Annotated in this window: 57 protein-coding genes and 2 pseudogenes (2 of these 59 cut by a window edge); 41 read left to right on the top strand and 18 right to left on the bottom strand. The window is 56.0% G+C overall.

All coding sequences use genetic code 11. The annotated features are described in order from the left end of the window. The 5 genes from OM794_RS21990 to OM794_RS21970 form a co-directional block, all read left to right on the top strand. Positions 1-634, top strand: partial view of a branched-chain amino acid ABC transporter permease gene (locus OM794_RS21990; protein WP_027958003.1) — the 3' portion only. The gene continues 227 nt to the left of window position 1, outside the view; only the last 634 of its 861 coding nucleotides appear in the window; its start codon lies off the left edge, out of view; it ends in the stop codon at positions 632-634. A gap of 12 nt (positions 635-646) precedes the next feature. Continuing rightward, the gene (locus OM794_RS21985; protein ID WP_226249230.1) at positions 647-1,714 is read left to right on the top strand and encodes a branched-chain amino acid ABC transporter permease; all 1,068 of its coding nucleotides are present in this window, start codon (positions 647-649) and stop codon (positions 1,712-1,714) included. Between the two features lie 3 nt (positions 1,715-1,717). Continuing rightward, on the top strand, positions 1,718-2,485 hold the full coding sequence (locus OM794_RS21980) for an ABC transporter ATP-binding protein (RefSeq protein WP_226249231.1): 768 nt from the start codon (positions 1,718-1,720) through the stop codon (positions 2,483-2,485). Then, entirely contained in the window at positions 2,482-3,213 is a 732-nt protein-coding gene (locus OM794_RS21975; RefSeq protein WP_226249232.1) for an ABC transporter ATP-binding protein, read from the top strand. Before OM794_RS21980 ends, OM794_RS21975 begins: the two co-directional genes overlap by 4 nt. A 74-nt stretch (positions 3,214-3,287) precedes the next feature. Then, entirely contained in the window at positions 3,288-4,493 is a 1,206-nt protein-coding gene (locus OM794_RS21970; protein ID WP_265154064.1) for a benzoate/H(+) symporter BenE family transporter, read from the top strand. Here the strand turns inward: OM794_RS21970 and OM794_RS21965 are convergent. Then, on the bottom strand, positions 4,490-5,392 hold the full coding sequence (locus OM794_RS21965; protein WP_226250929.1) for a LysR family transcriptional regulator: 903 nt from the start codon (positions 5,390-5,392) through the stop codon (positions 4,490-4,492). The genes OM794_RS21970 and OM794_RS21965 overlap by 4 nt on opposite strands. A 209-nt stretch (positions 5,393-5,601) precedes the next feature. Here OM794_RS21965 and OM794_RS21960 point away from each other — a divergent pair, with 209 nt between their 5' ends. Further along, positions 5,602-6,045 carry a universal stress protein gene (locus tag OM794_RS21960; protein WP_226250928.1) on the top strand — a complete coding sequence of 148 codons (444 nt, stop codon included), beginning with the start codon at positions 5,602-5,604 and terminating at the stop codon, positions 6,043-6,045. 150 nt (positions 6,046-6,195) lie between these two features. Continuing rightward, entirely contained in the window at positions 6,196-6,723 is a 528-nt protein-coding gene (gene mscL, locus OM794_RS21955; protein ID WP_226250927.1) for a large-conductance mechanosensitive channel protein MscL, read from the top strand. A 54-nt stretch (positions 6,724-6,777) separates the two neighbouring features. Here mscL and OM794_RS21950 read toward each other — a convergent pair whose 3' ends face one another. Genes OM794_RS21950 through hemC form a run of 4 tightly spaced genes read right to left on the bottom strand, consistent with a single transcriptional unit; the run spans position 6,778 to position 11,267 of the window. Next, positions 6,778-8,055, bottom strand: a complete 1,278-nt coding sequence (locus OM794_RS21950) for a heme biosynthesis HemY N-terminal domain-containing protein (RefSeq protein ID WP_226250926.1) — start codon at positions 8,053-8,055, stop codon at positions 6,778-6,780. Then, positions 8,052-9,533, bottom strand: coding sequence for a uroporphyrinogen-III C-methyltransferase (locus tag OM794_RS21945; protein ID WP_226250925.1), 1,482 nt, complete (start codon positions 9,531-9,533; stop codon positions 8,052-8,054). The genes OM794_RS21950 and OM794_RS21945 overlap by 4 nt, the downstream gene beginning before the upstream one ends. 13 nt (positions 9,534-9,546) lie before the next feature. After that, a complete protein-coding gene (locus OM794_RS21940) occupies positions 9,547-10,326 on the bottom strand; it encodes a uroporphyrinogen-III synthase (RefSeq protein WP_226250924.1) in 780 nt (259 codons plus the stop codon). After that, the gene (gene hemC, locus OM794_RS21935) at positions 10,323-11,267 is read right to left on the bottom strand and encodes a hydroxymethylbilane synthase (protein ID WP_265154063.1); all 945 of its coding nucleotides are present in this window, start codon (positions 11,265-11,267) and stop codon (positions 10,323-10,325) included. Before hemC ends, OM794_RS21940 begins: the two co-directional genes overlap by 4 nt. A 135-nt stretch (positions 11,268-11,402) precedes the next feature. On the opposite strand from hemC, the gene OM794_RS21930 reads away from it, so the two are divergent. The 8 genes and pseudogenes from OM794_RS21930 (at position 11,403) to OM794_RS21895 (ending at position 20,358) form a co-directional block, all read left to right on the top strand. Continuing rightward, positions 11,403-14,192: an EAL domain-containing protein gene (locus OM794_RS21930; protein ID WP_226250923.1), complete on the top strand. Its 2,790-nt coding sequence runs from the start codon at positions 11,403-11,405 to the stop codon at positions 14,190-14,192. A gap of 97 nt (positions 14,193-14,289) precedes the next feature. Next, positions 14,290-15,692, top strand: a pseudogene (argH, locus tag OM794_RS21925) (argininosuccinate lyase). Further along, positions 15,689-15,832 (top strand): LPS translocon maturation chaperone LptM, encoded by a 144-nt coding sequence (lptM, locus tag OM794_RS21920; RefSeq protein WP_226250921.1) that lies wholly within the window; start codon positions 15,689-15,691, stop codon positions 15,830-15,832. The pseudogene argH and the gene lptM overlap by 4 nt, the downstream one beginning before the upstream one ends. 33 nt (positions 15,833-15,865) lie before the next feature. Beyond that, positions 15,866-17,136, top strand: a pseudogene (lysA, locus tag OM794_RS21915) (diaminopimelate decarboxylase). Beyond that, positions 17,136-17,969: a diaminopimelate epimerase gene (dapF, locus tag OM794_RS21910; RefSeq protein ID WP_088700125.1), complete on the top strand. Its 834-nt coding sequence runs from the start codon at positions 17,136-17,138 to the stop codon at positions 17,967-17,969. The pseudogene lysA and the gene dapF overlap by 1 nt, the downstream one beginning before the upstream one ends. Positions 17,970-17,985: 16 nt before the next feature. Beyond that, complete coding sequence (locus tag OM794_RS21905; RefSeq protein ID WP_226250919.1) at positions 17,986-18,699, top strand: DUF484 family protein; 714 nt, start codon at positions 17,986-17,988, stop codon at positions 18,697-18,699. After that, entirely contained in the window at positions 18,689-19,636 is a 948-nt protein-coding gene (locus OM794_RS21900) for a tyrosine recombinase XerC (protein WP_265154062.1), read from the top strand. Before OM794_RS21905 ends, OM794_RS21900 begins: the two co-directional genes overlap by 11 nt. Next, entirely contained in the window at positions 19,633-20,358 is a 726-nt protein-coding gene (locus OM794_RS21895; RefSeq protein ID WP_226250918.1) for an HAD family hydrolase, read from the top strand. Before OM794_RS21900 ends, OM794_RS21895 begins: the two co-directional genes overlap by 4 nt. A gap of 21 nt (positions 20,359-20,379) precedes the next feature. Here the strand turns inward: OM794_RS21895 and yihA are convergent, their stop codons facing one another. Continuing rightward, the gene (yihA, locus tag OM794_RS21890; RefSeq protein ID WP_226250917.1) at positions 20,380-21,018 is read right to left on the bottom strand and encodes a ribosome biogenesis GTP-binding protein YihA/YsxC; all 639 of its coding nucleotides are present in this window, start codon (positions 21,016-21,018) and stop codon (positions 20,380-20,382) included. Positions 21,019-21,375: 357 nt separating this feature from the next. On the opposite strand from yihA, the gene OM794_RS21885 reads away from it, so the two are divergent. The 10 genes from OM794_RS21885 (at position 21,376) to dtd (ending at position 30,129) form a co-directional block, all read left to right on the top strand. Next, a complete protein-coding gene (locus OM794_RS21885) occupies positions 21,376-22,005 on the top strand; it encodes a c-type cytochrome (protein WP_226250916.1) in 630 nt (209 codons plus the stop codon). Between the two features lie 165 nt (positions 22,006-22,170). Continuing rightward, positions 22,171-22,803, top strand: a complete 633-nt coding sequence (locus tag OM794_RS21880) for a thiol:disulfide interchange protein DsbA/DsbL (protein ID WP_088700239.1) — start codon at positions 22,171-22,173, stop codon at positions 22,801-22,803. Positions 22,804-22,808: 5 nt separating this feature from the next. Continuing rightward, the gene (locus tag OM794_RS21875; protein ID WP_264167980.1) at positions 22,809-23,642 is read left to right on the top strand and encodes an endonuclease/exonuclease/phosphatase family protein; all 834 of its coding nucleotides are present in this window, start codon (positions 22,809-22,811) and stop codon (positions 23,640-23,642) included. A 102-nt stretch (positions 23,643-23,744) separates the two neighbouring features. Further along, positions 23,745-24,305, top strand: coding sequence for a TRAP transporter small permease subunit (locus tag OM794_RS21870; protein WP_226250915.1), 561 nt, complete (start codon positions 23,745-23,747; stop codon positions 24,303-24,305). Beyond that, a complete protein-coding gene (locus tag OM794_RS21865; RefSeq protein ID WP_226250914.1) occupies positions 24,305-25,711 on the top strand; it encodes a TRAP transporter large permease in 1,407 nt (468 codons plus the stop codon). Before OM794_RS21870 ends, OM794_RS21865 begins: the two co-directional genes overlap by 1 nt. A gap of 168 nt (positions 25,712-25,879) precedes the next feature. Beyond that, positions 25,880-26,992: a TRAP transporter substrate-binding protein gene (locus OM794_RS21860; RefSeq protein WP_226250913.1), complete on the top strand. Its 1,113-nt coding sequence runs from the start codon at positions 25,880-25,882 to the stop codon at positions 26,990-26,992. A gap of 147 nt (positions 26,993-27,139) precedes the next feature. Beyond that, complete coding sequence (thiD, locus tag OM794_RS21855; RefSeq protein ID WP_226250912.1) at positions 27,140-27,970, top strand: bifunctional hydroxymethylpyrimidine kinase/phosphomethylpyrimidine kinase; 831 nt, start codon at positions 27,140-27,142, stop codon at positions 27,968-27,970. Between the two features lie 126 nt (positions 27,971-28,096). Further along, the gene (locus OM794_RS21850) at positions 28,097-28,942 is read left to right on the top strand and encodes a universal stress protein (protein ID WP_226250911.1); all 846 of its coding nucleotides are present in this window, start codon (positions 28,097-28,099) and stop codon (positions 28,940-28,942) included. A gap of 104 nt (positions 28,943-29,046) precedes the next feature. Beyond that, positions 29,047-29,631, top strand: a complete 585-nt coding sequence (locus OM794_RS21845) for a chalcone isomerase family protein (RefSeq protein ID WP_226250910.1) — start codon at positions 29,047-29,049, stop codon at positions 29,629-29,631. 60 nt (positions 29,632-29,691) lie between these two features. Then, positions 29,692-30,129, top strand: a complete 438-nt coding sequence (gene dtd, locus OM794_RS21840) for a D-aminoacyl-tRNA deacylase (RefSeq protein ID WP_226250909.1) — start codon at positions 29,692-29,694, stop codon at positions 30,127-30,129. Between the two features lie 15 nt (positions 30,130-30,144). Here the strand turns inward: dtd and OM794_RS21835 are convergent, their stop codons facing one another. Further along, entirely contained in the window at positions 30,145-32,121 is a 1,977-nt protein-coding gene (locus OM794_RS21835) for an ATP-binding cassette domain-containing protein (protein WP_226250908.1), read from the bottom strand. A 41-nt stretch (positions 32,122-32,162) separates the two neighbouring features. Here OM794_RS21835 and OM794_RS21830 point away from each other — a divergent pair, with 41 nt between their 5' ends. The 7 genes from OM794_RS21830 (at position 32,163) to OM794_RS21800 (ending at position 38,593) form a co-directional block, all read left to right on the top strand. Next, positions 32,163-32,738 carry a TIGR02444 family protein gene (locus OM794_RS21830; RefSeq protein WP_226250907.1) on the top strand — a complete coding sequence of 192 codons (576 nt, stop codon included), beginning with the start codon at positions 32,163-32,165 and terminating at the stop codon, positions 32,736-32,738. Positions 32,739-32,986: 248 nt separating this feature from the next. After that, a complete protein-coding gene (gene dctP / locus OM794_RS21825) occupies positions 32,987-34,033 on the top strand; it encodes a TRAP transporter substrate-binding protein DctP (RefSeq protein WP_226250906.1) in 1,047 nt (348 codons plus the stop codon). 291 nt (positions 34,034-34,324) lie between these two features. Then, positions 34,325-34,903, top strand: a complete 579-nt coding sequence (locus OM794_RS21820) for a TRAP transporter small permease (protein ID WP_088700142.1) — start codon at positions 34,325-34,327, stop codon at positions 34,901-34,903. A 30-nt stretch (positions 34,904-34,933) separates the two neighbouring features. Beyond that, entirely contained in the window at positions 34,934-36,217 is a 1,284-nt protein-coding gene (locus OM794_RS21815) for a TRAP transporter large permease (RefSeq protein ID WP_088700143.1), read from the top strand. A 21-nt stretch (positions 36,218-36,238) separates the two neighbouring features. Continuing rightward, entirely contained in the window at positions 36,239-36,682 is a 444-nt protein-coding gene (locus tag OM794_RS21810) for a universal stress protein (RefSeq protein WP_226250905.1), read from the top strand. 132 nt (positions 36,683-36,814) lie between these two features. After that, positions 36,815-37,495, top strand: a complete 681-nt coding sequence (locus OM794_RS21805) for an FKBP-type peptidyl-prolyl cis-trans isomerase (RefSeq protein ID WP_226250904.1) — start codon at positions 36,815-36,817, stop codon at positions 37,493-37,495. Positions 37,496-37,498: 3 nt separating this feature from the next. Next, on the top strand, positions 37,499-38,593 hold the full coding sequence (locus OM794_RS21800; RefSeq protein WP_226250903.1) for a PHB depolymerase family esterase: 1,095 nt from the start codon (positions 37,499-37,501) through the stop codon (positions 38,591-38,593). Between the two features lie 10 nt (positions 38,594-38,603). Here OM794_RS21800 and OM794_RS21795 read toward each other — a convergent pair whose 3' ends face one another. Together OM794_RS21795 and OM794_RS21790 are read right to left on the bottom strand one after the other, a co-directional pair. After that, the gene (locus OM794_RS21795) at positions 38,604-39,197 is read right to left on the bottom strand and encodes an SCO family protein (RefSeq protein WP_226250902.1); all 594 of its coding nucleotides are present in this window, start codon (positions 39,195-39,197) and stop codon (positions 38,604-38,606) included. A 5-nt stretch (positions 39,198-39,202) separates the two neighbouring features. Next, positions 39,203-39,706: a hypothetical protein gene (locus OM794_RS21790; RefSeq protein WP_226250901.1), complete on the bottom strand. Its 504-nt coding sequence runs from the start codon at positions 39,704-39,706 to the stop codon at positions 39,203-39,205. Between the two features lie 107 nt (positions 39,707-39,813). Here OM794_RS21790 and OM794_RS21785 point away from each other — a divergent pair, with 107 nt between their 5' ends. The 3 genes from OM794_RS21785 to thpD all read left to right on the top strand — a co-directional run bounded on the left by OM794_RS21785 (position 39,814) and on the right by thpD (position 42,297). Then, a complete protein-coding gene (locus tag OM794_RS21785) occupies positions 39,814-40,728 on the top strand; it encodes an AEC family transporter (RefSeq protein ID WP_226250900.1) in 915 nt (304 codons plus the stop codon). Positions 40,729-40,782: 54 nt separating this feature from the next. Then, positions 40,783-41,196: a hypothetical protein gene (locus tag OM794_RS21780; RefSeq protein WP_265154058.1), complete on the top strand. Its 414-nt coding sequence runs from the start codon at positions 40,783-40,785 to the stop codon at positions 41,194-41,196. Between the two features lie 189 nt (positions 41,197-41,385). Then, on the top strand, positions 41,386-42,297 hold the full coding sequence (gene thpD / locus OM794_RS21775; protein WP_226250898.1) for an ectoine hydroxylase: 912 nt from the start codon (positions 41,386-41,388) through the stop codon (positions 42,295-42,297). Between the two features lie 210 nt (positions 42,298-42,507). On the opposite strand, the gene argE is transcribed toward thpD, so the two are convergent. The 4 genes from argE to OM794_RS21755 are packed head-to-tail and all read right to left on the bottom strand — an operon-like array spanning position 42,508 to position 46,756. Beyond that, complete coding sequence (gene argE, locus OM794_RS21770) at positions 42,508-43,695, bottom strand: acetylornithine deacetylase (RefSeq protein ID WP_226250897.1); 1,188 nt, start codon at positions 43,693-43,695, stop codon at positions 42,508-42,510. A gap of 35 nt (positions 43,696-43,730) precedes the next feature. Next, on the bottom strand, positions 43,731-45,203 hold the full coding sequence (locus tag OM794_RS21765) for a tripartite tricarboxylate transporter permease (RefSeq protein ID WP_226250896.1): 1,473 nt from the start codon (positions 45,201-45,203) through the stop codon (positions 43,731-43,733). A gap of 24 nt (positions 45,204-45,227) precedes the next feature. Then, the gene (locus tag OM794_RS21760; protein ID WP_226250895.1) at positions 45,228-45,731 is read right to left on the bottom strand and encodes a tripartite tricarboxylate transporter TctB family protein; all 504 of its coding nucleotides are present in this window, start codon (positions 45,729-45,731) and stop codon (positions 45,228-45,230) included. A 59-nt stretch (positions 45,732-45,790) separates the two neighbouring features. Beyond that, positions 45,791-46,756 carry a Bug family tripartite tricarboxylate transporter substrate binding protein gene (locus tag OM794_RS21755; RefSeq protein WP_226250894.1) on the bottom strand — a complete coding sequence of 322 codons (966 nt, stop codon included), beginning with the start codon at positions 46,754-46,756 and terminating at the stop codon, positions 45,791-45,793. A 242-nt stretch (positions 46,757-46,998) separates the two neighbouring features. Between OM794_RS21755 and OM794_RS21750 the strand changes: the two genes are divergently transcribed. Together OM794_RS21750 and OM794_RS21745 are read left to right on the top strand one after the other, a co-directional pair. Continuing rightward, positions 46,999-47,325, top strand: a complete 327-nt coding sequence (locus tag OM794_RS21750; protein ID WP_265154057.1) for a LysR family transcriptional regulator — start codon at positions 46,999-47,001, stop codon at positions 47,323-47,325. After that, positions 47,265-47,918 (top strand): LysR substrate-binding domain-containing protein, encoded by a 654-nt coding sequence (locus OM794_RS21745; RefSeq protein WP_265154056.1) that lies wholly within the window; start codon positions 47,265-47,267, stop codon positions 47,916-47,918. The genes OM794_RS21750 and OM794_RS21745 overlap by 61 nt, the downstream gene beginning before the upstream one ends. A gap of 138 nt (positions 47,919-48,056) precedes the next feature. Here OM794_RS21745 and trmB read toward each other — a convergent pair whose 3' ends face one another. Genes trmB through thiS form a run of 3 tightly spaced genes read right to left on the bottom strand, consistent with a single transcriptional unit; the run spans position 48,057 to position 49,869 of the window. After that, a complete protein-coding gene (gene trmB, locus OM794_RS21740) occupies positions 48,057-48,827 on the bottom strand; it encodes a tRNA (guanosine(46)-N7)-methyltransferase TrmB (protein ID WP_226250892.1) in 771 nt (256 codons plus the stop codon). Between the two features lie 15 nt (positions 48,828-48,842). Then, positions 48,843-49,652 (bottom strand): thiazole synthase, encoded by an 810-nt coding sequence (locus tag OM794_RS21735; RefSeq protein WP_226250891.1) that lies wholly within the window; start codon positions 49,650-49,652, stop codon positions 48,843-48,845. A 10-nt stretch (positions 49,653-49,662) separates the two neighbouring features. Beyond that, positions 49,663-49,869, bottom strand: coding sequence for a sulfur carrier protein ThiS (gene thiS / locus OM794_RS21730; RefSeq protein ID WP_226250890.1), 207 nt, complete (start codon positions 49,867-49,869; stop codon positions 49,663-49,665). 136 nt (positions 49,870-50,005) lie between these two features. Between thiS and OM794_RS21725 the strand changes: the two genes are divergently transcribed. Next, positions 50,006-50,383, top strand: coding sequence for a DUF423 domain-containing protein (locus OM794_RS21725; protein WP_226250889.1), 378 nt, complete (start codon positions 50,006-50,008; stop codon positions 50,381-50,383). A 58-nt stretch (positions 50,384-50,441) separates the two neighbouring features. Here the strand turns inward: OM794_RS21725 and OM794_RS21720 are convergent, their stop codons facing one another. Beyond that, positions 50,442-51,038: an NTP transferase domain-containing protein gene (locus OM794_RS21720; protein WP_226250888.1), complete on the bottom strand. Its 597-nt coding sequence runs from the start codon at positions 51,036-51,038 to the stop codon at positions 50,442-50,444. A gap of 343 nt (positions 51,039-51,381) precedes the next feature. Between OM794_RS21720 and OM794_RS21715 the strand changes: the two genes are divergently transcribed. Genes OM794_RS21715 through paoC form a run of 3 tightly spaced genes read left to right on the top strand, consistent with a single transcriptional unit; the run spans position 51,382 to position 55,076 of the window. After that, entirely contained in the window at positions 51,382-51,942 is a 561-nt protein-coding gene (locus OM794_RS21715; RefSeq protein ID WP_226250887.1) for a 2Fe-2S iron-sulfur cluster-binding protein, read from the top strand. Continuing rightward, positions 51,939-52,889, top strand: coding sequence for an FAD binding domain-containing protein (locus OM794_RS21710; RefSeq protein ID WP_226250886.1), 951 nt, complete (start codon positions 51,939-51,941; stop codon positions 52,887-52,889). Before OM794_RS21715 ends, OM794_RS21710 begins: the two co-directional genes overlap by 4 nt. Positions 52,890-52,892: 3 nt before the next feature. After that, a complete protein-coding gene (gene paoC, locus OM794_RS21705; RefSeq protein WP_226250885.1) occupies positions 52,893-55,076 on the top strand; it encodes an aldehyde oxidoreductase molybdenum-binding subunit PaoC in 2,184 nt (727 codons plus the stop codon). A gap of 117 nt (positions 55,077-55,193) precedes the next feature. Here the strand turns inward: paoC and OM794_RS21700 are convergent, their stop codons facing one another. Further along, positions 55,194-55,510, bottom strand: partial view of a glutaredoxin gene (locus OM794_RS21700; protein WP_226250884.1) — the end only. 439 nt of this gene lie beyond the right edge of the window; 317 of the gene's 756 nt are visible here — the last part of the coding sequence; the start codon falls outside the window, past its right edge; the stop codon is at positions 55,194-55,196.

Below are 55,510 nucleotides of genomic sequence, written 5' to 3'. Positions count from 1 at the left end.
GGGGCTCATCATTGAGCGGCTGTTTCTAGATACGCTCTATAAGCGTGATCACCTCTATCAAGTGCTGCTGACATTTGGACTGATTTTAGTGCTCAACGAGGCGCAGCGGATTATTTGGGGAGGGGATGTGCATCGTGTTGCGGTGCCCGCGCCGTTTGATGCCAGTATTCAACTGACCGACAACCTACAGTACTCGGTCTACCGACTCTTTGTGATGGGCGTCTGCCTAGCATTGGCTGGGGTGATCTATTGGGTGATGCGCCATACGCGGCTGGGCATCATCATTCGGGCCGGCGCGGTTAATCGTGACATGGTTGAAGGGTTGGGAATCAATGTGCGTACCCTCTTTACGCTCATCTTCAGCGTAGGTGTTGCGCTCACTGCCTTTGCAGGAATGATCGCCGCACCGCTCACCTCTATCGCGCCAGGCATGGGCGATAGCATTCTCATCACTTGCTTTGTCGTCGTCGTCATCGGCGGTATTGGTTCCATTAAAGGAGCCTTTTGGGGCGCCATCATCATTGGCATGGCCACCACCTTTGGGGCGGTACTCATCCCGAGCCTTGCCAGCATGGTGATCTACCTGATTATGGCAGCTGTATTGCTGGTGAAACCGCGCGGTCTTTTCGCGTGAGGAGAGTAAGCAATGTTACATAGATATCCCAAACGCGTTGCGTTCATCATGCTGGTATTAACGGCGTTAGTGGCTGCGTTTCCTCTATGGGGAGAAGCCGTATTCGGTAATCAGGCCAACTTCATGTTAGAGAAACTAACACTGATGTTAATCCTGGCACTGTTTGCCATGAGCCTGGATCTGTTAGTTGGCATCGTGGGCTTAGTCAGTCTGGGGCATGCGCTCTTCTTCGGTTTAGGCGCTTACACCCTGGCGTTAGCCAGCCCTGACTTTAGCCCTGCATCCATGTGGTGGATGCTGCCTCTTGTCATGGGCGTCTCTGCCTGTGTGGGGCTCGTGATAGGCATCTTAGTGATCCGCACTAAAGGCATCTTCTTCATCATGACAACCCTGGCGTTTGGCCAGATGCTTTACTACTTCATTAGCACATCCCAGTTCGCGGGAGGAACCGACGGTGTTTTTATTATGTTCCGACCGAGCTTGGCGTTAGGGGAGCGTACGCTGGTAGATCTTGATAACCCTTACAGCTTCTTTTACTTCTGTTTAGGGATGCTGCTTCTCGGCTACTTCTTTCTACGCTGGCTCACTCGCTCCTACTTTGGTCAAGTGCTCGACGGTATTCATGACAACGAGCACCGAATGCAGGCCTTAGGCTATGCCACTAGCGGCTACAAACTGGTGGCCTTTGTTATCGCTGGGGTGATGGCGGCGATTGCTGGCATGTTAGCGGCAATGCAGTACGGCTTCGCTAATCCGGCTCAGCTTGGCTGGCACACCTCGGGCGAAGTGCTAATGATGCTGATTTTAGGCGGCATGGGCACTATCTTTGGCCCCATTTTAGGCGCCTTCGCCTACGAAATGCTGCTCTATACCTACGAACACGCCACTACACACTGGCCCATCCTGATGGGGCTGACCATTATCGTTGCGGTACTGGTGCTTCCTCGCGGAATTGCAGGCTTGATTATCGCGCCGTCCAGGCATCGTAAGCGCCAAGTAGCCTCTGAAGTCACGTCAGAAAATGAGAAGACGTCGTTGGCTATCTCCGCTCAACCCGTTACCCCACGCAAGGAGAGCTAAACCATGAGTGACGACATTATCTTAGCTACCCACGGTTTGACCCGGCGCTTTGGTGGGTTAGTGGCGGTTAACGAGGTGGACTTTGATGTTAAGTCCCATGAGATCCACGCCATTTTAGGCCCCAATGGCGCGGGTAAGAGTACGCTGATCAACCTGCTCTCTGGCGAGATTCCTCCTTCTGAAGGTCAGGTGCTCTATCGCGGTCAGCCGATCCAGGGTAAAAGCGCTCGGCAGACTGCCCGCCAGGGCATTGGCCGTAGCCACCAGAAAACCAATATATTCCCACGCCTCAACTGCCTGCAGAACTGCGAACTAGCGGCGCGTATTCACATGGGTGGTGTGTTTGGCAGCTGGCGTTCGCGACAAACCGCCCGGAAGGTGAACGATCGCGCTCAGGAGGTGCTGGATACCTGCCAATTGAGCCACCGTACGCATACGAAAGCCTCAGATATGAGCTATGGCGAACAGCGCCAACTGCAGATCGCGATGGTGTTGGCGACATCACCTTCGCTGATGCTGCTCGACGAGCCGATGGCGGGTATGGGGCGTGAAGAGACCGCTCAAGTCACCGAGCTGCTCGCCAGTTTGACGGATCGCTACACCCTTGTACTGATTGAACACGACATGGATTCGGTCTTCCGCTTGGCTGACCGCATTACCGTCATGGTCGATGGCTGCGTGTTGGAGAGCGGCCCGACCGAGCAGATACGCACCAGCGAAAAGGTACGCGATGTCTACCTGGGGCGTCATGAAGAGGGGGCCGCGGCATGAGCTCAGAACAAGCCAATACGCCATTGATTGATGCCCGAGGGCTGCACACCTACTACGGTGAGAGCCATATTTTGCATGGGGTGGATTTGACCCTGATGCCTGGTGAGACGCTGAGTCTGCTGGGCCGCAACGGTATGGGCAAGACAACTACGCTGAAGTCGATACTGGGGTTCGTCCCACCGCGGCGCGGCGAGGTGTTTATTAAGGGCGTCTCGGCTACCAAGCGACGCCCCTGGCAACTGATTCGCCAAGGGATTGGCTACGTGCCGGAGGGGCGCGGTATTTTTCCAGGCGTCAGTGTGCGTGAGCATCTGATTATGGCCGCACGCCCAAATGAGCAGGGAGAGTCTCCTTGGACGCTGGAGCGCGTTCTGGATACATTTCCGCGCTTGGGCCAACGTATCAATCACGATGGCTCTTTTCTCTCAGGCGGCGAACAGCAGATGCTTTCTATTGGACGCGCGCTGACGACCAACCCCGATCTGATGATTCTTGACGAGGCGACCGAAGGGCTCGCGCCGCTGATCCGCGATGAAATCTGGAAGATTATCGGTGAGATCAAAGCGACCGGTATTTCTACCATTATCGTCGATAAAAATATCGATAACCTTCTGAAGATAGCAGAAAAGCACCTGCTACTGGTCAAGGGAGAAGTGGTCTACAGCGGCGATTCCCAAGGGCTAAAAGATAACCCTACAATTCTTGAAACCCACCTCGGCGTTGCTTGAAACGGCTCCGGCAAGGAGATGCTTGCCGGAGCCGTTGGCTACTCGTTAAATACTGACACGGGGAAGTGTGTTGCATGCAATTTCACAAGCAATTGCAAAAGCTATCTCAAAAAGACCTATTGATGTCGATTCCGGCGATCACAGCTGGATTTGTGGCAGTGCTGGTCTCTTATTCCGGTCCTCTCGCCATCTTTTTCCAGGCGGCCCAAAGTGCCGAAATATCGAATGCGATGATGACATCGTGGGTCTGGGCCATTTCTATCGGTGCCGCAGTCTCGGGTATTTTGTTAAGTCTATGGCTGAAGGTGCCGGTAGTGACCGCTTGGTCAGCGCCTGGCACGGCACTATTAGTGACCCTGTTCCCAGGGCTGTCACTCAATGAAGCAGTGGGGGCCTATTTGACTGCAGCGGTGATCATTTTTGTGATCGGTGTTACGGGCTCCTTTGACCGAATTATTCAGATGATTCCACCAGGCATTGCTAGCGCGATGATGGCGGGCATTCTCTTCCAGTTTGGTGTGGGCGTCTTCGTCTCATTGGAGAGCGTGCCAGCACTGGCGATTGGTATGATTATCGCTTATCTCGTCTTTAAGCGGTTAACTCCCCGCTACAGTCTGGTGCTGCTATTAGTGGTTGGCGTCATGTTGGCTGTCTTTTTAGAAGGTGCAAGTTTAGAAGGCGTTTCAGTCCAGCTTGCCGAACCACAGTTTATCCGCCCAGAGTGGACCTGGAACGCTACCTTGAGCCTAGCCATCCCGCTGGTACTCGTCAGTCTCACCGGTCAGTTTCTGCCGGGCATGGCGATCATGCGCAGTTCCGGATATAGCACGGCGGCCAAGCCAATTGTCACCGTGGCGAGTTTAACGTCTTTTTTTACTGCCTTTTTTGGGGGTATTACCACGGTGATCGCAGCGATTACCGCGGCAATCTGTACCAGTAAGGAAGCCCACGAAGATCCCAACAAGCGCTATATAGCGGGGGTAGCGAATGGAGTTTTCTACCTGATTGGTGGCATCTTTGCGGGCACTATTGTGTCTCTATTCACCTCGTTGCCGGGGGAGTTTGTGGCGGTGCTTGCAGGGCTCGCGCTTATTGGTGCTATTGCCAGCAACATCAGTGCGTTTGCTGTCGAAAAGAGCCATCTGGAAGCCTCTGTCATTACCTTTATTGCCACCGCATCGGGCGTTAGCTTTTTAGGCTTAGGCTCCGCCTTTTGGGGAGTGGTCGTTGGGGCGCTTGCTTACAATCTACTGCATCGACACTTCGAACCGAACCGTTAGGGGTAGCGGCCAGAGCGACGATTCTCAACAAGTACTTCTAAAATAGCATTGGCTTCCTGCATTAGCGGGGAGGGTTTTTCGCCTCGTCGACGGCTGCAGACAACGGGTGATGTAATTGACTTATCAGCCAAGGGCACATAGCAAATGCCATCGCGTTGGACACGCTTTACCTGTTCCGGAACCAGCGTAATGCCAATGCCGGAAGCGACAAGGCTAAGCGCCGTTTGAACCTCGTTGGCTTCCTGCACAACTTCGACCTTTAATCCTTGGCGGCGGAAAATACCCAGCACCATATCTGCTAGGCTAGGGCGTGGCTTAGCGGGAAAGAGAATGAGTGGATAGCGGGCAAGTTCCTCGCAGGAAGGGGTAGTGCCCTCTAGTGGATGACCGCTCGAAAGGGCGGCAATGAGTGGTTCATCGAAGAGAATCTCCTGCTCGACATCGGGATCATCAATGCGTAGGCGTCCGAACCCCATATCGATACGGCCCGCTTTGAGTGCCTGAATTTGTTGTACCGTTGTCAGCTCTGCCAGCGAGAGCTCAACATTATCCATACGGCGTAAATCACGCACGAGCATTGGGAGCTGTCCATAAAACACGGAGGGTACAAAACCAATGCCAAATAGTGCACGTTTGCTACGTGCCATGTGTCGAGTGGCATCAATGGTGACTTCCACTTTCTCTAAAATCTGCAGAGCGTGCTGCTGAAAAAACACACCTGAAGGTGTTAGGCGCAATCCTCTTGAGCTCCGTTCAAACAGCTCAGCTCCCACCTCTTGTTCTAATTGTTTGATTTGACGGGAAAGAGGCGGTTGAGACATATGCAACCGTTCAGCCGCACAGGTAAAGTTAAGCTCTTCAGCGACAACGCAGAAGTACCTCAGGTGGCGTAGTTCCATGATACCTCCAAGGTATGAGCGGCTACTTAAACAATATTGGCTTTACCATTCGGTTGCTACCAAGCTGGCGATGCTCTTCACGAACTCAGACAACGTTTAAACCAGCTTAACCAAGGGCTACAACGCTACCAGCATTTAAACGTTTAAAAGCAAAATATCGACTACGACTTTAGTAATGAACGGTAGAATAAAAGAGGGATAAACCAGTCATGTATGCGCGTATTTTAGTTCCTGTCGATGGCTCTGAGAGCGCTAAACAAGCTTTGAAGGTGGCTTGTAAGCTGCTGGATAGAGAAGGTTCAACGCTCTACTTATTACATGTACCTGAAACGCTTGCCTATGCGACCACACTGGTATGGGGTATTGGTGCTATTGATGCTGGCACTACGCTTACTGAGCGCGAGAAGGTGGGTGAACAGCTACTGGCCCAGGCGGTGAATTCCGCGCAGGCAGAGGGCGCTAAGCACATTGAAGAGTTGCTGATGCAAGGTGACCCAGCCCGCATCATTATAGAGGCCGCCAACGCCAATAATGTCGATACCATTGTAATGGGAAGCCGAGGGTTAAGCGACTTGGCGGGGGTGGTGATTGGCAGCGTATCGCACAAAGTGGGCCATTCAGCCAAGTGTCCCGTGATTACGGTGAGTCAATAAAAAGCAACGTCGATATCTGCCCGCACCTCTCCCAATATAGTTTTCAACCTGAATAAATTTACTTGCCGCCTAACGCACCCTAGCCCATGCTTTTAGCAAGAAGCCATAACCTCGTGTATTGGCTAAAACGAAACGTCAGGACGTTTGAAAATGGCAAAGATTCTTCAGGAGTTTCGCGAGTTCGCGGTTAAAGGCAATGTGATCGATATGGCGGTGGGGATCATTATCGGTGGGGCGTTTACGCTGATTGTGCAGAGCCTGGTGGCGGATGTGATGAATCCGCTGATTGGCTTGCTGGTGGGCGGTGTGGATTTTTCCAACCTGTTTGTAGTGTTACGCCAAGGGGCGGTGGGTGGCCCTTATGCGACGCTGGCGGATGCCCAGGCCGCAGGGGCGGTAACGCTAAACCTCGGGCTTTTTATCAATGCGGTGGTCAGCTTTACGATTGTCGCCTTCGTGGTCTTCTTATTAGTACGCACCATTAACCGATTAAAGCGCGAAGAGGCGGTAGCGCCTGTGAGTCCTACGGAGCAGCCGTGCCCTTACTGCTTAATGGTAGTGCCGATCAAAGCCACCCGCTGTGGTCACTGCACGGCAATGCTGGATCGGCCAGTGGAGGCTGAAGCGCCGGTTGAAGCTACCTCTGCGCCACCACCAATGCCACCTGCCAAACCTTAGCCACTAAAAAGGGCGCCTATGAAGGCGCCCTTGAGCGGTATAGCAGAAGCGCCACTACGCGCTTTTTTTAATGGTTTTACTGTCTTTTTGCTTACTGTCAGGCTTCTTGCTGTCGTTGGCATCGCTGGGTTGCGGTAGCGACGGCAGTGATTTAGCCAGCATTTCGACACTGTGACGGTAGTAGAGCTGACTCTTATTATGTTCGCCCAGGCTGGCATAGAGGCGCGCAAGCTCAGCACACACTTCGCCATTGGGGCGCTGACGCTGGCTGGCTTCAAAGTACTCCAACGCCTTTTGCCACTGGCCGATGCGCAGCGAGAGACGGCCGCAAGCGAGTAGCAGCTCTGGGTCGTTAGGGCGCTCCTGCAGCCACTTTTCGGCTTTAACGAGTTGGCGAGCAGCGTCCACGTTCAGCAGGCCGTAGCGTTTCACCAAACGCGCGTCCCAATGGTGATCCAGGGAGTGGTTGAGCAAGCGCTCGGCAATCGGCTCTTCGTTGGCTTGAATCAGCGCTTCGCTGTACAGCACGATCAGCTCGGTATTGCCGCGCAGGTAGTCGGGCATATCAGCCCAAAGGCCACGCACCCGCTCAATGTTGGTGGGGTTTTGCGCTTCAAACACGATCAGCTCGCGGTAGGCTTTAAACTCCAACTGCTCACGCTCTTGCTGGGTGATGAGCTTCTGCGCCGCCAAGCGTGGAATCAAACGCCGTAAGCCTTCCCAATCGTTGACGCTTAAATGCACCTGTTTGAGTAGTTTGAGCACCTGCGGGTGGTTGGAGAGCTTCTTATCGAGGCGATTAAGAATCGCCAGCGCTTCTTCCGGCTGCTGGCGCTCAATCATCATTTGCGCCTGCATCAAGCCAACGGCCGTATCGGCTCCGTCGGTGGTTAGCTGCGCCTGATTCAGGTGCTCCTGGGATTTCACGTGGTGGCCCTGGTAATGGGCCGCCAGCGCGGCGGATAGGTAGTTGACCAGCGGTGTGCTGGAGTCATCGGCGGCGTTAACCAGGGTTTTTTCGGCTTTTTTCCAGCGTCCTTCGGTCAGTGCTACCAGGCCACGCACGGTGCGCTGCATGGCGCGACGGTTACGGGCGCGGCTGTTCCAGCTACGAAAACGCCCCATGGGGCGAATAATGCCGCTGAGCAAACGCAATACAAAGTGTAGAACGATAAAGGCGGCAAACAGCAGCACCAGACCAAACCAGAAGGAGGTTTGGATGGAGGAGTCGCCCACGCGGATCAGCCAATAGCCGGGCACCGACATCATCAGGTGCCCAAACAGGGCTCCGACGGCGAGGCCTGCGACAATCAGGAGAACAAGCTTTCTCATGATTCACCTCCGCTTTGGCCACGCGTCTCATAGCGGTTGTCGATAAAACGAGCAAGTGCCTGCTGTGAAGCGCTGATATCGGGCAGCTCGGGTTTTACCTCTGCTTGCTTGAGCTCTTCAAGGCGCGTAATAACGCTTTGGGTCTCTTCACGAGTGGTGTCGTAGTAGTCGTTCAGCAGCTGTAGCGCTTTGTCGATGCTGGCGTCATAAAGCTCTTTCTCTTCGTTGAGCAGGGCCAACTGCGTCTGCTCCAGCACTAAGCGCAGACTCTGGCGCAGGTAAGACTCTTGCTCCGGAGTAATCAGCGCTTCCAGTGCTTCATCGTGATGGCGAACCACTACCAGGTCTTTAAGCTCTTCACCGAAGCGCGCCAGCTGGCGCTGGAAAGTGCCGGTCGGCGGCTCTTCGATGCTGGAGGTTACCGCTTGCTCCTCAATTTCTTGAGAGAGTCGCAGAGAGGAGATGCGTTCCTGCTGGGCATTGAGCGCTAAGTAAAGGCCGGTACGATCCACCTGGGGCACGGCGTCCAGAGCGGCTAGCTCATTGGCAATTGCTTCGCGTACGGGAGTCAACGCTGGGTTATCAGCATCAACTAGACGCGCATCGGCGGTACGTAGCAGTGCAGCAGCGCCGTCAACGTCGCCTTCCAGCTGTAAACGCTGATTGGCCAGACGCAGCAGGTAGGCTGCTTCGGCATGCAGCCACTCACGCTCGTCGGTGTCCTGCTCTTGAGAGAGCTGATCCAGCACTTGGCCCAGGGTCTCATCGACGTCGCTGCGGTAGCTGTCAAATTCATCACGCAGGTCACTCAGTGTGCTCTGCAGCGCTTCATCGCGCTCGGCTTCGCCGCTATCAATGCGTGACTCGAGGTCGCTAACCGTTTGCTGTGAGGCGCTCCCCTCAGCCTGCTGTGCGACTTCGTCGAGGCGTTGCTGCTGGCTCTCCAGGCGTTGCCAGCCCTGCCAGGCGATAAACGCCAAGGCAATTGCCAGGATAATTACCAGGGCAATTGCGAGGCCGCCGCTTTTGCCCCCACCGCTTTGGCCGTTACCGCTGCCTTTGTGGCCGGTGGGCGGCGTAGTGCCCGCCGATGACTTGCCGCTGGTCGGCTTTGACGAGGCGGCGCTTGACGATGGCGAACTAGAAGCCGACCCGCTTGAGGAAGATGGGCTGGGTTGAGCGGCGCTCTGGGAAGGTGAGGCTGCGCTGCTGGATGTGGTATCTGTCGATTTAGCTGTGCTGGTAGTGCTGCTAGCAGCGGTTGAACTCGCAGTGGGCGAGCCCTTTCCACGCCGCCGCGACCGACTATTTTTAGCACCACTCTGAGCAGGTGTTGTAGAGCTCGGCGGTGTGTTCGGCGTGCTGGGCTCAGTCGCGTCGGTCGTGGAAGCTGCTTTGTCGGTCGTTTTAGGGACGCCTTGAGAGGCATCGGCGGACGTCGGTTGTACATCGTCCTGATCGTTTACTTGTTTGCTCATGTGTCGCTAGCCCTTAGTAAGTTCCTTGATCGACATCGGCACCCTGTGGGTCGCAGGTCTCCAACGCCGCTATCAACGCAGCTGGCGTAGCTCCGGACGCCACCTTGAGGTCACGAAAACCCAGTATGCCAGCCAGTGTAGCCAAACGGCGACTGGAAACGATTAGCGGTTGGTTCAAGGCCGCCTGATGGCACCATTTTGCCAGATGTTCCAGCAGTTCGCTGCTGGTGACGATCAACGCCCGGTAATTACCTGAATAAAGACGCGTTTGCAGAGCGGGCGCAAGAGGGTGATAGATGCGGCGATACACCGCCACACGAGTCACCTGTGCCCCCCGCTCGGCAAGCTTTTCAGCAAGCAGCGGGCGGCCACCTTCCCCCGCCACCAGTAGAATACGCTGGTTCGCTAACTGCTGTAACGAGGCAAGCGCCAGCAGTGCTTCGCTGGTATCTTCGCCGGCACTCTGCGCAGGCACATGCACGCGGACACCCAACTGATCATAAAGCGTCGCCGCGGTGGCGCTGCCAACGCTGTAGTAGTCAATGCCAATAGGCAGCTGCGGCCAGAAGCGATCCAACGCTTCGCTTAAGCAAGTGGCTGCAAAGGGGCTTATGACGATTATCTTATGGTACTGATCAATATCCAGCCAGATACGTCGCATTTCGGGACTTTCTGGCAAGGCTTCGAGTTGCATCACGTTAAGTGATTCAACGCTCTCGCCTCGTTCGCGAAGCGCAGCGGCGAGCGCTTCACCGCGCTCGCCTGGGCGGCAGATCAATACCGGTTGGCTCATAGGGTGCGGCCGTAAACCTCAGCCAAAATATCGCCGGCGCCCTGATCAAGCAGCTCTTCGGCAATCCGGATGCCCAGCGCTTCCGGCTCATGCATCGAACCACGCCCTTCGGCGCGGAGTACTTCAGTCCCTTCAGGATTGCCGACTAAGCCGCGTAGCCAAAGAGTTTCATTAGCGGTGTCCAGTACCGCGTGGCCTGCAATGGGTACCTGACAGCCGCCCTCTAAACGCGTGTTCATGGCTCTTTCGGCACGCACGCGTGTCGCGGTATCTGCGTCATCCAGCGGGGCCAGCAAGGCAATCAGCTCTGGATCATGCAGGCGGCACTCAATGCCTAAGGCGCCCTGGCCGCAGGCGGGTAAGCACACTTCCGGCGGCAGTGCCTGGGCAATCCGCTCATCCAAGCCCAACCGCTTAAGGCCAGAGGTCGCCAGGATGATGGCGTCGAATTCCCCCGCGTCTAATTTGCCTAGTCGCGTTTGCACGTTGCCGCGCAGATTAAGAATTTGCAGGTCGGGGCGGGCTTCACGCATCTGCAGCCCACGGCGCAGACTGGCAGTGCCAATCCGTGCCCCTTCGGGAAGCTCATCAATGCTAGAGTAGTGGTTGGATACAAACGCATCGGTAGGGTCGGCGCCCTCGAGAATGACCGATAGCCCCAATCCTTCGGGGAAGTGCATGGGAACATCTTTCATCGAATGGACGGCAATATCGGCGCGGCCATCGAGCATGGCGTCTTCCAACTCTTTCACGAACAACCCTTTACCGCCAATTTTAGAAAGCGGCGTATCAAGAATTTTGTCGCCCTTGGTAGACAGTGCCACAAGCTCGACCTCAAGGCCGTCGTGGGCCGCCATTAAGCGGTCGCGAACGTACTCAGCCTGCCACATGGCCAATTGGCTTTTACGCGTGGCAATGCGCAGTTTGGTGATTGATAGCACGTTATTCTCCCTATACCGCAGACACGGCGAGTCAAGCTATGATAGGTGTCATCATAAAGCACCGAACGCCACAGTAAAAATAACGGAGCTCATTATGCTCCCCTCACGTGTTTTATTCGCTCTCTAGGAAACCCTATGTCCTTAGTGTTACCCCACGGCCAGCTTGACCAGTTTTTCCTGCTTTCACGGGATCTGTTCTGCTGTATCGACTTTGAAGGCACGCTGTTGCAAGTCAATCCAGCCTTCGAAACGCTGCTGGGGTATTCGTCCGAAGAATTGATCGGGCGTGCCTGCGGCGTCGTTATAGATCCCCTTGACCATCCCGTGATCGAGGGAGCTTTACAGCGACTGCATCAAGGCGAAAAGATCACTCCCTTCGAGGTGCGCGCTGTTTCCGCAACCGGCAAGCAGCACTGGCTGGAAGTCACTGCTTCATTTGGGGAGGGCGTGATTTACGTAATTGCCCGGGTAATTACGCGGCGTAAGGCTGCCGATGAGCAACTGCTGCGCAACCAACGGCTGTTTAAAATTGCCGGTGAAACCGCGCTGATTGGTGGTTGGTTTGTCGATATGACGGATGGCAAGCCAATTTGGTCGGACGAGCTTAGCCAGATTCATGGCATGCCCGCTGGTTTTCAGCCCAGCGTTGAGGAGGCGTTTTCCTTCTATGCACCTGAGTCACGGGAACGCCTGATGGCGGCATTCAATGCTTGCTGTGAGGACGGCATTAGTTTTGATGATGAGTTTGAGGTGATTACCCGCCAAGGTGAGCATCTTTGGGTGCGGGCGATTGGTAAAGCGGTGCGTGATGACGAGGGCCGCATTATTCAGGTACAGGGGGCGTCCCAGGATATTACCGAGCAAAAGCAACTGCGCGAAAACCTCACACAGCTTGCGCACCGGCTCACAATGACGCTGGATAGCATCACCGACAGTTTTTTTACCCTCGATACAGAGTGGCGTTTTACTTACGTTAACCGGGAGGCAGAGCGTATTTTGAAGCGCCCCGGGGGTGAGTTGCTAGGGCAGCCTATTTGGCAGAGCTTTCCCGACGCCGAGGGCAGCAGGTTTCAAAAAGAGTATCAGCGCGCCGCGAGCGAACAAGTAGCAGTGCATTTTGAAGCTTTCAATCCTCGGCTCAATAGTTGGCTTGAGGTGCACGTCTACCCTTCGACTGAGGGGCTTGCGGTCTATTTCCGCGATATTAACGAACGTAAAGCGACCGAGCATCAGCTCACACTGCTGGAGCGAAGCGTTGAATCAAGCACCAACGGGGTAGTGATTGTAGATGCCCAGCGCAGCGACTTGCCTATGGTCTACGTTAACGCCGCCTTTGAGCGTATTACCGGCTATTCGCGTAGCCAGGCACTGGGGCGCAACTGTCGTTTTCTGCAGGGTGAAGAGACTGATCCCGCCACTATCAAGCAGCTAAAGTCAGGGATTGCCGAGCAGCGTGAAGTACACGTGGTGATCCGTAACTATCGGCGCGATGGTACGGTTTTTTGGAATGATCTGTACATTTCACCCGTTCTCGATGAGAACGGCCAGGTGACCCACTTTATTGGCGTCCAGAACGATATATCGGAGCAGCGCGAATATCAGGCCCAGCTCGCCCACAACGCCCACCATGATGCGCTGACGGGGCTGCCCAACCGCCTGCTGCTAGTTCAGCGTTTGGAAGAGGGGTGCGTGGTGGCGCGCCGCTATCAGCGCTACATAGCCGTGCTGTTTATTGACCTGGACGATTTCAAACCGATCAACGATACCCTGGGTCATGAAGTGGGCGACTTTATTTTAGTCGAGGTCGCCAAGCGGCTGGAAAATGAACTGCGCCCCTGGGACACCGTGGCGCGCTTTGGTAGCGATGAGTTCGTTGTGCTGCTGCCGGATCTGGCCCACCAAGATGACGTGATACAAGTTGTCGAACGAGTGCTTCAGGGCCTTTCGCCCCCTTACTGGTACCGCGGCAGTGAACTGCGCATCACCGCCAGTATCGGCATTGCCATCAATGACGGCCGTATGAAAAAACCCCACCAGCTTATTCAGCAGGCGGATTTGGCCATGTATAAAGCCAAACGGCGCGGGCGTAATACCTACCACTGGTATACCGAAGACTTGAATCGCAAGGTGAGCGAACGGGTCAGCTTACGCAGCGCGCTACAGCAAGCCATTGAGCAGCAGCAGTTTGAGCTTCATTACCAGCCGCAGATTCATGCGCCAAGCGGTCGCGTGGTGGGGGTTGAGGCGCTGATCCGCTGGCAGCACCCTGAGCGCGGCAATATTCCGCCCTCTGATTTTATCAGCCTTGCCGAAGATACTGGTCAGATCATTCCCATCAGCGAGTGGGTGTTGGCTACCGCCTGTCGCGATGCCCATCAGCTCAATAGCCTGGGACTGGGCGAGATCACCATGGCGGTCAATATCTCGCCGATGCAGTTTCAACGCCCTGGCTTCCTCGCCTCCATTGAGCAGGTGCTGGAGAGCAGCAGACTAACGCCTTTGCTGTTAGAGCTGGAGCTTACCGAGGGAGTGCTAATGGACAGCGCCGAGCAAGCGATCCAGGCGTTAAGAAATCTACGAGCGCTGGGAGTCCAGATTGCGCTAGACGATTTTGGCACTGGCTTCTCCAGCCTAAGCTACTTAAAGCGACTACCGATTAATCGCATCAAGATTGACCGCTCCTTTGTGCGCGATGTGATTTCTGACCGGTACGATGCCGCCATTATCGACGGCGTGGTCGCTATGGCGGGAAAAATGGGGCTCGAAGTGCTGGTCGAGGGCGTAGAGACGGCAGAGCAGTTTGGCTATCTTCAACAGCGCCACTGCGACTATTTTCAGGGTTTCTACTTTGCCCGTCCGATGCTCCTAGATGAACTACGCGAATTTCTACACAAACCGGCTGCGGTCATAACGTCACGCTCTTAGCCTCCGCATAAATAAAAACGGCGTGCCGCTGACCGGGGCGACTCTGGTACACTTTCTGCTAACGACTCCTTTGTTTTGCTAGCAGGATATATCTTCGATGAGCCAAGCCACGAATCAGTCTTGGGGCGGTCGCTTTAGCGAGCCCACCGATGCTTTTGTTGCACGCTTCACCGCGTCAGTTAATTTCGACCAGCGCCTGGCCCCCCAGGACATCCAGGGCTCCATCGCCCACGCCACTATGCTGGCTAGGGTCGGCGTGCTCACCGATGACGAGCGCGATGCGATTATTAACGGCCTGAACGAGATACAGGGCGAAATCGAGCGCGGTGAATTTAACTGGTCGGTGCCGCTTGAAGATGTGCATATGAACATCGAAGCGCGGCTGACCGAAAAGATCGGCATTACCGGCAAAAAGCTCCACACTGGACGCTCGCGTAACGATCAGGTGGCCACCGATATCCGCCTGTTTATGCGCGATGAGATCGACGTTATCGAAGTGGAGCTGAAACGTCTGCGCGAAGGCATGATCGAGCTGGCTGACCGTGAAGCCGAGACCATTATGCCCGGCTTTACCCATCTGCAAACCGCCCAGCCGGTCACCTTTGGTCATCATATTCTGGCTTGGCAGGAGATGCTGGCTCGCGACCATGAGCGCCTGCTGGACTGCCGCAAGCGCGTCAACGTCATGCCGCTGGGTGCTGCTGCACTGGCGGGGACTACCTATCCCATCGACCGCCACGTGGCGGCGGAACTGTTAGGCTTTGACCGCCCCACGGAGAACTCCCTGGACGCTGTCTCGGATCGTGACTTCGCTATCGAATTCACCAGCTTTGCCAGCATCCTATTGATGCACCTGTCGCGCATGAGCGAAGAGCTGGTGCTGTGGACCAGCGCCCAGTTTAACTTTATCGACCTGCCCGACCGTTTTGCACCGGCTCATCCATTATGCCGCAGAAGAAAAACCCTGACGTGCCGGAACTGGTGCGCGGCAAAACCGGTCGCGTGTACGGCCACCTGATGTCGCTGTTAACGCTGATGAAATCGCAGCCGCTGGCCTACAACAAAGACAACCAGGAAGATAAAGAGCCGCTGTTCGATGCCGTGGATACCGTGCGCGACTGCCTGAAAGCCTTCGCCGATATGGTGCCCGCTATTGAGCCCAAAAAAGCCAGTATGTATGAAGCAGCGCGGCGTGGTTTCTCTACCGCCACGGACTTGGCCGACTACCTGGTGCGCAAGGGTGTGGCCTTCCGCGACGCCCACGAAATCGTCGGCCAGTCGGTGGCTTATGGCCTAAAAAGCGAAAAAGACCTGTCTGAAATGAGCCTGGAGGAGCTTCAGCAGTTCTCCGCTACCATCGAGCAGGACGTCTTCGAGGTATTAACCCTGGAAGGCTCGGTCGCCGCCCGGAACCATATTGGTGGCACAGCACCCAACCAGGTGCGGGCAGCTGCCCAGCGAGCGCGAGAGGCACTGATTGCACTCAAGGCGGGCGCATGAAAACGCTGGCAATCATCGCTCTTTCGGCGTTGCTGTTAACTGCGGTTGTTGGCTGTGGGCAAAAAGGGCCGCTTTATCTGCCGGACGATGCACCTGCTGACGAGCAATCTACCCAGTCGTCTGACCAGCCCTCTGAATAGATAGCTGCAGGCCCAGGAGAAGGGGAGAGCACCATGGACTATTTTAATTACCGCGATGGCGTGCTGTACGCCGAAGATGTGCCGCTGTCACGCATTGCCGACGAGTACGGCACACCCTGCTACGTCTACTCAAAAGCCACTTTCGAGCGTCACTTTCGTGCCTATACCGAAGCACTGGGTGGCCACCCGCACCTGATCTGTTACGCGGTAAAGGCCAACTCCAACCTGGCGGTGCTGGGACTGCTGGCCAAGCTGGGTGCGGGGTTCGATATCGTTTCCATCGGCGAGCTTGAGCGGGTGCTCAAGGCGGGGGGCGATCCGCAAAAAGTGGTCTTTTCCGGGGTTGCCAAACAGCCCCATGAAATGGCCCGTGCGCTGGAAGTGGGGATTAAGTGCTTTAACGTTGAGTCGCGCCCTGAGCTCGAACGCTTGAATCGCGTCGCTGGCGAGCTGGGTAGAGTGGCGCCGGTCTCGTTGCGGGTTAATCCGGACGTGGATGCGGGTACTCATCCGTATATCTCCACCGGTTTGAAGGATAACAAGTTTGGTATTCCGGTGGGTGAAGCGCTGGCGGTTTATGAGCTGGCCGCAAGCCTGCCCAATGTGCAAGTGAAGGGGCTCGACTGCCACATCGGTTCCCAGCTTACTGAAACGGCGCCGTTTTGGATGCCCTTGAACGCTTGTTGGTACTTATGGAGCGGCTGCGCGAGCGGGGCATCGAAATCGAGCATCTCGATTTAGGCGGTGGTTTAGGCGTGCCATATCGTGACGAAAAGCCGCCCCAGCCGTTCGATTACGCCAGCCAACTGCTGGCGCGGCTCTCGCGCTGGGAGGGCGGCGAGCAGTTGACGCTGCTGTTCGAGCCAGGCCGTTCGATAGCCGCCAATGCGGGTGTTATGCTCACTCGGGTGGAGTTCTTAAAGCCCGGAGAGACCAAAAACTTTGCCATTGTCGATGCGGCCATGAATGACCTGATTCGTCCGGCGCTGTACCAGGCTTGGCAGGCGATTGTGTCGGTGGATACCCGCCAATCCCGGGAGAGTGCCTTCTACGACGTGGTGGGCCCGGTTTGCGAAACCGGTGACTTTCTGGGCAAAGAGCGCGAGCTGGCCATTGCCGAAGGTGATCTGCTGGCGGTGCGCTCGGCGGGAGCCTATGGGTTTGTCATGGCCTCGAACTACAACAGCCGCCCTCGTGCCGCCGAGCTAATGGTCGATGGCGACAACTGCCACGTGGTACGCGCACGGGAAACCGTCGCCAGTCTGTGGGCGGGCGAAGCGCTGCTACCCGAAGGGGGGCGCTGATGCTGTTACACTTCACCAAAATGCATGGCCTGGGCAATGACTTCGTCATGGTGGATCTGGTCACTCAGCGCGCACGGCTGGACGAAGCTCAAATCCGAGCACTGGCAGATCGGCGTTTCGGTATTGGCTTTGATCAGCTGTTAGTGGTCGAGCCTCCCCGCGATCCGGAGATGGATTTTCGCTACCGCATTTACAATGCCGATGGCAGTGAAGTGGAGAACTGCGGCAATGGCGCGCGCTGTTTTGCCCGCTTCGTGCGCGATCAGCGGCTAACCCATAAGCATGAAATTCATGTGGAAACCGCCGGTGGCCCCTTGGTGCTAACCGTTCAGCACGACGGCATGGTGCGGGTGGATATGGGCCGGCCACGGTTTAGTCCTCTGGCGCTGCCGTTCGATGCCCCTGGGGATCAACCATTGCATCAGCTCGAAGTGGGGGATGAAACGCTGCAGATTGGCGTGGTCTCCATGGGCAATCCTCATGCGGTGCTGCAGGTCGACAGCGTGGACGACGCCCCGGTCGAACGCCTTGGGCCATTGGTAGAGGCGCATCCCCGTTTCCCTAAGCGTGTTAACGTAGGCTTTATGCAGGTACTCTCGCCAAGTGAAATTCGCTTGCGCGTTTATGAGCGCGGCAGCGGCGAAACGCTGGCCTGCGGCACAGGTGCCTGCGCCGCAGTGGCCAGCGGCATTCGCCAGGGGCTGCTGAAAAGCCCGGTAAAAGTCCATTTACCCGGTGGAGAGCTCAGCATTGAGTGGCCTGACCCAGAAGGGGCGCTAACGATGGTGGGGCCCGCTACACGCGTTTTCGATGGCCGCGTAGCACTTAATTAATTCGAGGAGAACGGCGATGTCACAAGCCCCCGAACCCCGCAAAACGCTCGAGCCTGATCAAGTGGCGTTCTGGCTGGCGCGCCATCCCGATTTTTTCGTCGGCCGTGAAGGGCTGCTTCAGCAGTTACAGGTGCCTCACCCGCATATCGACGGGGCGGTATCGCTGCTAGAGCGCCTGGTGCTGGATCTGCGTAAGCGTGCGGAAACCGCCGAGGGTCGCCTTGAACACCTGCTGGAGACCGCTCGCCATAACGAGTCCCAGTACCGTCGGCTGCGGGAAACGTTGATAGCGCTGGTGGAAGCGCCAGACCGCGATGCGCTGGCGCAAGCATTGGCCACCCAGCTGAGCGAGCGCTTTGAGACCCCAGCCATGGCGCTGTGGTGCCCTTCCACGTTAAGCGATAGTGAACCGACGCCGCCCCAGGCGCCGCGGCACGTGCTGGATCAGCATGCCAGCGCGCGGTTGTCGGCGCTGCTGGATGGCCGCACCAGCCGCTGTGTGAAACTGAGTGTCAGCGACTGGAAGTGCCTGTTGCCCCATGTCAAAGCACCCCGCAAAGCGGGCTCCTGTGCGATTTCACGCCTCTCCGCGGGTGACCCCTTGGGCTATTTGCTACTCGCCAGCCCCAGCCCTGACGCTTACCGCGCCAGTATGGACACGTTGTTCACCGAGTACTTGGGCGATATCGTCGCGCGCTTGCTGGTGCGACTGGGCGACCATGGTGGATGAGACACCCCTGGTTGAAACGCCGATAACCGAGCGCGTTGGGGCCTTTCTAGCGACGCTGGCGTCCCATGCCAGTCCGGCCACTGTCGAGGCGTACCGGCACGATCTGGCCGCGCTGTGTGCCTTCACCGAACGTCGCGCAGTGAAGGATCCCGCGGCGTTAGATACCGCGCTGCTGCGGGCGTTTTTGGGCTCAGAGCGCAGCCGGGGCCTGGCGCCCAGGAGCCTGGCCCGGCGGCGGGCGGCGCTTTCACAGTTCGCCGACTATCTGGTCAAACAGGGCGTACTGGCTGATAATCCGGTGGGGTTGTTGCGTACGCCAAAGCAGCCCAGCCATCTGCCGCGCCCAGTGGATGTTGACGCCCTGGCGCGCTTCCTCGATACCCCCCACGACGGCTCGCCGCTGGGCGTGCGGGATCAAGCCATTCTTGAGCTGTTTTACTCCAGCGGTCTGCGCTTGGCGGAGCTGGCGGCGCTCGATTTAGGCGATTTGCAAAACAGCCGGGTCAGGGTAATGGGCAAAGGCGGCAAACCCCGCCAGGTACCGGTAGGGCGCCGCGCCCAGCAGGCGCTGGCCGAATGGCTCGGGTGTCGCTCCGCGCTGGCGCCCATGACTGAGCAGGCGCTGTTTGTGGGCCAGCGCGGGCAGCGGTTAGGCCACCGCGCCATTCAAAAGCGTTTAGCACAGCTGTCGGTTGCCCGTGGCTTGCCCGAACACCTTCATCCCCACCGTTTGCGCCACTCCTTTGCCAGCCACCTGTTGGAATCAAGCCAGGATCTGCGCGCCGTGCAAGAGCTGCTGGGGCACGCCAATCTGTCGACCACGCAAATTTACACCCGGCTTGACTGGCAGCATCTGGCCACCAGCTACGATGCCGCACACCCCCGGGCCAAGCGAGGCCCCAACGACCCCACGAATAGCCCCAGGAGCAAGCCATGACGATGCTACAGGCGATTACCTTCGACCTGGACGATACGCTGTGGGATAACCATGGAGTGATGGCGCGCACCGAAGAGGGGCACTACCGCTGGCTACTGGAGGCGTTGGATACATGGCGGGCAGCGCGCCAGGAAGCCTCCCTGGGGCTATCCCATGAAGAGGGCGGGCTGGATTATCTCCAGCGTCGTCAACAGTTGGCCAAAGAGGTGCCGGAGCGTCGCGGGGATTTCACCTGGCTGCGTTTGCGTGCCCTGGAGGCCCAGTTAGAAGAGGCAGGTTTGCACCGTAGTGCTGCGTTGATGTGGGCATCCGCGGCGATGAATGAGTTCCACCGCCTGCGCGTGCAGGTTACGCCTCACCCGGAAGCGGCCGGTTTACTGGCTGCCCTGGCGGAACGCTATCAGTTGGCGGCGATCACCAACGGCAATATTCATCTTAAACGACAGCCGCTGGCAGCCTACTTTCCGGTGGCCATTGCCGCAGGCGAGATATTGGCGCCCAAACCTGATCCTACGCCGTTCCTCACCGCGCTGTCGCGACTAAACGTGGCCCCCGAGTGCGCCATGCATGTGGGTGATTCGTGGCTGGAGGATGTGCTGCCCGCCCAGCAGTTGGGCATGCATGCAGTATGGATTTCTCAAACAGAGGATCAACCACTCCCGCCACGGGTGCATCGCATAGCCCATATTAAACAATTGCCCAGTGTGCTTGAGAAGTTATAAATCAGCGGAGCGATAGCAACATCATTCAGGCGGCGTATACAGCCACTGGTTGAGCTTCTGGGATAGCGTATCGACGCCGTCGCGCTTGAGTGAAGAGAACAGTTGAACAGAGACAAGGTCTTCCCACTCTTTTAACCGTGAGCGTACTTTCTGCAAGGCAGCACTGGCTGGGCCTCGCTTCAGTTTGTCGGCTTTGGTGAGCAAAATATGCACCGGCATACCGCGCTGGTCGGCATAGTCGAGCATCATTTGGTCGAACTCGGTGAGCGGATGGCGCACGTCCATTAGCAGTACTAAGCCGCGCAGGCTAAAACGGTTGCGTAAATACTCGGCTAGATGCTTTTGCCACTCCAGTTTGACCGCCTCCGGAACCTTGGCGTAGCCGTAGCCGGGGAGATCGACCAAGCGCCGCGCCTCGTCGTTCATCACGCTGAAAAAGTTGATCAGTTGGGTGCGCCCTGGCGTTCGCGAGGTACGTGCTAACGCATTTTGTTGCGTTAATGCATTGATAGCACTTGATTTGCCCGCGTTTGAACGCCCCGCGAAGGCGACTTCGGCGCCGGTATCGTCCGGGCACAGGGCCAAGGTAGGGGCGCTAATAAGGAAACTTGCCGTCGGGTAGTTCAGCCGAGGGACTGGGCTATCATGGTGGGTAGTCATGGGGTTAATCCTGAAAAACGAACATAAAAGCGGCCTACTCTGCGCACTATCAACTCATTATCGCCTCACCATCAGGTAAAGTAGAACGCATAATCGCGACTAATGATAAAGAAGTGAGAGCGGTACCGCGACGAATTACCCCTAAAGCAGGTAAGTGCTTGCATTCCCGCCGCTGGGGTGATTCGTTATAATGCAAGCGGTTTATATCTGCGACCTGGGGCGCTAGTGTACCATCGCGATACGTTGTAGGTATTAGCGAAGGTTGGTATTGGCGGAGCTAACCCTGGTAACTTGTGAAACCTGGGAAGCGCCCAGGGTGCGTACCAGTCAAACATAAAACGGCATAGTGGAATAGCAATGAGAAAGTTACTGGCAAGCCTAGCAATTACCATGGGCGCCGTTGGCATCGCCCACGCACAAACGGACTACCAAGCCGATGCAGACGCATCTGCTGGCCAGGAAATGGCCCAAACTTGCGCCGCCTGCCATGGGCAGCAGGGCATTAGCCCGTCGGGCGCTTTCCCTAACCTGGCCGGTCAGCAGATGTCTTATCTGGCGAAACAGATCATGGATATCCGCGACGGTAATCGCGTGGTTCCCCAAATGGCCGGTCAAGTAGATGACTACTCTGACCAGGACGCATGGGACGTAGCGGCACACTTTGCACGCCAGGATGCCAACCTGGGGCAAACCAGTGATGAGGACGCTGAATTACTGGCCCGCGGTGAAGAGCTTTACCGCGCTGGCGATATGTCGAAAGGCATTCCCGCCTGTTCAGCTTGCCATACGCCAACCGGCGTGGGTATCGGCAGTGCCGTTTACCCAGGGCTTTCTGGCCAGCATGCGGAGTACACCGTTTCAACACTCCAGGATTTCGCTGCGGGTGAGCGTAATAATAGCCCCAATAACATCATGGGCGATATCGCTTCAAAAATGAGCGACAACGATATGGAAGCCGTGGCTAATTACGTGCTGGGTTTGAACTAAGGTTGTCAATAAGCGCGTTTCAAACCAGAAATCGATAGCCTAAAACACTTCCTTATGCCGTTTGCGGGCCCTCAGTTGGCAACGTTCGCCAACTGAGGGAACCCGTTGGCGTATCAACGGTCTCACTCCTCGCTTACCCACGGAGAAACTTACACGATGTCTAATATGTTTAAAACGCTAATGGTTGCAGTGGCAGGTTTGGGGCTTTCTGCGGCGGTAAGTGCCCAGGAAGTGGTGGAAGGCCAGCACTATGAGCTGCTTGAATCGCCGGTAGAGACCCAGGTTGACGACGGGCAAATTGAAGTCACTGAAATATTCTGGTTTGGCTGCCCGCACTGCTATCGTCTGCAAACGCCGATTAACGAGTGGTACGAGACGCTGGACGATGATGTGAGTGTCGTCAAGATGCCTGCCACCATGGGCGGTGATTGGAATACCCACGCTACAGCGTTTTACGCGGCGGAGTCGCTGGGCATCGAAGATGAACTCCATGCCGACTTCTTTAACGCCATCCATCAGGAAAATCAATCGCTCACCGAGCCCGATGACATCGCTGCTTTCTTCGCCAACTATGGTGTCAGTGAAGAAGAAGCCAAGCAGGCGTTGACCGACTTTGGTGTGCGCAGTGAAGTGAATGATGCCAATAATCGTATGCGCAAAATGAAGCTAATGGGCGTGCCGGCCATTGTGATTGATGGCCGTTATCTGGTAACGCCGAGTTCTGCTGGCAGCCTCGACAACATGCCGAAAATCGCTGAGGCGTTGGTAGAGCAGGTGCGTGAAGAGCGCGCAGAATAACCGTGTTGCGCGAAGCCAGAGAGCGTGACGAAGCAGCCATAAACGGCCCACGCTCGACGCTGTTTGAAGATGGACACTTGCGCCTGCTGACCTTTAATTTGCAAGTGGGTATCCAGACATCGGCGTACCATCACTATCTCACGCGCAGTTGGCAGCACCTTCTGCCTCATCCGCGTCGTCAGAAGCGGCTGGATGTAATGGGGGAGGTGCTGAGCAAGTACGACGTGGTCGGTCTTCAAGAGGTCGATGGCGGTAGTTTTCGCTCAAGCCGCGTCAATCAGGTGGAGTACCTCGCTGCCAAAGCGGGGTTTCCCCATCACGTTCAGCAGCTCAACCGTAATCTGGGGCGTATTGCTCAGCACAGTAACGGTTTACTCTCGCGGCTGGTGCCCAGCCAAGTAGAAGAGCACCGTTTGCCGGGGACGATGCCTGGCCGCGGTGCGATTCATGCACGCTTTGGTGAAGGGCCGGATGCACTGCACATATTCGTTGCTCACTTGGCGCTAAGCCACCGCGGCCGGGTGCGTCAGCTCAATTATTTAAGCGAGATTATCCAGCCGCTGCGCCACGTTGTGGTGATGGGGGATCTCAACTGTACCCCTGACCAACTGCACGCTCATGAGCGTTTTAGTGCGTCGCTGCCACTGCATCCGGTTAAACCCCTGTTAAGTTACCCCTCCTGGCAGCCGCGCCACGCGCTGGATCATATCCTGTTGTCGCAATCGTTAGAGGCCGCCGAAGTGCGCGTCTTAGACCACCTGTTTTCTGACCACCTGCCCATCGCTGTCGATCTGCCCTTGCCAGAGGCCTGCTTAGCGGCCATTCGCCCAAGCGTTTAATAATAAGTACACTGTGCAGCGCGTGGGCGCTGCATTGTGCGCGTATATGCGCTATTGTCTGGAGCGCTGACTCCCCTTAGCCGTTTTACGCGAGACACTCCCATGTCGGACACAACACAACTACCTGCGTTTATTGGTGCGCTGGACCGCGCTTCAGAGTGGTTCGGGCGTACCCTTGCGTGGCTGATCATCATAATGATGTTGATTCAGTTCGCGATTGTACTGCTGCGCTACGCCTTCAGTGTGAACAGCATCTTTATGCAAGAGCTCGTGATGTATATGCACGCGAGTGTCTTTATGCTCGCTGCCGCCTATACCTTTCGCCACGACGGTCACGTGCGGGTGGATATCTTCTATCGAGGTATGACACCGCGCCGTCAGGCGTTAATCAATGTAGTGGGTATTATTACCCTACTGATGCCAGTAATGATCTTCATTATCGCTTCCAGCCTGGGTTACGTTGCCAACTCCTGGCGTATTCTGGAAACCTCCTCTGATTACGGCGGTATTCCGGCCGTCTATGCACTAAAAACCTTAATACCGCTGTTTGCCGTACTCATGATCGTGCAAGGCGTGATTGAGGTTGTGCGCAATGGCTATGTGATGACCGGTCGAATAGTGCCGTCTGCTGCCGGTGGCAACCATCTTGAGGAGCGTGTTTGATGCTGGAATTCATGCCGATTATTTTATTTGCCGTTATATGCATAGTGCTGATGTTCGGCTTTCCCGTGGCGCTCTCGCTGGCGGGCACGGCGCTGCTGTTTGCGGGTATGGGGCTGGGCCTGGAAGCCATCGGTATCGACGCCAACTTCGATAGTGGCTATCTTGCCGCCTTGCCCAACCGGCTCTACGGCATTATGACCAACCAAACGCTATTGGCGGTGCCACTGTTTGTTTTAATGGGCGTGTTGCTGGAAAAATCCAAAGTCGCCGAGACGCTGCTGGACGCCATGGCGCTGCTGTTTGGTGCCATGCGCGGAGGTTTGGGAATTTCGGTAACCCTGGTGGGCATGCTAATGGCGGCCTCTACCGGCATCGTCGGGGCCACCGTGGTCACCATGGGGCTGATGTCGCTTCCCACCATGCTAAAGCGTGGTTACAGCACCTCTCTGGCGACCGGCACTATCTGCGCCACCGGCACGCTGGGCCAAATCATTCCGCCTTCCATTGCCCTGGTACTGCTCGGTGACGTGCTGTCATCGGCGTATCAGCAAGCGCAGCTGGATATGGGGATCTTCAGCCCTAAAACCGTCTCCGTAGGCGATCTGTTTATGGGCGCGCTGGTGCCTGGGTTGCTTCTGGTCGTGGTGTATATGATCTATGTGGCCCTGGTGGCCTGGCTGCGTCCGCATATGGCGCCTGCTGCCGACCGTGAAGAGTTGATGGCTGAACTGGGCCATACCTCCGGAATTGGTATGCTGCTGCTCAAAGGCCTGGTACCGCCCGTAGTGCTGATTGTGGCGGTGCTGGGCTCGATCCTCAGCGGTTTTGCCACCCCCACAGAGGCCTCTGCGGTAGGCGCCTTTGGTGCTTTAATATTAGCATTGGCCTATCGTCAGCTTGACTGGGCGACCCTGAAAGACGTACTGCGCTCGACTACCCACGTCACCACCATGGTGTTTTTGATCCTGATTGGCGCGGCGCTGTTTTCGCTGGTGTTTCGCGCCTATGGCGGCGAACACATGGTGACCGAACTGTTCGAGGCGATGCCTGGCGGGGTGGTGGGCGCGACGATCATCGTTATGCTGGTGATCTTCCTGCTCGGCTTTATTCTCGACTTTATCGAAATCACCTTTGTGGTGGTGCCCATCGTCGGGCCAATCTTGCTTGCCATGGGTCTTGACCCGATTTGGCTGGGCATTATGATCGCGATTAACCTGCAAACGTCGTTCTTAACGCCGCCGTTTGGCTTCGCGCTATTCTACTTGCGCGGTGTGGCGCCGCCGTCGGTCTCTACCTCGGCTATTTACCGCGGCGTTATCCCGTTTATCCTCATGCAGCTAGGAATGTTGCTGTTGCTAACGTTCTTTCCGCAGCTGGCAACGTGGTTGCCCGCGCAGTTTGGCTAATAAGGGTTAGTTGAAAAACATCGCTGCTATCAACGTTAAGAAGTGGCAACCTAACTAAAAAGCAGTGAATAGCCATTAATGGCCTGTAGTAAACCGCCTAGTGTTCTACGCTAGGCGGAGTATTCCCTACTCAATAATAGTAATAATAGAAAGTAAGAGGGTTCCTGTATGAAAGCCAAAACGCTCCCCGTCGCCATCGCCATGACGACCGCACTTTCCGCCAGCTTGCTGGTGATTTCTAGCTTCGATAACCAAGCCCAGGCCCAAGAGGAAGAGTTCCGTTGGAAAATGGTCACCTCCTGGCCGAAGAATTTCCCGGGTGTTGGCCAGGGCCCTGAGCGCCTATCGCAGTTGGTCGATGAAATGTCGAATGGCCGTCTGACCATCGAAGTCTTCGGTGCCGGTCAGTTAGTACCCGGTTTTGAGGTGTTTGATGCCGTTTCTGACGGCACTGCTGAGCTGGGTCACTCTGCCTCCTACTACTGGAAGGGCAAGGCCCCTGCTGCACAGTTCTTTGCCGCCGTGCCGTTTGGTATGAACGCCCAAGAGATGAACGCCTGGCTAAGCTATGGCGGTGGTATGGAGCTGTGGAACGAGCTCTACGATGACTTCGGCGTTGACGTAATGGTCGCGGGTGCCTCAGGCGTACAGATGGGCGGCTGGTACAACAAAGAGATCAACTCCGTTGACGATTTGAACGGCCTGAAAATGCGTATGCCCGGCTTGGGTGGCGAAGTAATGAGCCGCATGGGGGTGGCGATTGTCAATATGCCAGGCGGTGAGATCTTTACCTCGCTGCAGTCGGGTGCGATTGACGCAACAGAGTGGATTGGCCCCTATAACGACCTGGCATTTGGTCTGCATCAAGCCGCCGACTATTACTACTATCCAGGCTGGCACGAGCCCACGGTGATGTTCGAGGCAATCGTTAACGAAGAGGCTTACGCGGAGCTGCCCGCGGATCTACAGGCGATCCTGCGTAGTGCTATTAGCGACATAAACCAAAGCGTCCTGGATGAGTACACCGCGCGTAACAACGATGCGCTGGAAACCCTGATCAACGAGCACGATGTTGAGCTACGCCGCATTCCTGATGATGTACTCGCTCAAGCCCGCGAGCACTCGGCTGATGTGGTCGCAGAGTTGGCGGAATCGAGCGAGTTAGCCACGCGTATTTACGACTCCTATCAAGCGTTCCAGGAAAAAGTCGAGGATTACCACGCCATCTCTGAGCAGGCGTACTACAACGCCCGCAACCCGGAAGGTGACACCGCGCAATAATTTGTCATGCTTGTCCCACGTTAACGAGCCGCCTTCGGGCGGCTTTTGTATGGCTGACAGGCATGTTTTCGGCAGCATAAGGCGCCCAGCTTGGGTATCCTAGAGGCACAGTGGTGTTTGTTGCCGATTTTGCCGTGAAGGAGCCCCATGTCTACCCATTCCCCTCTTCGCAATGTGCTTACCATCGCAGGCTCCGACCCTTCCGGTGGTGCTGGTCTACAGGGCGATTTGAAAACTTTTTCAGCCCTCGGCGTTTACGGCACCAACGTAATTACCGCGGTGATTGCCCAAAACACCTGCGGCGTGGCCTCGGTGTACCCTGTCGCTCCCCAGGCCATTCGCGAGCAGTTGGAACACCTGCTGGATGATGTGGCGATAGATGCGGTCAAAATCGGCATGGTGGCCAGCCGCGAGGTTGCTGAGGTGATCGCCGACGTACTGCGTCAGCGCAGGCCTCGCTGGATTGTGCTCGACCCAGTGATGGTCGCTAAGAGCGGCGATATTCTGGTCGACGATGAAGGCATCCGCGCCGTACGCGATGTTCTCGTGCCCTTGGCCGATGTGATAACCCCCAATCTGCCGGAGGCCGCGGTACTGCTCGACACCCCCTCGCCCACCAGTTTAGACGCCATGGAGGCGATGCTGCCGGGCTTGACGCAGTTAGGCGCACCCTATGTGGTGCTGAAAGGTGGCCATCTGCGTGGGGCCACCTGCCCGGATCTGCTGGCAACCCCCACTACCCATGAGTGGTTGCCCGCCTCGCGTATCGATACCAACAATTTACACGGTACCGGCTGTGCGCTCTCTTCGGCGATTGCTGCCTGCTTGGCGAAGCTACCCGTGGATGCCGGTACGGATGCCCCGGTCGCCGCCATCAGCGATGCCAAGCAGTGGCTGCATGCGGCATTAGAAGCGAGCGTGCGCTTAAGCGTGGGTAAAGGCCGCGGCCCGGTGCACCATTTTCACGCTTGGTGGTGATGGGGGTACCGCTTTGAGGCATTTGGGCAATCGCTAACTTGCGAGAAAGCGCATTGCACACCATGCTAAGGAGTGTTTGCTTAACGGCTTGTAAGGCTGGGTTGCTCAGCCGAGGAGCGTTTCGCCATGCCTCGTACGATCTTGTTTGCCACCGACCTTTCTGCTGACAACCGCGCTGCGTTTGCCCGGGCTTTACGACTGGCCTATGCCCGAGGTGTTCAGCTAGATGTGCTGCACGTACTGGATCCCTATCTACCTCGGCGTGTGCTGCGCGATGTCGAGAGTGCGGTGGTGGAAGACATTACCGCCATGTTGACAGATCTGCGCGAAGACTATGCTCTGGAAGCGCCGAAAACGCTGATCCAGACCGTGACCGGCTCGCCTCACGTTGAAATCGTCCGCGAAGCCCATGAGCGCAACGCCGAGCTGATTGTACTGGGTATGCACCGTAAACGGGGGCAAAAAGATCTGCTGGTGGGCACCACGGTAATGCGCGTGCTGCGCAGTGCGCCTTGCCCGGTGGTGGTCTCTTCTCATCAGCCGACCCAGCCCTGGCAGCATATCCTGGTACCGATCGACTTTTCGCTGACGGCGCGACATACCTTGAAAGAGGCGCTAATCCGCTTCCCTGAAGCCACGCTTACCCTGCTGCACGCCTGGACACTGCCCGGTGAACGTGAACTGGGCTCACAGGCTTATTACGCCCACTGGCGGGAGCATGAGGTGCTGCGACTGCGCGAGCAGTTGAATAACGAAATTGATAGCCTGATGGGGGAACTTGCAGGTGTTCCCGATGTTGAGTTGGTGCTAGAGCAGGGCGCGCCCTGCGACGTACTGCAGGCGTATATGAAGCGCCACTCGCCGGATCTGGTGATGATAGGCAGTCGTGGGCAGCCCCATCACACCAGCCAGCTAACCGAGATGCTGCTGTGTGAACCGCACTGCGATCTAATGCTCTGCCGCGCCTGGTAAGCAGCGAAATTAAATAACAGTATTGTGCTGGCCATAATAAATATTGTACGGAACCTTTATTTGTCGTATCGGTATGTATAGATACGATGATATGAGGAGGTTCTATGTACACACGCATATTGGGTGCTAGGCGCGCTGTTCAATTGTCACTGCTGTTAGCGGGGCTCTCGCTAATACCCTGGGCGATGGCCAGCAGTGTGACCGAAAAAGGCGAAACCTTTGAGCGCACGGTAGAGGAGCACGGCCAGCGCTATCGACTAATCGGGAGCGGCGTGTTTCGTTATATGATCTGGACAGCCTATGCTGGCGCCTATTACCAACTTGAGGGAGAAACCCAGCCGCAGCCGTTGAGCGACGTACCACGGCGTCTGGAGCTTGCTTATTTTCACGCCATCGACGCTCCCGACTTCGCTGAAGCCACCACAGAAACGCTGCAAAACAGCCTTACCGCCTATGAATTTTCCCAGTTGGAAGCAGAGGTTGAGGCATTTAACCAAAGCTACCAGGATGTCGAGCCGCAAGATCGCTATGTGCTGAGTTGGGACGGTGACACGCTGCGTCTGGCGCTAAACGGCGACACGCTATACGAGGGGGGTAATGCAGAGCTGGCCAGCGCCATGTTTGGTATCTGGCTAGGGGAGCGACCTTTGGGTGAAGATTTCCGCGATGCGCTGTTAGGGAAGAGCTAACTCAGGAAAAATTAGCTCACGGTGGTTACAATGACCATTTGTTACTCTGGGAGAGGCGGAGTGAAGGCACTCATTCAGCGTGTGAGGCGCGCTAGCGTAGAAGTGGAAGGCGAGATTGTTGGCAGTATCGATCACGGGCTGCTGGCGCTGGTGGGGGTGGAGAAACACGATGACGCGGCCGCTGTAGAAAAGCTGCTGCATAAACTGCTCCACTACCGGGTTTTCAGCGATGCCGAAGGCAAAATGAATCAAAACCTGCAGCAGGTGAACGGCGGCTTGCTGCTGGTCTCTCAGTTCACCCTGGCGGCAGATACCCGCAAGGGGCTACGCCCCGGCTTCTCCAGCGCCGCGCCACCCGCCCAAGGCGAGGAGTTGTTTAACATGCTGGTGGCACAGGCCCGAACGGCTTGGCCAAACGTGGCCACCGGTGAATTTGGCGCCGATATGCAGGTAGCGTTAATCAACGATGGCCCGGTAACGTTTTTGCTGGAAAGCTAGATCGGTGTTTGAGTACTAGCTGGCAGCTTCCTCGCTGGCGAGCAGTTCTGCTTCCATTGCCTCCAACGCCTCTTCGGCGCTAAGCCACTGCCGTTCTGACTCGTCTAAACGCGCTTTAATCTCTGCTTGCTGGCTAAGCGTCTTGGTGAGTTCGGCTTTGCGGGCGCTGTCGGTGTAAAGCTCAGGATCAGCCAGTACTTGCTCTACCTGATCAAGTTCCTGCTGGGCCTTTTCCATGGCTTTTTCTGCCTGATCGCGCTGCTTTTTCAGCGGGCGTAGCTTTTCGCGCAGCTCGGCGGCCGCTTTGCGTGACGCTTTGCGCGCTTCACGGCTGTCGCCGCTGGGTTGCTGGCTTTGACGCTCGGCTTTTTCGCCCCGGGAATCCCGGCGACTCTCTTCCAGGCGCGCTTTGAGCCAAACCCGGTAGTCTTCCAAATCGCCATCGAAGGGCTCGACGCGGTTATCCGCCACCTTCCAAAACTCATCGACCGTGGCGCGCAGCAGGTGACGGTCGTGGGAAACCAGAATCACCGTGCCTTCGAAGCTGGCAAGCGCCTGGGTCAGCGCCTCGCGCATCTCTAAATCCAGGTGGTTGGTAGGTTCATCGAGTAGCAGCAGGTTGGGTTTCTGCCAGGCGACGAGTGCCAGCGCCAAGCGGGCTTTCTCACCCCCGGAGTAGTTGGCGACGGTGCCGAAGGCGTCATCGCCCTTAAAACCAAAACCGCCCAGGAAGTTGCGGATATCCTGATCACTGGCGGTGGGCGAAAGGCGCTGGACATGAACAAAGGGGGTCGAGGTGACATCCAGCCCCTCAAGCTGATGCTGAGCGAAGTACCCTATCGCCAAATGCTCGCCGGGTATCCGCTTGCCATTAAGCAGTTCCAGCTCCCCGGTAAGCGACTTAATCAGCGTCGATTTCCCCGCCCCGTTGGGGCCCAGAAGGCCGATTCGGCTGCCGGGCAGCAGGGTAACGTTGACCTTGTCCAACTGGATGTTGTCGTCACTTCCGTCGCCCTTTTTACCGCGATAGCCTAGCTGGGCCTGATCCAGCACCAGCAGCGGGTGGGACGTTTTATCGGCGGCGGGCAGTGTGAAATGGAAGGGGGAGTCCACGTGAGCGATGGCGATATCTTCCATACGTTCGAGCATTTTTACCCGACTTTGCGCCTGCTTCGCCTTGGTCGCCTTGGCTTTGAAGCGGGCGATAAAGCGCTCGATTTCCTCTCGGCGAGCCTGCTGTTTGGCGGCTTCAGCCTGCTGCAGGGCGAGCTTTTCGGCGCGGGTGCGTTCAAACTGAGAGTAATTGCCGCGGTAGAGTTCCAGAGTTTGGTGATGCATATGCACGATGTGGTCGCACACCGCATCCAAAAAGTCGCGGTCGTGTGAGATCAGCAGCAGGGTGCCGGGGTAGCGGGTCAACCACTGTTCCAGCCACAGCAGGGCATCCAGATCCAGGTGGTTGGTGGGCTCATCCAGCAGCAGAAGGTCGGAAGGCATAAATAGCGTACGGGCAAGGTTTACCCGCATCCGCCAGCCGCCGGAAAATGCCGAGAGCGGGCGTGAGAGATCCGCCTGGACAAAGCCCAGCCCCACCAGCAGTTGCGCTGCGCGTGACTCCGCGCGGTAGCCATCCAGGGTTTCAATCAAACCGTGCAGTTCAGCTTCGCGATGCGCCTCCCCGGCCTCACGGGCGGCAAGTAAGTCAGCCTCTGCCTGGCGTAGCGCCAAGTCGCCATCGAGTACATACTCGATAATCGGGCGGTCAAGGGCGTCCACTTCCTGGGCCATGTGCGCAATGCGCTGGCCACCGCTCATCTCGACGTCGCCCTGGTCAGGCGCAAGCTCGCCGAGCAGCAGTTTGAACAGGCTCGATTTACCGGCGCCGTTTGCCCCGATAATGCCGGCCTTCACCCCGTTGTTCAGGGTGACGTCCGCGTTGTCGAGTAGCGTTTGCGTGCCGCGTTGCAGGGCGACTTGGCGCAGTGCGATCATGCCTTCTCCCGAAGAAAGTGGGTCATTTGATGCGAGATGCTATGACGCTTGATTCTACCCGATTGCAGCGCTTACAGCAGACACCCTTATGGGATTTTGCACTGACGCTATATGCCAAGCCCGGCGTTGAGGCCGCCTGCCTGACGCTTCAAGATGATGCTGAGCTGGACGTTTGCGAGGTGCTGTTTCACTGCTGGCTCTATTCGTTCGGCTTAGAAGCCATCCCCGCTGCACTGAAACATGAGCGTGAGCAGCGCCGCTTGTGGCAGTGCAGTGTGACGGCGGTTTTGCGTGGATTACGCCGCGACCTAAAAGCCGTGGCGGCGACGAGTGAGTCGGTGAAAGCGCTGCGCTCAACCATCAAACAGGCAGAATTAATGGCTGAGCGTGAGAACCTTCAACGTTGGCAAATGTGGGCTTTGGAAGCCCCCGACAATGAAGAACGTGTCGCAAACGTTGCCGAAAAGACGTCAGATGCGTCTAAATGGCTACGAAAGCAGCTTGTTATTAGCCCGCATGCAGGTCTCTCCGAGGATCGCTTAAAACAGCCACCTACGTGGCTTAAGTCGCTACAAACGCTTACTTGCCAGCTTGACCCTTACCAAGGAGCGCGCTAGCCTGAATTTAAGCTGTTTTTGAAATACCTAGCGTTTTTCGCCCGCTAGCAGGCAGTATGGATTGCATGACTGCCAGTTAGTGAGCACCGGGATACGGGTTAATAAACCCCGGTTGGCGAACAAAGTGTTGCGTTGAGACATGCGATACTGACCCTACTGTTAAAACATTGAATTTTAACAGTAGGGTTCTCAAAACTAGGTTTTTGCGCATTCGTACAGCGCGCTTACCACTGCAAGGGGAACACCGCATGAAGGCAAGCAAATCCGTTTCTACTCGTTCTGTAACCTCTAAATTAATGACAACGGCCAGTGTGGGTGCACTGCTGTTTAGCCTCAGTGCCGCTGCTCAAGCAGATAACTGGCGCTATGCTCACGAGGAGTATGAAGGCGACGTTCAAGACGTCTTTGCCTATGCTTTTAAAGAGTATATTGAAGAGAACTCAGACCACACCGTACAAGTTTACCGCTTCGGTGAACTGGGCGAGTCTGACGACATTATGGAGCAGACCCAGAACGGCATTCTACAGTTCGTCAACCAGTCGCCTGGCTTTACTGGTGCCCTGATCCCTGAAGCGCAAATCTTCTTCATTCCTTATCTGCTACCTACCGACGAAGAGACTGTACTGACGTTCTTCGACGAGAGTCAGGCGATCAACGAGATGTTTCCTGAGCTTTATGCCGAGCAAGGCCTAGAGCTTTTGAAGATGTACCCGGAAGGCGAAATGGTCGTGACCACCGACGAGCCGATCAGCTCGCCGGAAGATATGAATAATAAGAAAATTCGTACCATGACCAATCCACTGTTGTCGGAAACTTACGACGCCTTTGGCGCAACGCCGACGCCGCTGCCGTGGGGCGAAGTGTATGGTGGTCTGCAAACGGGCATCATCGATGGTCAAGAGAACCCGATCTTCTGGATTGAGTCGGGCGGCCTGTATGAGGTCTCTCCTCACCTGACGTTTACTGGCCACGGTTGGTTCACCACCGCCATGATGGCCAACCAGGACTTCTACGAAGGGCTGTCTGAAGAAGATCAGGAGCTAGTGCAGGAAGCCTCGCAAGCCGCCTATGACCACACCATTGAGCATATCAAAGGCTTGGCTGACGAGTCGCTAGAGAAGATTCAGGCCGCGTCTGATGAAGTGACGGTGACACGTCTCGATGAAGAGCAAATTCAAGCCTTCCGTGATCGTGCCCCGCAGGTTGAAGAAGCCTTCCTGGAAATGACCGGTGAGAAAGGTCAGGAGCTACTTGAGCAGTTTAAAGCTGACCTTGAAGCCGTGACTAACGAGTAAGCACCCTTTTAGCCACACTGGCGTACGGGTGATGATCAAGGGGCAGCACAGGCTGCCCCTTTTTGTTTTGCGCAGTAAGGCGTAAGCCAGGCGGGCTGTTTTAACAACGTAACCGTCGGTTACGTACATCAAGCGTTGAATCACCGGCGGCTGCATGCCGTTACGCTAGAATTAACGCTTCGACAGTGGCACGAAGTGGGTGTGGACTAGATAACACTGGAATAACGCTGTGTTTATTGTGCCGACGGCACTTAACTGATGCCGTTAGCGCCGTTCAAAAGGAGTCCGGCCATGACCGATGATGAGATGGAAAAGAGTTACCGCTCCGGTTTGCCGGGGATACTGGGCGTGATCGACACTGCAATTAGCAAAATAGAAGCCGTGATACTCGCGATGGGTGTTTTGCTAATGGCGCTGAATACGGTCACCAACGTAGTTGCCCGCTTTGTATTTGGCAACAGTATTATGTTTTCGGGTGAGCTAAACCGCATTTTAATCATCATGATTACCTTCGCGGGGATAGGCTATGCCGCGCGCCATGGCCGCCATATACGTATGTCGGCTATTTATGATGCGTTACCGGTAGGCGGCCGCAAAGTACTGATGATTTTTATTGCGCTGTTCACCTCGCTGGTGATGTTTTTCCTCCTCTACTATTCGATTGTTTATATCCTTGATCTGCAAAGCAAAGGCCGCGTGCTGCCCTCCCTGGGCTTACCGGTGTGGATCATTTACCTATGGGTGCCGATGGGTTTTTTAATCACCGGTATTCAATACCTGCTGACTGCCGTTAAAAACGTTACATCCCACGATGTCTATCTTTCGACGGGCGTGGTGGATGGCTATAAAGACACCGAAACAGAAGTCTAATGCGGGGCACTGCACCCTAGGGGGACAGCTATGACGACAATAATGGTCACTACCATGATTGCCCTGCTGCTGCTGGGCTTTCCAATGATGATTCCGCTGATTACCGCTGCGGTAATTGGCTTCTATATGATGTTTAACGGCTTCGGCCAGATGGATACGCTGATCCAGCAGATGATGGCGGGTATACGACCAGCCTCGTTAATTGCTGTGCCCATGTTTATCCTTGCTGCCGATATTATGACCCGCGGGCAATCCGCTAACCGTTTGATTGATATGGTCATGGCGTTTATTGGTCATATTAAAGGCGGCTTGGCGGTAAGCACGGCGGCTTCGTGCACGCTGTTCGGTGCTGTATCCGGTTCTACCCAGGCGACCGTGGTGGCCGTTGGCTCACCGCTGCGTCCGAAAATGCTTAAAGCGGGCTACTCAGACTCTTTCACGCTGGCGCTGATTATCAATGCCAGTGATATCGCGTTTTTGATTCCCCCCAGTATCGGCATGATCATTTATGGGGTTATTTCGGGTACTTCCATCGGCGAACTGTTTATTGCCGGTATTGGCCCAGGGTTAATGATCCTGTGTATGTTCTCGATTTACTGCATTATTTACGCCATCGTTAAAGATGTGCCTACGGAAGCAAAATCGAGCTGGAGAGAGCGGGCGGTAGCGGTTCAGCAGGCTCTTTGGCCACTTGGCTTTCCGGTCATTATTGTCGGTGGTATTTACGGCGGTATCTTCAGCCCAACGGAAGCCGCTGCGGCCTGTGTGCTGTATGCCATATTGCTTGAGTTTGTGGTCTTCCGCTCGCTTAAGATGAACGACATCTATGCCATCGCCAAGTCTACCGGCCTGATTACCGCCGTGGTATTTATCCTGGTCGCAGTCGGTAACGGCTTCTCGTGGATCATTTCGTTTGCCCAGATCCCACAAATGATCCTGGAGGCTGTGGGGGTCAATGATGCAGGCCCAACAGGCGTATTGATCGCCATCTGCATCTCCTTCTTTGTGGCCTGTATGTTTGTTGACCCGATTGTGGTTATTCTGGTGCTGACGCCCATTTTCGCGCCTGCCATTGCGGCGACGGGTCTGGATCCTGTGCTGGTGGGTATTCTGATTACCCTACAGGTGGCGATCGGTTCGGCAACGCCCCCATTTGGGTGCGATATCTTTACCGCGATTGCAATTTTCAAGCGCCCCTACTGGGATGTGATCAAAGGCACGCCGCCGTTTATTTTCATGCTGATTTTAGCCGCCGCTCTGCTGATCATGTTCCCGCAAATTGCGCTGTTCCTGCGCGATGTTGCCTTCCGCTAAACAGCCACAAGGAGTACGCGAATGTTTAATCGCATTTTAGTCCCGGTGGATGGTTCTAAAGGCGCCTTGAGAGCGCTGGAAAAAGCGGTGGGTTTGCAAATGCTAACCGGCGCTGAGCTCTATCTGCTGTGCGTGTTTAAGCATCACAGCCTGCTGGAAGCCTCGCTCTCTATGGTGCGGCCTAACCAGTTGGATATTCCTGACGACGCGTTAAAAGAGTACGCCACCGAGATCGCTGTGCATGCGAAATCCCATGCTATTGAACTGGGTGCAGACAGTACCCGTGTGCGTGCTTTTGTAAAGGGGGGGCGGCCCTCGCGCATTATTGTGCGTTTTGCCCGTAAGCGGGAGTGCGACCTGATTGTGATTGGCGCTCAGGGCACCAATGGCGAGAAGAACCCGCTGTTGGGCAGCGTTTCTCAACGAGTGGCGGGAGCGGCGCACTGCCCCACGCTGGTCGTCTAAATCCGCTAAACCTCTCTCTCGTTTTGTGGTCTTATTGGCACCCACCACCCCGAAGATGCAGCTCGGGGCGGTGGGTGTTAGTCTTTGCGTAACACTGATTGGCGTTCGGCGCCGCTATAAAAAGGATCTTTCATGAAACAACTGCTCTCTACTACGGCTCTGACAGGTTTGCTTTTGGTTGCCCCTTTTGCCGCGGCAGCGCCCGAAACCGATGAACAGCGCTTGGCTTACAGCCTGGGTGTCACTCTGGGTGAAAGCATGCAGGCGGATATCGAAGATCTCGACTTGGATGCATTTCACGAGGGTATGAGCGACGTCTTTGAAGGCAACGACTTGGCGCTCAGTGAAGAAGAGATGACCGAAGCGTTGATGGCCTTCCAGGAACAGTCAATGCAGGCGCGTGAAGCAGAAGCTGAAGAGATTGCGCAGATGAATCTCGAGGAGGGTGAAGCCTTCCTGGCTGAAAACGCTGAGCGCGACGAAGTGTCTGTCACTGACTCAGGCCTCCAGTATGAAGTGCTTGAAACGGGCGACGGCGCCACGCCTGGCCCTGAAGACACCGTCGAAGTGAACTACGAGGGTATGCTGCTGGATGGCACCGTTTTCGATAGCTCATTTGAGCGTGGCGAATCCGTCAGCTTCCAAACCAACCAAGTGATCGAAGGTTGGCAGGAAGCACTACAGATGATGAGCGTTGGTGATAGCTGGATGCTGTATATTCCAGCGGATCTTGCTTACGGCGAGAATGGTCAAGGGCCGATTGGGCCTAACGAAGTGCTGACCTTCCGCGTTGAACTGTTGGGCGTCGAATAAGCGATGATCTCACCCCCCTCTTCGAACCTGCGTTCTCTCACCCAGACACTGGTTTGCTTAGGTCTGTGCACGCCGCTGCTAGCGCAGGCCGAAACGGTCAGTGAGCCTGAGAATTTGCCCGCCCTAAGTGCTGCGAGTGAGCAGGCCAGCGTAGTGGGGGTATCGTCAGGCGGCTATATGGCGGCCCAGCTAGCAGTGGCTTGGCCCGAGCGGTTTAGTGGCTTGGGCGTATTGGCGGCGGGGCCTTGGAGCTGTGCGCAGGGGTCGCTGAGCCTAGCGCTTAATCAGTGCATGATGACCCGTCGAGGTATGCCATCGCTGGATGAACTGGAGGCACGCCGCCAGCGCTATATTGGGCTTGAACAGGTAGGTAGCAGTGAGGCGCTTAGCCAGCTTAGGGCCTACTTATGGCACGGCGAAGAGGATGACGTGGTTGAGCCAAAGCTTGGCGACCTGCTTGCAGAGCAGTGGCAGCAGTGGCTTGCTTCGCCTGATCAGCTGCGCGTTGCGCGCAGTGAAAATGCGGGGCATGGCTGGCCGATACAGTTACCCAGTGAAGCCGCCCCCGGGCCCCACGAGTGGGGTGATTGTCGCCAGGGAGGCGGTAGCTTTTTGTTGTCCTGTGATGAGGATATTGCCGGAGAAATGCTGGATTGGCTCTATCCCGAACGAGAAGCCTCGGGCGCTAGTGAGCAAGAGGCAGGGCAGGGTGGTGAATTGGTTGCGTTTGATCAGTCAGAGTTTGCGGTAAAGGGCCTGGCGGATACCGGCTATGTGTTTATACCCGAAGGCTGCGAAGCGGGCGAGTGCCCGGTCACGTTGGCGCTGCACGGTTGTCAAATGAACGCAGAAGCCATCGGCGATACGTTTATACGCTACACCGGGTTAAATGCCTGGGCGGCAGCGCATCAACAAATCGTGCTCTATCCTCAGGCAGAAAGCAGTATGGCGAACCCGCAGGGCTGCTGGGACTGGTGGGGGTTTGCCGAAAGCACTTGGCAGTTAAGCCCCCAGCACGATACCCGTGACGGTACCCAAATTGGGGCGCTGATGGCGATGTTGGATCGTTTGCAGTCAGCACCTGAACAAGCCGATTAAGAGGCGCCGCTTAGCCGTCTAGTTCGCTCTCTAATGCGGAAACCAGGCCATGCGGGGTCGGTGAGTAGAGCACCCGCTGAAGAATATCGCCCTCGCGATCCACCAAAAAAAGCGAGGCGCTGTGGTCAATGGTGTAGTCCATTGCTGACCCCGGCGCTTCGACTTTCCGCCAGATCACCCCATAGCGTGAGGCGACGTCCTCAAGCTGCTCCTGGCTGCCCACTGCACCGATAAACGCCTCGCCGAAAAAACCCATGTACTCCTGCATGCGCTCAATCGTGTCGCGTTCGGGGTCAACAGTGATCATTACCGGCACTACACGCTCGCGCTGTTGCTCAGAGAGCTGGGCCAGGGCTTGGCGTTTAACCGACTGGGTCATGGGGCAAATGTCAGGGCAGTAGGTATAGCCAAACGAAACAATCGCGACTTGATCGTCGTCCAGCTGGGTCAATGAAAAATCACCCTGAGTAGAGGGTAAGTCTATCGGGCCTCCTACGGGTTCGCCATCTTGAGGGGCGAAGGCATACTGATAGAGCCCAATGCCGCTGGCTATGAGTAAAACCGCGACTAACCCGGCGCCTAGCCATAAGGGTTTCCGTGCCATATGCGTTAACTCCGAATCACGTCAAAATCGAACCAGCTGCCTACCTTGCCTTCTGCGGTTTGCAGTATGACACGCGCTCGCCAGGGCATAACGTTCTGAGTGCAAATCCCCACTTGGCCTTGACCTTGAAAGTGGCCGGGTGCATCGGCGCTAAGGGCAAAGCGATGTAAGCCCAAGTCCATATCCCGACCAATAAAATCGACCTCGACCTGGGTGGCGGTGAGGCCATCCACTTCCACTTCCAGCGGCAATATTTCCAATGCATCAATCCGTCCATTTGCCTGCACGTTGAGCGTGATACGGCCCACATCACCCAAAGTAGCAGTGCAGGGCGCTGCGTGCAGGTTACAGCTTGATGTGGGCGGAAACCATGTCACATCGCTATCGCGATGAAGCCAATGGGCAAAGGCGTACCATGCGCAGGCCGCCAACGCCAAGCCAGTGACCAGTATCAGTACCCTTAAGGCGGGGAAGCCCGCCGGGTGAGCAGGTTTTGATATCATCTTCATGGCAGAATAATCGCTACGCAAGCCGTGGGGGCGGGGTGTTATAGCCATGGTAACAGCAATCGCACCGATATCGCTGTGCTGGGATGTCGCAGGCAAAAGGGACGTAAATGGAGAGTATCACTGGTGCTTTAGGCCCACTATTTCTATTGATCTTACTGGGTGCCGTGCTTGGCTATTGGCGTTGGCCTAGCGACACCTTCTGGCCGCAAATGGAGCGGCTGATCTACTTTGTGCTGTTTCCCGCCATGCTGGTGGGAACCCTGGCCACCGCGGATGTCAGCCAGGTACCGGTTGGCCGCTTGGCGCTGGTGCTGCTGGGCGCGATGGCGCTGTTTGGCTTGCTGCTCTGGCGTTTACGTGGCTGGCTACAGCTAACGCCCGCGGCGTTTACGTCGGTATTTCAAGGCGCGGTACGTTTTAATACCTATGTGGGCGTTGCCGGCGCCGCCGCGCTACACGGCAGCCTAGGCGCGACCACCGCAGCCGTCGCCGTGGCACTAATGGTGCCAGTGGTTAACGTGATGTGTGTGGCCAGCTTTGTCGCGGCTGGCACTCTAGGCGGTGCGAGCGTAGGTAAAAGTGCCATGGCGTTGATTAAAAATCCGCTGATTCTTGCCTGTCTGGCGGGCATTGGCCTGAACCTGTCGGGCGTTGGTTTGCCCGGCTGGAGTCAAGACACGGTGGCGCTGCTGGGGCGTGCGGCATTGCCATTAGGCTTGGTGGCCGTGGGAGTAGCGCTGCGCCCGGCGGCGCTGCTGCGCATTGACCGCGGCGTACTGGCCACTAATAGCGTTAAACTGCTGCTCATGCCCGCGCTGGTATTGGCATTAACCTGGATACTACAGCTGGATCCGGTAAGCCGCGACGTAGCGCTACTGTTTGCAGCACTCCCTACGGCTACCTCTGCGTATATTCTAGCCCGTCAATTGGGGGGCGATGCCGAACTCATGGCCGCGATCATTACCGGCCAAACCCTGTTAGCCATGCTTACCCTGCCGTTTTGGCTGCAGTTGGTTAGCTGACAGCGAGGCTGGAACGCTAAATAAAAAATATTCGTATTTGTGTTGACGGGGTAAATGAGAACTATTACATTGTGGTTGTCAGCGTTTAATGAGACGCTGGCAACCAAGACAGCTGTTGATTTAAGAATCAGCGCCAGTTTCCTGTCATGGTTTCTCCCTCTCATTGCTAGTCACGGTCTTTTGCCGCTCCATTGGAGCGGCTTTCTTTTTTTATGCGTGCCAATTTTTTATTCATCTCCTGTGGGAGGCGATTGCGATCTTCGCTGTCGGCAAGTGGTAATAAAAAATATTCGTATTTGTATTGACGGGGTAAATGAGAACTATTACATTGTGGTTGTGGCGTTTGATGAGACGCCACAGGCCAAGACAGAAACCGCCAGTTTCCTGTCATGGTTTCTCCCTCTCATTGCTAGTCACGGTCTTTTTGCCGCTCCACTGGAGCGGCTTTCTTTTTCCAGCGTCTGCTAGAGCCCCGCCATCTAAACGTTTTTTCGACGACTACTCTACGCGCTTAGAGCTATTGTCTAATTAAGGCGATAACGGCTGCACGGAAGCAGGCTGACATGGCGTCATTGCTGAGGGGCGTTTTGGCGTCTACGTTTTATAAGTAGCCGCTAAAAGCGTTACTTGATATGGATACTAACGGAGGAGTTTTCCATGAACGATACACAAGATCTTTTCCCTACTCGCTTGGAACGAAAGTTGGGAATGTTTGAACGCATTGACCCAGTGGTATATGGCGATGAGTCACAGCTTGCGAACGGCCCCTTAAGCAAATCAGAAATTGATGAGTACGAAAGAAAGGGATTTCTGTCGTTTGAAGGATTTTTTGACGCTGATGATATGCAGGTTTTTCTTAAAGAACTGCGCGAGTATGAAGACGATGCTGATCTGAAGCTCTCAGAAGGCACTATTCTTGAACCTGGGCGTGAAGAGATTCGCACCATTTTCGGCATCCATGATGTTTCAAAACGCTTTCAGCGCTTGACCCAGGATCCCAAGCTATTGGCGATGGTTAAACAGTTGCTGGGCAGCGATGTGTATATCCATCAATCACGGATTAACTATAAACCAGGTTTTAAAGGCAAAGGGTTTGAGTGGCACTCCGACTTTGAAACATGGCATAGCGAAGATGGCATGCCACGTATGCGTGCGTTAAGTTGCTCCATCGTACTTACTGACAACGGTGAATTTAACGGCCCATTAATGTTGATTCCGGGCTCCCATCACTATTTTGTTCCGTGTGTCGGCCGAACGCCGGAAAATAACTATAAAGAGTCGCTGAAAAGCCAAGAGGTGGGCGTGCCCCCAGCCAGCAGCCTTCGCGAGCTAATGTTAGAAAACGATATCGAAGCACCTAAGGGGCCTGCCGGATCGCTGGTGATTTTTGAATGCAACACCATGCACGGCTCGAATATCAATATGTCTTGTTGGCCGAGAAGTAATCTGTTCTTTGTTTACAATAGCGTTGAAAACACGCTGCACGACCCTTACTGCGGCAATCGTCCCAGGCCTGAGTTTCTGGCCAATCGTTCGGATTGGGAGCCGCTAAAGCCGCTAAAGGAGTAATACTAAGCGCTACGCCGTATTAAAGCGCTACGACCAGAGCTTACGCTTTCGCCCAATGTGGCAGAACATCACGTTTGGCGCTTTTTGATGTGGCGCGGGAAGTAGTGGCTTACAAAGCGTTTGGCAAAAGGCGTTGAGGGAGAGCGTATGTTCATGAAGGGGGCCTCAACGCCACCCCCATGTAAAATAGATACGCACCGCTATTTTGACTCAGTGTTTCATCCAGGCATTTAAGTCATCTAAAAACGCTAAGCACTGGCTAAGCTGATCAATTTCAATAAACTCATCGGGCTTGTGGGCTTGGTGAATAGAGCCGGGCCCAAGAATGACCGATGGGATGTCGCCATCGATCTCGAAAACGCCCCCTTCAGACCCATAAGAGACCTTGCCACCACGCTCGGGAAGGATGGGTTCAAGCTTTTTGAACATATCGCTGTCGGTAGCGTCTCCCATGGCGGGGTAGGCAAATAACTCTTGCCACTCAATGGCGGAATCGGCGGATTGGCGCTGCATTTCAGGCAGCAGGGCAGCCTCTATATCGTTGATCAGCGCTTGGATATCCGTGGCGGCTGCTTCCTGATCAATGCTACGTAGCTCAAAGATAAAGCTGCAAGTGTCGGGGGTAACGTTGGTCGCTACACCGCCTTCTATCATGGTGGTCAGCGTTGTGGCGTGGGGAACGGTAAAGTCTTGGTCGAAGGGGCCCTCTTGCTCATATCGTCGTGATCGTTCGGCGATCATGGTGATGATACGCGAGGCATACTCCACCGCATTAACATGCTGGGGAGAAAACGATGAATGGCCCCCTTCGCCGCGTACTGTCACCCGCATCGCGATCTTGCCCTTCTGACCGTTGATCAACTTCATTTCGCTGGGTTCGCCGATGATGGCCAGTGCCGGTGGCACCTTGAGCTTGGCTAGGTAGCGTGCGATAGCGGGAGCACCCAGGCAACCTACTTCCTCATCATGAGAGAAGCAGAAATAGAACGGGCGCTTCAGTTCACTGCTGGCAAAAGCCGGTGCTGCCGCCATCACACAGGCGGCAAAGCCTTTCATATCGCAGGTGCCACGCCCAAACAAGTGGCTGTCGCGCTGCTCTAGTTTGAAAGGGTTGCTTTGCCAGTTCTTCGGATTGGCGGGTACGACGTCCGTATGGCCAGAGAGAACGATGCCAGGCACGTTGGCAGGGCCCAGACGGGCGACCAAATTGGCTTTTTCGCCGCTCTCATCGGGTAGCACCGTTACATCCGCGCCAAGAGTGGCGAAGAAAGCCTCCATGTGATGAATAAGCTCAAGATTGGAGTAAGCACTGGTTGTGTCGTAAGCAATCAGGTTAGCGAGGTGTGATACCGCGGCTTCCAACTGCGGGTGAGCGTTAGGCGTAGCACTAGCTTGCATAGCGTTAAATCCTTGGCAATAAGGGGAACTGTGGCTCAGGTTTTGGCCTTCTTAAGCTGCTGACGAATCGTGACGACCACCACAAATATCGCCAGCGAAGCGAAAAGCCAGGTGATCGGTGACGACACCAGGATGCTGGGATCACCACGAGAGAGCGCAAGGGCACGACGCAGGTTCTCTTCCAGCATTGGGCCAAGAATGAAGGCGATTAAAAAGGGCGCGGCGGGAATGGCGAACAGGAACATGAAAAAACCAAATATGCCCATCGCCAGCAGTACGATGACGTCATACATACTGTTGGAGATAGAAAAAATGCCGAAGACGCATAGCGCAAGCACGATAGGCGCCATCAGACCGGGGGGAATTCGCGAGATATGCGAGAAAAAGCGCATCGTTGCTTTACCCGCACCAAACAGCAGAACAGAGGAGAACAGCATGCCAATAAACAGCATGTAAACCTCATGAAGGTTGTTCTCAAACAGCATCGGGCCTGGGGTCATACCGTGAATCATAAAGGCGCCCAGCATCACGCCGGTAATCACATCGCCCGGCACGCCCAGCGCTAATAGCGGGATCATGGTGGAGCCACAGCAACCATTATTGGCGGACTCGGATGCCGCGATTCCTTCCAGTTCGCCTGTACCAAAGTTCTCGCGATTCTTCGAGCTGCGCTGTGCTTCCCCATAAGAAGAGAAAGCCGCCGCCGAGGGGCCAATACCGGGAATGGCCCCCATCACCACCCCAATCATGCTGCCTTTGAGCATTGCCTTTAAGGAGCGGCGCAGCTCATCTCGCGTTACCCGGTTATCACCCAGTTGCATGGGCTTATGGCTTTGGTTGTGACGAAAAACAATAATTTTAAGCAGCTCAGGAATCGCAAACAGGCCAATGAGTACGGGCGCAACGGCAAGACCGCTCTGCATATCCATGGTGAGATCAAAGCGGAACGAGCCGTACATATCTTCGCCCACGGTGGCGAGTAGTAGCCCTAAGCACGCCGACACAAGCCCAAGCAGCAGCGAACGCCCTGACACCCCAGCGACGGTGGTGAGCGCGAAAATCATCAGCATAAAGTATTCGGGTGGCCCAATCCGTAGCGCGAGGAGCGCCAGCGGGGCGGCAATAAAAATCAGCGATAGGTTGGAGATAAAATCCCCGGTACATGAGGAATAGAGTGCCATGTTGAGGGCTTTACCTGCCTTGCCCTGTTGGGCCAATGGGTAGCCATCTAGGGTGGTACAGGCGGCCGACGCGGTGCCTGGTGTCTTGATCAATATCGCGGATACCGAGCCGCCGTAGGTTGAGCCTTTGTAGAGCGCAACGAGCAGTAAAATACTCGGGATCGGCTGCATATAAAACGTAAAGGGCAGCGCCAGGGTCACCGCCATGGTGCCAGTCATGCCGGGAATGGCGCCGATAATCACGCCACCCCAAATACCGGCGGCCATGATCAAAAAATTCTCAAGAGTGGCAACCGCCTGGAAGGCAACCAGCAGGTCGTTGAGCATAGTGGTAGTCCTATACGCGGTAGATTAAATACCGATCGCCTTGAAAAGGCTGCCGACAGGGAAACGCGTATTGAGTGCGCTGGAGAAAAACAGGTAGAGAACCAGTGGCAGTACTACGGCAACAGTGACGGCTACCACTTTGTGGCGCCAATAACCCGTCAATATCAACATCGCCATTAGCAGCAGGATGCTCGATAGCAAAAAACCAAGCAGCATCACTGAGCCAATGAAAAGCGCAAAGGCCAGTACCGTCCAACCGAAACGCGTGAGTAGTGTGGCAAGCGGCGTATCGCCACGTATTGAGCGGGCGTCTTCAGGGTCGGCGATGGCTTCGGTTTTACGTGAACAAGACAGCCCTACGAGCAGTATGCCCAATGCCATGCCGAGCATGGAAACCGTGCGTGGCCACATATCAGGCGGTGGCGCGAACCCTGGAATAAAGCGCGGGCGGGGTACATAGGCGGGTATCAGTAGAAACAGAACGATACCGAACAGCACTGTGATAACTAAACCGCGTGTTATACCCATGTCCCCTCCAGTGATGAAATGATGTAGGCAGTGACAACAGCGTGGTGCTTAACGCTGAATCACTCTAGATAGCCAAACTGTTCGGCTAAAGTGCGATAGAACTCGTACTGTTCCTGGGCATAAGTCTCCATATCAACGCTGCCAATAGTGGATATTGAGCCACGATCATCAGCACGGCTGAGCCATGTCTCATCCTCAGCCACCTGTTCCATCACGTCAGCCCAAGTGTTAACCACTTCTTCAGGTAGATCTGGCGGGCCATACAGCGCGCTCCAGCCAATCACTTGCCCAGCTAGCTCATAACCCAACTCTTCTGCAGTCGGCACGTCTGGGAGTGCCTCCATGCGCTCGGGTGAGAACACCATTAACGGGCGCATATCACCGCTCTCGATATGGGGCATCAGCGATGCTGCTGCGATGGCGAGAAAATCAACATGCCCACCCAGTAGCGCCGTTGCGAGTTCACCGCCCCCACGGTAGGGAATCAGCGTGGCCGCTGTCAGCGGATCCATTTCTGCGTCAGCCAGTAGTGACTGCACGGTAAAACCATCGATGGCGGTGGCGCCGGAGGCGGCATAGCTCATCGCGCCAGGGTCGTTTTCAATGCCCTCCAGCAAATCCTCAACGCTTTCATAGGGTGAGTCGTCGGCCACGGCAAGAATCATCGGTGTGGCTTCCAGCGGGCTGATAAATGTGTACTCATCCCAGTCAACGCTGCTGTTTTCGTTGACCGCGGGTGAGAGCGCCATACCGACGCGGGCTAATAGCAAGGTGTAACCATCGGGGTCAGCCTGTACGACATCACGAGCGCCGGTCATTCCCCCAGCGCCGGCTTGGTTAACGACCGTGACAGGCTGACCTAGATATTCACGAGCAGACTCCGCTAGCGCCCGACCGGCCAGATCGGAAGCGCCGCCAGGGCCATAAGGGACTACCAGCGTGACAGGTTCGGAAGGGTAGCTCTGAGCATAGGCGGTGGAGGCAGCGAGCAGCGTTGCTGCCGCTAAGCTTAAGGTGAGTTTCATACTTGTCTCCGCAATGGTGGTTGCATGTCTGTTATTGAATAGCTGTTATTGAAGGGCTGAGTAAAGAGCATTAATTGGATTAATCACTTTCAACATAGACAGCTATGAAATTTGTTGCAACAATTCAATTTAGTATGCGTTTTAGTTCTAGTGGTGGGCGAAAGTTGCAAGCTTGTTGTTTATCAAGCGTGTTTTTATCTGCCGGTTAATTCGTTAAATACGGCTAAAGTGAGTTTAAGATAATGAAAATAAAGGAAATTGAAGCGTTTGATGCCTTTATGAAGCATGGCACCACAAAAGCGGCTGCAGAAACGTTAGGGATCAGCCAATCAATGGTCAGTCGTTTGCTCATCGGACTGGAGGAGGAGCTGGGTTTTGCGTTGTTCAAACGTGCCCGGAATCAGCTTTCGCCAACGTCAGAAGCATTTTTATACCACGCGTCCGTTTTACGGTTGATGGCGAGTATTCGAGATACGCAAAAGACGCAGATGCTATTGCTAATAATCAAATGGGTAGTGTCGTCGTCGCTGCTCAACCCATTTTTTGCGATACCTTTTTACTCGATGTGATTAAGCGCTTTAAACAGATTCATCCTAATGTAGGCGTTCGGGTCATCGATGCAGGGCTGCAAGAGCTGCTTAAAATGATCGACAACAATACCTGTGATGTGGCGCTGGGGATAACGCTTGAAGCAGACACTTATGGGGCAACCGTCAGTAGCCTTGCACGCTGTTCGGCGCGCTGCATCATGCATCGTATGCATTCCCTCGCTAGCCAAGATGTGGTGGCGCTTACCAGCTTACAAAATCAGACATTCGTAGAGCTGATGGCGGATAGTCCTCTGCGTGCCCGCGTGGATTACATTATGCAGACAGTGGGTATAAAGCGGCACATCGCCGCTGAAATGCGCCATATGCGAGGGGTGTGCGCATTAGTTGACCGCGGGCTTGGGGTAGCAGTGATTGATCCCATTGCAGAGCTACTGCTGCAGGGGACAGCCGTTGTATCGAAGCCCATGGAGCCAACGATTGAGTGGGAGATTGCCTTACTTAAATCCAAACACAAACCGTTAAGTAATGTGGCTGAATCTTTCTGCCAAGAGATATACGCTGAAATCGATAGCTTGCATCAAATGGGTATTTTAATATCGCTTAATAATTAAAAGCAGATGCTTAAACTTAATAGTCGTCCTGATACAACTATTTTCGGTTAATGCGAAAGACGCCCGCTCAGCATTGATGCTGACCGTAGCGTCTAACACTGCAATAACCCCTCTCTGTCAATTTAGTTGGCAGAACGTTTACGCTTCCCGACGGTATATCAAATCCCACACACCGTGGTCGAGTTTTTCGCCGCGGGCTTCAAACTTGGTCAATGGGCGGAACGCCGGGCGCGGTACATAGGGGGCGGTTTCCGCACTGGCGGTATTGGTATAACCGGGCGCTGCTTCCATGACTTCTGCCATCCACTCCGCGTAGGCTTCCCAGTCGGTGGCCATATGAAAAGTGCCGCCGGGCATCAAGCGCGTGCGGATTAGCTCAACAAAGGCAGGCTGTACGATGCGCCGCTTATGGTGCTTCTTCTTCGGCCAGGGGTCGGGGAAGAACAGCTGCAGCGTGGTGAGCGAGGATTCGGGCAGGCACTGCTCCAGCACTGCCAGGGCGTCCTCGCGGTAAACGCGCAGGTTGGTAAGGCCACGCTTATCGACTTCATCGAGCAGTTTGCCAACGCCAGGGGCGTGGACTTCAATGCCGATAAAGTCGGTGTCTGGGTGAGTCTCGGCCTGTTCTATCAGCGAGTTGCCCATGCCAAAGCCGATTTCTACGACCCGCGGTGCCTTACGGCCAAACAGGGCGTCCAAGTCTTGACGACCGTCGGCGATGGTCAGGCCAAAACGCGGCCAGATGTCTTCTAAACCCCGGTTCTGGGCCTGGGTCATACGCCCCGCGCGGATCACGTAGCTTTTAATGCCGCGGCGGTGCAGCGGTGCATCCGTACCTTCCGGGCCTGTGGGGGCGTTGCTTTCGGGCGCGTTGTGACTTTCTGGTACGGTATCGTTGGGTTCAGTCATGAGGTCTCGAATCAATTAACCGTTAATACGGTCAGCGAAAGGTGAAGAAGGATCGGCGGACTGGCGGCGCGGCATACGGCCAGCTAAAAACGCATCGCGGCCGGCTTCCACGGCCAGCTTCATGGCGTTGGCCATGCGTAGCGGCTCGCGGGCGTGGGCAATGGCGGTATTGAGCAGCACGCCATCACAGCCTAGCTCCATCGCCATGGCAGCATCCGATGCGGTGCCAATGCCCGCATCCACCAGTACCGGTACGCTGCTCTGTTCAACAATCAAGCGCACGTTGTGTGGGTTCTGAATGCCGTGGCCCGAGCCAATCAGTGAGCCCAGCGGCATGATGGCGCAGCAGCCCATGGCTTCAAGTTCGCGTGCCACAATAGGGTCGTCGCTGGTGTACACCATGACGTCAAAGCCATCAGCAAGCAGCGTTTCAGCGGCTTTTAGCGTCTCGACCACGTTGGGATAAAGCGTGTGATCGTCGCCGAGCACTTCCAGCTTGACCAGGTTGTGACCGTCGAGCAGCTCGCGGGCCAGGCGGCAGGTGCGCACGGCGTCTTTGGCGGTGTAGCAACCGGCGGTATTGGGCAGCAGGGTGTAGCGATCGGGCGAAATAACGTCGAGCAGGTTGGGCGCCTCGGCGTTCTGACCTAAGTTGGTACGGCGTACGGCAAAGGTGACGATTTCAGCGCCGCTTTGGGCAATGGCGGCACCGGTTTCGGTAAAGTCTTTGTACTTGCCTGTGCCCACCAGCAGGCGCGAGTGAAAATCGCGCCCAGCAATGGTTAGTGGGGCATCGGCTAGCGGTGTATCAGTTAGTTGGGTCATTGTGTTTCCTCTAGCCGCCGCCAATCGCGTGGACAACTTCAACGTGGTCGCCATCGACCAGCTGGGTGTCGGCGTGTTGGCTGCGGGGGACGATCTCTTCGTTAATTTCGACGGCGATACGACGACCACTCAGGCCCAGCTGTTCAACTAAGTCGGCGGCGGTAAGGCCGGTGGACAGCGTATGGGGTTCACCGTTTAGACGTATCTGGATAGACATAAATAGGCGTGTCTCATTCGTCGTGGCAGTTCGTGCTCTAAGGTATTCTCTATTGTAGCGGTTTCGCGCCGCGCAAGGTAAGCCGTAGCAGCAATAGTGTGATGGATGCCAACCGCAATAGGCGTAGGAGAGTAGCGTGCAACGAACAGATAAAGTGTGGTGGTGCATCGCGGCGTTATCGGGCGCGATGCTGGTAATGTTAGGTGCCTATGCCGCCCATGGCTTGGCGGCGCGCACCACAGAAGCGATGGTGAGTGCGGTTGAAACCGGCGTGCGCTATCAGGCCTGGCACACGCTTGCCATCATGATCGTGCTGGTATGGCGTCAGGTTCAGCCGCTTGCCGGGCAGCGCTGGGTGCTGGCGCTGTGGGCGCTAGGCATGGCGTGCTTTTCAGGCTCGCTCTATTTAATGGCACTGGCGGGGCTAAGTCTGGGTATTGTGACGCCCATTGGCGGACTGCTACTGATGGCAGGCTGGCTGGCGCTTGGGGTGGTGGTTGTGAAAGCACGCTAAGGTGAGCGTTTCCACCTTGTTGCAGGCGTTAATGCTTAAGGTTTATTGAGTGCGCTTGTTATCGGCGCACACTATTGTCCTCTGGCGCGTCGATATCGCTAAGTATGCCCTCGTCCTGGACGGCATACTCCCGGTACTGCGCCGTGTGGCGTTGAATAACGCCTTTGGCACCGTCATCGCCGCTTAATACTTGAAGGGCTGGCCAGAGTACGCGACCGAAAATAACCGGATGACCTGGTTGGCCCTTGAAGCTGGGCCTTACGATGGTGTCGCGCGTGGCTAGCCGCTGTAATGCCCCCAATGTGCCTTGCTGAATCCAGGGCATATCGGCTAATAAAATAGCTACTGCCTCGACGCTGTTAAGGCGGGCGTCGTGGCTAAGGGCGCTCACCGCCTCGGCGAGACTGGCCCCCAACCCAAGATGCGCCTGGTGAAGACGGATCAGGGGCGTGTTGTCTGCAAGGCCTAGCAGCGTTGCCTCATCCTCTTCGCGTATCGCCACGCGCAGCAGAGGAAAGGCTTGTTCGGCATTCGCGACACAGGCTGTCAAAAGCGAGCGTCCGTCGGCTAAGGGGGCGCAGCGCTTGTCATCCTCACCAAATCGGCGCGAGTAGCCCGCCGCCATCACCAAAGCGACAACATGACTAGCACTCATGGAGTGCTGTTCCGTGCTGCACCCGTATGCTACCCGCCATGATCGAGAGGGCAATTTCCGCAGAGGTGCATGTTGATTCCATCACGGCTAGGTAAAACGCGGGCAGGCGCTTAACCTGCAACTCCAAATGCTGCATTTCACACGATTCCAGTAGTAAGCAAGCGACATACATTGCCTCTCTTGCGTGGATAGGCTTGTCATAGCGTAGCGCACCTGACGCATCTAGAGGCTTTGTTTTACTGGGTTTGGTCAGAGATTTGGGCTGCTTGGGGTAATCGTGACTATGCTAAAGGTCTTACCGCACTAAATAAGCGATAGCAACGCGCAAGGAAGGCATATAGCAATGAACTCCTCTAATAACGTCGAAAGACACCCCAAGACCGTGAACTCTAATAGCAGCACCTTTTCACTGACCGTCAATGGTGAACACCATCCGTTAACGCTGGATAACCGCACAACGCTTTTGGATGCCCTGCGTGAGCACCTGCAACTTACAGGCTCCAAGAAAGGCTGTGACCACGGTCAATGTGGTGCCTGCACGGTGCTGGTGAACGGCGAGCGCATCAACGCCTGCTTGTCTCTTGCGGTGATGCATGAAGGCGATGATATTGCGACTATCGAAGGGGTGGGAGAGGTCGACCATCTTGATCCCATGCAGCAAGCCTTTGTCGCTCATGACGCTTTCCAGTGCGGCTACTGCACGCCGGGGCAAATCTGCTCGGCCAAGGCAGTGCTTGACGAGATCCAGGCGGGGCTGCCAAGCCACGTTACCAACGATCTGAATGCGCCTATCGAGATAAGCGATGCGGAAATCCGTGAGCGGATGTCGGGCAACCTTTGCCGCTGTGGTGCCTACGCCAACATTCTCAAGGCTATTAACCAGGTGGCGGAGGGGCGCTCATGAAAGCTTTTTCTTATGAACGCGTCAGCGACCCGGCCCAGGCGGCAGTGCGTGCGGCGGAAGTGCCCGGCGCCAAGTTTATTGCGGGCGGCACTAACCTGCTGGACTTGATGAAGCATGAGATCGAAATCCCCGAGCATCTGATCGACGTATCGGGCACGGGCCTTGACGATATTACCCCGACAGATGAGGGCGGCCTGCGGATTGGTGCGCTTGTCAGCAATGCCGCGCTCTCGGCGGATGCCCGGATCCGCAAGGACTACGCGGTGTTGAGCCGGGCACTTGTCTCGGGCGCATCGGGCCAGCTGCGCAATAAAGCCACGACCGGCGGCAACCTTTTACAGCGCACGCGCTGCCCCTATTTTTATGACACCGGGATGCCCTGCAACAAACGTTCGCCTGGGGCAGGCTGTGCAGCACTGGGTGATGGCGCAACGTCGCGTCAACTGGGTGTTATCGGCACATCAGAAGCGTGTATCGCCACGCACCCTTCAGACATGGCCGTGGCCCTGCGCGTGCTGGATGCCGAAGTGGAAACCGTGACCTCATCGGGGGAAACGCGCCGCCTGACGCTGGATGAGTTCTACCAGCTGCCCGGCGATACCCCGGAGATAGAGAACGCGCTGCAAGCCGGCGAAATGGTTACCGCCGTGCGGTTGCCGCCCCCCGTTGAGGGCCGCCATGCCTACTACAAAGTGCGCGATCGGGCCTCTTACGCCTTTGCGCTGGTATCCGTTGCGCTGATTAAAGCCCCCGATGGCACCGGACGTGTGGCACTAGGTGGCGTGGCGCCCAAGCCTTGGCGCCGTGCTGAAGCCGATGCGCTGTTACCGCAGGGCGCCTCTGCCGTCATGGCCCGCTTACTGGATGGCGCTCGTCCAACGCATGAGAATGCCTACAAGCTTACCCTCGCAGAGCGCACGCTCGCCGCGCTGCTGGCTCAGGAGTAACCCATGGATTTTAATCAATCAACGGAAGATAACCTGTTTGACCGTGCCCGTATTATCGGCAAGCCGCATGTGCGAATCGACGGGCTCCTTAAGGTAACCGGCCGCGCCCCCTACGCTTACGAGCGGCATGACGTGGTGGTCAACTCATTGGTGGGCTTTCCCTTGGGCGCAACGATTGCCCGGGGAAAAATCACCCATATAGACGCCTCGGCCGCCCGCGCCGCACCCGGCGTAGCCGCCGTTATCACCACTCTAGAGTTTGAGCCGCTGGCGCGTGCCGACAGCAATGTGGCCCATCTGTTCGGCGGCGCCACCGTTGAGCACTACCACCAAGCGATTGCTGTAGTGGTCGCCGATACCCTGGAGCAGGCGCGTGGTGCGGCGTCCTTGATCAAGGTGCGCTACGAAGAGACGCCGGGCGTGTTCGATCTTGAAGATGCCTGGGCACGCTTGCAGAACACCGGCGAACCAGCCGCCAATGTAGGCGATGTGGAGGCGGCGATTGATGCCGCACCGGTGACGCTGGACGAAACCTACCGCACTGCTTCGCAAAGCCACGCCATGATGGAGCCCCACGCTTCTATCGTGGACTGGTCGGATGGCGGTCAGATGACGGTATGGACATCGAATCAGATGATCGAATGGACGCGCCAGGCGCTCGCTACCACCTTCGAGATCGACGCTGATAGGATCCGCCTGGAAAGCCCTTACGTGGGCGGCGGCTTTGGCGGCAAGCTATGGCTGCGCGCCGATGCGGTGCTGGCGGCACTTGGATCGCGGGAGACCGGCCAGCCGGTCAAGGTGGCCTTGCCGCGCCCGATGATCTTCAACAACGCCACCCACCGCTCCGGCACTATTCAGCGTCTGCGTATCGCGGCGGGTTTAGATGGCAAAATCACCGCTTTCGATCACGCCGCCATTTCCCATACGCTGCCCGGCGGCAGCGGTGAAGATGCGGTTAATCAGACCCGCTGCTTCTACGCGGGCGAAAACCGTCGCGTGGCGCACCACCCTATTGATATGGGCCTTCCTGAATCGGCGGATATGCGTGCCCCGGGGGAAGCCTCGGGGCTGGCGGTGCTTGAGGTCGCCATGGACGAGATGGCGGAGAAGCTTGGCATGGATCCGGTGGAATTTAGGATTCTCAACGACACCCAGGTCAATCCCGAAGAGCCATCGAAGCCCTTCAGCGAACGCCACTTTGTGGAGTGCTTGCGCAAGGGCGCCGACACTTTTGGCTGGGCTGAACGTAACCTTAAGCCGGGCGGCCGGCGCGAAGGCCAATGGCTGATTGGCCACGGTATGGCCGGTGCTTATCGCGGCGCGCCCACCCTGGCTTCGGGCGCACGGGTGCGTTTGCAGAAGGGGCGCCTGATCGTGGAAACCGATATGACCGATATCGGTACCGGTTCCTACACCATCCTGACCCAGACAGCCGCAGAAACCATGGGCATGGAGATGCAGGACGTAGAGGTGCGCCTGGGCAATAGCGCCTACCCGATCTCCTCCGGATCCGGCGGGCAGTTTGGAGCAGCGAGCTCCACCGCTGGCGTTTACGCCGCCTGTGTAGCGCTTCAGGCGCAGATCGCCAAGCGCCTAAACGTTGACGAGGCACGGTTTGAAAATGGCCGCATTGTCGCCGGACAGATAGATCTGGCGCTGGCCGACGTGGCCGATGGCGAAGAGGTTGTGGCTGAAGACTCGATCAACTTTGGTGACTTCAAGGACAAACTGGAGATTGGCACTTTCGCAGCGCACTTTGTTGAGGTGGCTGTGCATGCCTATACCGGTGAAACCCGCGTGCGGCGCATGCTGGCCGTGTGTGATGCAGGACGCATTCTCAACCCTATTACGGCGCGCAGTCAGGTGCTTGGCGGTATGACCATGGGCGTGGGGGCTGCCTTGACCGAGGGCATGAGTGTGGATACTGAGCGCGGCTTCTTCGTCAACCACGACCTGGCAGGCTACGAAGTGGCGGTGCATGCGGATATTCCCGAGCAGGAGGTCATCTTTTTAGATACCACCGATGCTGCTTCATCGCCCCTAAAAGCAAAAGGGGTGGGTGAACTGGGTATCTGTGGTGTAGCCGCCGCGATTGCCAATGCAATCTACAATGCTACTGGTGTTCGGGTGCGCGAATACCCAATGACGCTGGATCGAGTAATTGCGCAGTTACCCGCAGCGTAAAACCTCGGGGATGTGGCGGCTAGCCTGAGCTCTATGCCGAGGGTCGAAAGCATTTGAACCCTCGGCACAACCCTAAGCCTTTCTTATGCCACGCGTTGCTCTGCCCATTTGCTACATTTATGACAACAACATTCGCAGTGGCATCCACAGCCCCATGGCAATCATGACCAGGTTTTCGGTCAGCGATACGAACCCCAACGGCACATTGCTGTTACCGCCGACGCAGGCGCACTTAAGCTCACGTTTGTCGATGTACACGGCTTTAAACACCGAGACCGCCCCCACTGTACCGACAAACAGCGCCAGCGGCGCGGCCAGCCAAATCAACGCCCCGGCCAGCATTAAAATACCTGCAAGCGTCTCGGCGTAGGGATAAAAATAGCTGTAGGGCACGTAGCGTTGAGCTAACAGGTCGTAATTCAAAAACATATTGC

This window comes from Halomonas sp. BDJS001 (genome assembly GCF_026104355.1).
Classification (GTDB): domain Bacteria; phylum Pseudomonadota; class Gammaproteobacteria; order Pseudomonadales; family Halomonadaceae; genus Vreelandella.
The sequence above is the reverse complement of the archived record's forward strand: the minus strand, read 5'-3'. Positions and strand labels throughout refer to the sequence as shown.

What these genes read in the sequence shown, in the direction of transcription:
- OM794_RS21985 (WP_226249230.1), top strand. Translation starts at nt 647, where the DNA reads ATGTTACATAGATATCCCAAACGCGTTGCGTTCATCATGCTGGTATTA.
- OM794_RS21980 (WP_226249231.1), top strand. Translation starts at nt 1,718, where the DNA reads ATGAGTGACGACATTATCTTAGCTACCCACGGTTTGACCCGGCGCTTT.
- OM794_RS21975 (WP_226249232.1), top strand. Translation starts at nt 2,482, where the DNA reads ATGAGCTCAGAACAAGCCAATACGCCATTGATTGATGCCCGAGGGCTG.
- OM794_RS21970 (WP_265154064.1), top strand. Translation starts at nt 3,288, where the DNA reads ATGCAATTTCACAAGCAATTGCAAAAGCTATCTCAAAAAGACCTATTG.
- OM794_RS21965 (WP_226250929.1), bottom strand. Translation starts at nt 5,392, where the DNA reads ATGGAACTACGCCACCTGAGGTACTTCTGCGTTGTCGCTGAAGAGCTT.
- OM794_RS21960 (WP_226250928.1), top strand. Translation starts at nt 5,602, where the DNA reads ATGTATGCGCGTATTTTAGTTCCTGTCGATGGCTCTGAGAGCGCTAAA.
- mscL (WP_226250927.1), top strand. Translation starts at nt 6,196, where the DNA reads ATGGCAAAGATTCTTCAGGAGTTTCGCGAGTTCGCGGTTAAAGGCAAT.
- OM794_RS21950 (WP_226250926.1), bottom strand. Translation starts at nt 8,055, where the DNA reads ATGAGAAAGCTTGTTCTCCTGATTGTCGCAGGCCTCGCCGTCGGAGCC.
- OM794_RS21945 (WP_226250925.1), bottom strand. Translation starts at nt 9,533, where the DNA reads ATGAGCAAACAAGTAAACGATCAGGACGATGTACAACCGACGTCCGCC.
- OM794_RS21940 (WP_226250924.1), bottom strand. Translation starts at nt 10,326, where the DNA reads ATGAGCCAACCGGTATTGATCTGCCGCCCAGGCGAGCGCGGTGAAGCG.
- OM794_RS21930 (WP_226250923.1), top strand. Translation starts at nt 11,403, where the DNA reads ATGTCCTTAGTGTTACCCCACGGCCAGCTTGACCAGTTTTTCCTGCTT.
- lptM (WP_226250921.1), top strand. Translation starts at nt 15,689, where the DNA reads ATGAAAACGCTGGCAATCATCGCTCTTTCGGCGTTGCTGTTAACTGCG.
- dapF (WP_088700125.1), top strand. Translation starts at nt 17,136, where the DNA reads ATGCTGTTACACTTCACCAAAATGCATGGCCTGGGCAATGACTTCGTC.
- OM794_RS21905 (WP_226250919.1), top strand. Translation starts at nt 17,986, where the DNA reads ATGTCACAAGCCCCCGAACCCCGCAAAACGCTCGAGCCTGATCAAGTG.
- OM794_RS21900 (WP_265154062.1), top strand. Translation starts at nt 18,689, where the DNA reads ATGGTGGATGAGACACCCCTGGTTGAAACGCCGATAACCGAGCGCGTT.
- OM794_RS21895 (WP_226250918.1), top strand. Translation starts at nt 19,633, where the DNA reads ATGACGATGCTACAGGCGATTACCTTCGACCTGGACGATACGCTGTGG.
- yihA (WP_226250917.1), bottom strand. Translation starts at nt 21,018, where the DNA reads ATGACTACCCACCATGATAGCCCAGTCCCTCGGCTGAACTACCCGACG.
- OM794_RS21885 (WP_226250916.1), top strand. Translation starts at nt 21,376, where the DNA reads ATGAGAAAGTTACTGGCAAGCCTAGCAATTACCATGGGCGCCGTTGGC.
- OM794_RS21880 (WP_088700239.1), top strand. Translation starts at nt 22,171, where the DNA reads ATGTTTAAAACGCTAATGGTTGCAGTGGCAGGTTTGGGGCTTTCTGCG.
- OM794_RS21870 (WP_226250915.1), top strand. Translation starts at nt 23,745, where the DNA reads ATGTCGGACACAACACAACTACCTGCGTTTATTGGTGCGCTGGACCGC.
- OM794_RS21865 (WP_226250914.1), top strand. Translation starts at nt 24,305, where the DNA reads ATGCTGGAATTCATGCCGATTATTTTATTTGCCGTTATATGCATAGTG.
- OM794_RS21860 (WP_226250913.1), top strand. Translation starts at nt 25,880, where the DNA reads ATGAAAGCCAAAACGCTCCCCGTCGCCATCGCCATGACGACCGCACTT.
- thiD (WP_226250912.1), top strand. Translation starts at nt 27,140, where the DNA reads ATGTCTACCCATTCCCCTCTTCGCAATGTGCTTACCATCGCAGGCTCC.
- OM794_RS21850 (WP_226250911.1), top strand. Translation starts at nt 28,097, where the DNA reads ATGCCTCGTACGATCTTGTTTGCCACCGACCTTTCTGCTGACAACCGC.
- OM794_RS21845 (WP_226250910.1), top strand. Translation starts at nt 29,047, where the DNA reads ATGTACACACGCATATTGGGTGCTAGGCGCGCTGTTCAATTGTCACTG.
- OM794_RS21835 (WP_226250908.1), bottom strand. Translation starts at nt 32,121, where the DNA reads ATGATCGCACTGCGCCAAGTCGCCCTGCAACGCGGCACGCAAACGCTA.
- OM794_RS21830 (WP_226250907.1), top strand. Translation starts at nt 32,163, where the DNA reads ATGACGCTTGATTCTACCCGATTGCAGCGCTTACAGCAGACACCCTTA.
- dctP (WP_226250906.1), top strand. Translation starts at nt 32,987, where the DNA reads ATGAAGGCAAGCAAATCCGTTTCTACTCGTTCTGTAACCTCTAAATTA.
- OM794_RS21820 (WP_088700142.1), top strand. Translation starts at nt 34,325, where the DNA reads ATGACCGATGATGAGATGGAAAAGAGTTACCGCTCCGGTTTGCCGGGG.
- OM794_RS21815 (WP_088700143.1), top strand. Translation starts at nt 34,934, where the DNA reads ATGACGACAATAATGGTCACTACCATGATTGCCCTGCTGCTGCTGGGC.
- OM794_RS21810 (WP_226250905.1), top strand. Translation starts at nt 36,239, where the DNA reads ATGTTTAATCGCATTTTAGTCCCGGTGGATGGTTCTAAAGGCGCCTTG.
- OM794_RS21805 (WP_226250904.1), top strand. Translation starts at nt 36,815, where the DNA reads ATGAAACAACTGCTCTCTACTACGGCTCTGACAGGTTTGCTTTTGGTT.
- OM794_RS21800 (WP_226250903.1), top strand. Translation starts at nt 37,499, where the DNA reads ATGATCTCACCCCCCTCTTCGAACCTGCGTTCTCTCACCCAGACACTG.
- OM794_RS21795 (WP_226250902.1), bottom strand. Translation starts at nt 39,197, where the DNA reads ATGGCACGGAAACCCTTATGGCTAGGCGCCGGGTTAGTCGCGGTTTTA.
- OM794_RS21790 (WP_226250901.1), bottom strand. Translation starts at nt 39,706, where the DNA reads ATGAAGATGATATCAAAACCTGCTCACCCGGCGGGCTTCCCCGCCTTA.
- OM794_RS21785 (WP_226250900.1), top strand. Translation starts at nt 39,814, where the DNA reads ATGGAGAGTATCACTGGTGCTTTAGGCCCACTATTTCTATTGATCTTA.
- OM794_RS21780 (WP_265154058.1), top strand. Translation starts at nt 40,783, where the DNA reads ATGAGAACTATTACATTGTGGTTGTCAGCGTTTAATGAGACGCTGGCA.
- thpD (WP_226250898.1), top strand. Translation starts at nt 41,386, where the DNA reads ATGAACGATACACAAGATCTTTTCCCTACTCGCTTGGAACGAAAGTTG.
- argE (WP_226250897.1), bottom strand. Translation starts at nt 43,695, where the DNA reads ATGCAAGCTAGTGCTACGCCTAACGCTCACCCGCAGTTGGAAGCCGCG.
- OM794_RS21765 (WP_226250896.1), bottom strand. Translation starts at nt 45,203, where the DNA reads ATGCTCAACGACCTGCTGGTTGCCTTCCAGGCGGTTGCCACTCTTGAG.
- OM794_RS21760 (WP_226250895.1), bottom strand. Translation starts at nt 45,731, where the DNA reads ATGGGTATAACACGCGGTTTAGTTATCACAGTGCTGTTCGGTATCGTT.
- OM794_RS21755 (WP_226250894.1), bottom strand. Translation starts at nt 46,756, where the DNA reads ATGAAACTCACCTTAAGCTTAGCGGCAGCAACGCTGCTCGCTGCCTCC.
- OM794_RS21750 (WP_265154057.1), top strand. Translation starts at nt 46,999, where the DNA reads ATGAAAATAAAGGAAATTGAAGCGTTTGATGCCTTTATGAAGCATGGC.
- OM794_RS21745 (WP_265154056.1), top strand. Translation starts at nt 47,265, where the DNA reads ATGGGTAGTGTCGTCGTCGCTGCTCAACCCATTTTTTGCGATACCTTT.
- trmB (WP_226250892.1), bottom strand. Translation starts at nt 48,827, where the DNA reads ATGACTGAACCCAACGATACCGTACCAGAAAGTCACAACGCGCCCGAA.
- OM794_RS21735 (WP_226250891.1), bottom strand. Translation starts at nt 49,652, where the DNA reads ATGACCCAACTAACTGATACACCGCTAGCCGATGCCCCACTAACCATT.
- thiS (WP_226250890.1), bottom strand. Translation starts at nt 49,869, where the DNA reads ATGTCTATCCAGATACGTCTAAACGGTGAACCCCATACGCTGTCCACC.
- OM794_RS21720 (WP_226250888.1), bottom strand. Translation starts at nt 51,038, where the DNA reads ATGAGTGCTAGTCATGTTGTCGCTTTGGTGATGGCGGCGGGCTACTCG.
- OM794_RS21715 (WP_226250887.1), top strand. Translation starts at nt 51,382, where the DNA reads ATGAACTCCTCTAATAACGTCGAAAGACACCCCAAGACCGTGAACTCT.
- OM794_RS21710 (WP_226250886.1), top strand. Translation starts at nt 51,939, where the DNA reads ATGAAAGCTTTTTCTTATGAACGCGTCAGCGACCCGGCCCAGGCGGCA.
- paoC (WP_226250885.1), top strand. Translation starts at nt 52,893, where the DNA reads ATGGATTTTAATCAATCAACGGAAGATAACCTGTTTGACCGTGCCCGT.